This window comes from Micromonospora sp. NPDC051924 (genome assembly GCF_055586005.1).
The window spans coordinates 1-54,567 of the sequence record NZ_JBVJJA010000038.1 but is presented as its reverse complement, the minus strand read 5'-3'; the positions used below and the strand labels follow the sequence as shown (position 1 = coordinate 54,567).

55 protein-coding genes and 5 pseudogenes (1 of these 60 only partly in view) are annotated in these 54,567 nt (G+C 71.2%); 25 read left to right on the top strand and 35 right to left on the bottom strand.

Going from position 1 to position 54,567, the window contains the following annotated elements; translation table 11 throughout:
* Positions 1 to 355: the beginning of a VOC family protein gene (locus ACZ6S5_RS26130; RefSeq protein WP_466004557.1), read on the bottom strand. The gene continues 779 nt to the left of window position 1, outside the view; 355 of the gene's 1,134 nt are visible here — the first part of the coding sequence; its start codon is at positions 353 to 355; its stop codon lies beyond the left edge, outside the window.
* Positions 356 to 497: 142 nt separating this feature from the next.
* Here ACZ6S5_RS26130 and ACZ6S5_RS26125 point away from each other — a divergent pair, with 142 nt between their 5' ends.
* Positions 498 to 1,163, top strand: a complete 666-nt coding sequence (locus ACZ6S5_RS26125) for a TetR/AcrR family transcriptional regulator (RefSeq protein WP_466004556.1) — start codon at positions 498 to 500, stop codon at positions 1,161 to 1,163.
* Here ACZ6S5_RS26125 and ACZ6S5_RS26120 read toward each other — a convergent pair.
* The 5 genes from ACZ6S5_RS26120 to ACZ6S5_RS26100 form a co-directional block, all read right to left on the bottom strand.
* Positions 1,153 to 2,283: an FUSC family protein gene (locus ACZ6S5_RS26120; protein ID WP_466004554.1), complete on the bottom strand. Its 1,131-nt coding sequence runs from the start codon at positions 2,281 to 2,283 to the stop codon at positions 1,153 to 1,155. The two genes, ACZ6S5_RS26125 and ACZ6S5_RS26120, sit on opposite strands and share 11 nt — an antisense overlap.
* 145 nt (positions 2,284 to 2,428) lie before the next feature.
* Positions 2,429 to 3,979 carry a long-chain-fatty-acid--CoA ligase gene (locus tag ACZ6S5_RS26115; protein WP_466004552.1) on the bottom strand — a complete coding sequence of 517 codons (1,551 nt, stop codon included), beginning with the start codon at positions 3,977 to 3,979 and terminating at the stop codon, positions 2,429 to 2,431.
* A gap of 22 nt (positions 3,980 to 4,001) precedes the next feature.
* Positions 4,002 to 5,618, bottom strand: coding sequence for a bifunctional 3-(3-hydroxy-phenyl)propionate/3-hydroxycinnamic acid hydroxylase MhpA (mhpA, locus tag ACZ6S5_RS26110; protein WP_466004550.1), 1,617 nt, complete (start codon positions 5,616 to 5,618; stop codon positions 4,002 to 4,004).
* Positions 5,615 to 6,601: a VOC family protein gene (locus ACZ6S5_RS26105; RefSeq protein ID WP_466004549.1), complete on the bottom strand. Its 987-nt coding sequence runs from the start codon at positions 6,599 to 6,601 to the stop codon at positions 5,615 to 5,617. Before ACZ6S5_RS26105 ends, mhpA begins: the two co-directional genes overlap by 4 nt.
* Positions 6,598 to 7,458 (bottom strand): alpha/beta fold hydrolase, encoded by an 861-nt coding sequence (locus ACZ6S5_RS26100; protein ID WP_466004547.1) that lies wholly within the window; start codon positions 7,456 to 7,458, stop codon positions 6,598 to 6,600. Before ACZ6S5_RS26100 ends, ACZ6S5_RS26105 begins: the two co-directional genes overlap by 4 nt.
* 118 nt (positions 7,459 to 7,576) lie before the next feature.
* Here ACZ6S5_RS26100 and ACZ6S5_RS26095 point away from each other — a divergent pair, with 118 nt between their 5' ends.
* The 4 genes from ACZ6S5_RS26095 to dmpG are packed head-to-tail and all read left to right on the top strand — an operon-like array spanning position 7,577 to position 10,990.
* The gene (locus tag ACZ6S5_RS26095) at positions 7,577 to 8,221 is read left to right on the top strand and encodes a TetR/AcrR family transcriptional regulator (RefSeq protein WP_466004546.1); all 645 of its coding nucleotides are present in this window, start codon (positions 7,577 to 7,579) and stop codon (positions 8,219 to 8,221) included.
* A complete protein-coding gene (locus tag ACZ6S5_RS26090; RefSeq protein ID WP_466004544.1) occupies positions 8,218 to 9,033 on the top strand; it encodes a 2-keto-4-pentenoate hydratase in 816 nt (271 codons plus the stop codon). Before ACZ6S5_RS26095 ends, ACZ6S5_RS26090 begins: the two co-directional genes overlap by 4 nt.
* A complete protein-coding gene (locus tag ACZ6S5_RS26085; RefSeq protein WP_466004542.1) occupies positions 9,033 to 9,971 on the top strand; it encodes an acetaldehyde dehydrogenase (acetylating) in 939 nt (312 codons plus the stop codon). Before ACZ6S5_RS26090 ends, ACZ6S5_RS26085 begins: the two co-directional genes overlap by 1 nt.
* A complete protein-coding gene (dmpG, locus tag ACZ6S5_RS26080; RefSeq protein ID WP_466004540.1) occupies positions 9,968 to 10,990 on the top strand; it encodes a 4-hydroxy-2-oxovalerate aldolase in 1,023 nt (340 codons plus the stop codon). The genes ACZ6S5_RS26085 and dmpG overlap by 4 nt, the downstream gene beginning before the upstream one ends.
* A 19-nt stretch (positions 10,991 to 11,009) precedes the next feature.
* On the opposite strand, the gene ACZ6S5_RS26075 is transcribed toward dmpG, so the two are convergent.
* Positions 11,010 to 11,492, bottom strand: coding sequence for a low temperature requirement protein A (locus ACZ6S5_RS26075; protein WP_466004593.1), 483 nt, complete (start codon positions 11,490 to 11,492; stop codon positions 11,010 to 11,012).
* Between the two features lie 126 nt (positions 11,493 to 11,618).
* Between ACZ6S5_RS26075 and ACZ6S5_RS26070 the strand changes: the two genes are divergently transcribed.
* Positions 11,619 to 12,029: a zinc finger domain-containing protein gene (locus tag ACZ6S5_RS26070; RefSeq protein WP_466004592.1), complete on the top strand. Its 411-nt coding sequence runs from the start codon at positions 11,619 to 11,621 to the stop codon at positions 12,027 to 12,029.
* A gap of 278 nt (positions 12,030 to 12,307) precedes the next feature.
* Here the strand turns inward: ACZ6S5_RS26070 and ACZ6S5_RS26065 are convergent, their stop codons facing one another.
* Positions 12,308 to 12,934, bottom strand: coding sequence for a TetR/AcrR family transcriptional regulator (locus tag ACZ6S5_RS26065; protein WP_466004539.1), 627 nt, complete (start codon positions 12,932 to 12,934; stop codon positions 12,308 to 12,310).
* A 98-nt stretch (positions 12,935 to 13,032) separates the two neighbouring features.
* On the opposite strand from ACZ6S5_RS26065, the gene ACZ6S5_RS26060 reads away from it, so the two are divergent.
* A complete protein-coding gene (locus ACZ6S5_RS26060; protein WP_466004537.1) occupies positions 13,033 to 16,239 on the top strand; it encodes a bifunctional cytochrome P450/NADPH--P450 reductase in 3,207 nt (1,068 codons plus the stop codon).
* Positions 16,240 to 16,335: 96 nt separating this feature from the next.
* Positions 16,336 to 17,385 (top strand): zinc-binding dehydrogenase, encoded by a 1,050-nt coding sequence (locus ACZ6S5_RS26055; protein WP_466004535.1) that lies wholly within the window; start codon positions 16,336 to 16,338, stop codon positions 17,383 to 17,385.
* Positions 17,386 to 17,750: 365 nt separating this feature from the next.
* Here the strand turns inward: ACZ6S5_RS26055 and ACZ6S5_RS26050 are convergent.
* The 3 genes and pseudogenes from ACZ6S5_RS26050 to ACZ6S5_RS26040 all read right to left on the bottom strand — a co-directional run.
* Positions 17,751 to 17,989 (bottom strand): annotated as a pseudogene (locus ACZ6S5_RS26050) (IS481 family transposase); the annotation flags it as partial.
* A gap of 36 nt (positions 17,990 to 18,025) precedes the next feature.
* Positions 18,026 to 18,246: pseudogene (locus tag ACZ6S5_RS26045) on the bottom strand (MMPL family transporter); the annotation flags it as partial.
* A 146-nt stretch (positions 18,247 to 18,392) separates the two neighbouring features.
* Complete coding sequence (locus ACZ6S5_RS26040; RefSeq protein WP_466004533.1) at positions 18,393 to 18,941, bottom strand: TetR/AcrR family transcriptional regulator; 549 nt, start codon at positions 18,939 to 18,941, stop codon at positions 18,393 to 18,395.
* Positions 18,942 to 19,147: 206 nt separating this feature from the next.
* Between ACZ6S5_RS26040 and ACZ6S5_RS26035 the strand changes: the two genes are divergently transcribed.
* Positions 19,148 to 19,651, top strand: a complete 504-nt coding sequence (locus ACZ6S5_RS26035; protein WP_466004531.1) for an IS3 family transposase — start codon at positions 19,148 to 19,150, stop codon at positions 19,649 to 19,651.
* Here the strand turns inward: ACZ6S5_RS26035 and ACZ6S5_RS26030 are convergent.
* A complete protein-coding gene (locus ACZ6S5_RS26030; protein ID WP_466004529.1) occupies positions 19,600 to 19,977 on the bottom strand; it encodes a MarR family winged helix-turn-helix transcriptional regulator in 378 nt (125 codons plus the stop codon). The two genes, ACZ6S5_RS26035 and ACZ6S5_RS26030, sit on opposite strands and share 52 nt — an antisense overlap.
* 84 nt (positions 19,978 to 20,061) lie before the next feature.
* On the opposite strand from ACZ6S5_RS26030, the gene ACZ6S5_RS26025 reads away from it, so the two are divergent.
* Positions 20,062 to 20,646: a flavodoxin family protein gene (locus tag ACZ6S5_RS26025; RefSeq protein WP_466004527.1), complete on the top strand. Its 585-nt coding sequence runs from the start codon at positions 20,062 to 20,064 to the stop codon at positions 20,644 to 20,646.
* 79 nt (positions 20,647 to 20,725) lie between these two features.
* On the opposite strand, the pseudogene ACZ6S5_RS26020 reads toward ACZ6S5_RS26025, so the two are convergent.
* The 7 genes and pseudogenes from ACZ6S5_RS26020 to ACZ6S5_RS25990 all read right to left on the bottom strand — a co-directional run.
* Positions 20,726 to 21,379, bottom strand: a pseudogene (locus ACZ6S5_RS26020) (IS256 family transposase); the annotation flags it as partial.
* A gap of 136 nt (positions 21,380 to 21,515) precedes the next feature.
* Positions 21,516 to 22,139, bottom strand: a complete 624-nt coding sequence (locus ACZ6S5_RS26015; protein WP_466004525.1) for an RraA family protein — start codon at positions 22,137 to 22,139, stop codon at positions 21,516 to 21,518.
* A gap of 71 nt (positions 22,140 to 22,210) precedes the next feature.
* Positions 22,211 to 23,431 (bottom strand): MFS transporter, encoded by a 1,221-nt coding sequence (locus ACZ6S5_RS26010; RefSeq protein WP_466004523.1) that lies wholly within the window; start codon positions 23,429 to 23,431, stop codon positions 22,211 to 22,213.
* Positions 23,432 to 23,746: 315 nt separating this feature from the next.
* Positions 23,747 to 24,427, bottom strand: coding sequence for a peptidoglycan-binding domain-containing protein (locus ACZ6S5_RS26005; RefSeq protein WP_466004521.1), 681 nt, complete (start codon positions 24,425 to 24,427; stop codon positions 23,747 to 23,749).
* Positions 24,427 to 25,917, bottom strand: coding sequence for a hypothetical protein (locus tag ACZ6S5_RS26000; protein WP_466004519.1), 1,491 nt, complete (start codon positions 25,915 to 25,917; stop codon positions 24,427 to 24,429). The genes ACZ6S5_RS26005 and ACZ6S5_RS26000 overlap by 1 nt, the downstream gene beginning before the upstream one ends.
* Before the next feature lie 220 nt (positions 25,918 to 26,137).
* Positions 26,138 to 26,601: pseudogene (locus ACZ6S5_RS25995) on the bottom strand (site-specific integrase); the annotation flags it as partial.
* Between the two features lie 167 nt (positions 26,602 to 26,768).
* Positions 26,769 to 27,344, bottom strand: coding sequence for a GNAT family N-acetyltransferase (locus ACZ6S5_RS25990; RefSeq protein WP_466004517.1), 576 nt, complete (start codon positions 27,342 to 27,344; stop codon positions 26,769 to 26,771).
* Between ACZ6S5_RS25990 and ACZ6S5_RS25985 the strand changes: the two are divergent.
* A pseudogene (locus tag ACZ6S5_RS25985) lies at positions 27,307 to 27,525 on the top strand (leucine zipper domain-containing protein); the annotation flags it as partial. The gene ACZ6S5_RS25990 and the pseudogene ACZ6S5_RS25985 overlap by 38 nt on opposite strands.
* Before the next feature lie 72 nt (positions 27,526 to 27,597).
* On the opposite strand, the gene ACZ6S5_RS25980 reads toward ACZ6S5_RS25985, so the two are convergent.
* Together ACZ6S5_RS25980 and ACZ6S5_RS25975 are read right to left on the bottom strand one after the other, a co-directional pair.
* A complete protein-coding gene (locus tag ACZ6S5_RS25980) occupies positions 27,598 to 28,170 on the bottom strand; it encodes a hypothetical protein (RefSeq protein ID WP_466004597.1) in 573 nt (190 codons plus the stop codon).
* A gap of 39 nt (positions 28,171 to 28,209) precedes the next feature.
* Positions 28,210 to 28,419 carry a hypothetical protein gene (locus tag ACZ6S5_RS25975; RefSeq protein ID WP_466004515.1) on the bottom strand — a complete coding sequence of 70 codons (210 nt, stop codon included), beginning with the start codon at positions 28,417 to 28,419 and terminating at the stop codon, positions 28,210 to 28,212.
* A 41-nt stretch (positions 28,420 to 28,460) separates the two neighbouring features.
* Between ACZ6S5_RS25975 and ACZ6S5_RS25970 the strand changes: the two genes are divergently transcribed.
* Positions 28,461 to 29,126, top strand: a complete 666-nt coding sequence (locus tag ACZ6S5_RS25970) for a hypothetical protein (RefSeq protein WP_466004513.1) — start codon at positions 28,461 to 28,463, stop codon at positions 29,124 to 29,126.
* 29 nt (positions 29,127 to 29,155) lie between these two features.
* Here the strand turns inward: ACZ6S5_RS25970 and ACZ6S5_RS25965 are convergent, their stop codons facing one another.
* The gene (locus ACZ6S5_RS25965; RefSeq protein WP_466004511.1) at positions 29,156 to 29,605 is read right to left on the bottom strand and encodes a hypothetical protein; all 450 of its coding nucleotides are present in this window, start codon (positions 29,603 to 29,605) and stop codon (positions 29,156 to 29,158) included.
* Positions 29,606 to 29,700: 95 nt separating this feature from the next.
* Between ACZ6S5_RS25965 and ACZ6S5_RS25960 the strand changes: the two genes are divergently transcribed.
* Positions 29,701 to 30,066 (top strand): hypothetical protein, encoded by a 366-nt coding sequence (locus tag ACZ6S5_RS25960; protein ID WP_466004509.1) that lies wholly within the window; start codon positions 29,701 to 29,703, stop codon positions 30,064 to 30,066.
* Between the two features lie 78 nt (positions 30,067 to 30,144).
* Positions 30,145 to 30,699: a hypothetical protein gene (locus ACZ6S5_RS25955; RefSeq protein ID WP_466004507.1), complete on the top strand. Its 555-nt coding sequence runs from the start codon at positions 30,145 to 30,147 to the stop codon at positions 30,697 to 30,699.
* A gap of 28 nt (positions 30,700 to 30,727) precedes the next feature.
* Here the strand turns inward: ACZ6S5_RS25955 and ACZ6S5_RS25950 are convergent, their stop codons facing one another.
* Genes ACZ6S5_RS25950 through ACZ6S5_RS25940 form a run of 3 tightly spaced genes read right to left on the bottom strand, consistent with a single transcriptional unit; the run spans position 30,728 to position 32,261 of the window.
* A complete protein-coding gene (locus ACZ6S5_RS25950; protein ID WP_466004506.1) occupies positions 30,728 to 31,144 on the bottom strand; it encodes a carboxymuconolactone decarboxylase family protein in 417 nt (138 codons plus the stop codon).
* A 55-nt stretch (positions 31,145 to 31,199) separates the two neighbouring features.
* Positions 31,200 to 31,622 (bottom strand): NUDIX hydrolase, encoded by a 423-nt coding sequence (locus ACZ6S5_RS25945; protein WP_466004504.1) that lies wholly within the window; start codon positions 31,620 to 31,622, stop codon positions 31,200 to 31,202.
* Between the two features lie 54 nt (positions 31,623 to 31,676).
* Complete coding sequence (locus ACZ6S5_RS25940; RefSeq protein ID WP_466004503.1) at positions 31,677 to 32,261, bottom strand: TetR family transcriptional regulator; 585 nt, start codon at positions 32,259 to 32,261, stop codon at positions 31,677 to 31,679.
* A 74-nt stretch (positions 32,262 to 32,335) separates the two neighbouring features.
* Between ACZ6S5_RS25940 and ACZ6S5_RS25935 the strand changes: the two genes are divergently transcribed.
* Positions 32,336 to 32,884 carry a GNAT family N-acetyltransferase gene (locus ACZ6S5_RS25935; RefSeq protein ID WP_466004501.1) on the top strand — a complete coding sequence of 183 codons (549 nt, stop codon included), beginning with the start codon at positions 32,336 to 32,338 and terminating at the stop codon, positions 32,882 to 32,884.
* A gap of 10 nt (positions 32,885 to 32,894) precedes the next feature.
* Entirely contained in the window at positions 32,895 to 33,704 is an 810-nt protein-coding gene (locus ACZ6S5_RS25930) for a GNAT family N-acetyltransferase (RefSeq protein ID WP_466004499.1), read from the top strand.
* Positions 33,705 to 33,817: 113 nt separating this feature from the next.
* Here the strand turns inward: ACZ6S5_RS25930 and ACZ6S5_RS25925 are convergent, their stop codons facing one another.
* Complete coding sequence (locus ACZ6S5_RS25925; RefSeq protein WP_466004498.1) at positions 33,818 to 34,471, bottom strand: class I SAM-dependent methyltransferase; 654 nt, start codon at positions 34,469 to 34,471, stop codon at positions 33,818 to 33,820.
* A 202-nt stretch (positions 34,472 to 34,673) separates the two neighbouring features.
* Between ACZ6S5_RS25925 and ACZ6S5_RS25920 the strand changes: the two genes are divergently transcribed.
* From ACZ6S5_RS25920 to ACZ6S5_RS25900, 5 genes are all read left to right on the top strand, one after another.
* Positions 34,674 to 35,702 (top strand): DUF4331 family protein, encoded by a 1,029-nt coding sequence (locus tag ACZ6S5_RS25920; protein WP_466004496.1) that lies wholly within the window; start codon positions 34,674 to 34,676, stop codon positions 35,700 to 35,702.
* A complete protein-coding gene (locus tag ACZ6S5_RS25915) occupies positions 35,699 to 36,391 on the top strand; it encodes a DUF1275 family protein (protein WP_466004495.1) in 693 nt (230 codons plus the stop codon). Before ACZ6S5_RS25920 ends, ACZ6S5_RS25915 begins: the two co-directional genes overlap by 4 nt.
* A gap of 260 nt (positions 36,392 to 36,651) precedes the next feature.
* Entirely contained in the window at positions 36,652 to 37,668 is a 1,017-nt protein-coding gene (locus tag ACZ6S5_RS25910) for an SPFH domain-containing protein (protein ID WP_466004493.1), read from the top strand.
* A gap of 13 nt (positions 37,669 to 37,681) precedes the next feature.
* Positions 37,682 to 38,008, top strand: coding sequence for a hypothetical protein (locus tag ACZ6S5_RS25905; protein ID WP_466004491.1), 327 nt, complete (start codon positions 37,682 to 37,684; stop codon positions 38,006 to 38,008).
* Positions 38,009 to 38,034: 26 nt separating this feature from the next.
* Positions 38,035 to 38,574 carry a GNAT family N-acetyltransferase gene (locus tag ACZ6S5_RS25900; protein WP_466004490.1) on the top strand — a complete coding sequence of 180 codons (540 nt, stop codon included), beginning with the start codon at positions 38,035 to 38,037 and terminating at the stop codon, positions 38,572 to 38,574.
* 4 nt (positions 38,575 to 38,578) lie between these two features.
* On the opposite strand, the gene ACZ6S5_RS25895 is transcribed toward ACZ6S5_RS25900, so the two are convergent.
* The 5 genes from ACZ6S5_RS25895 to ACZ6S5_RS25875 form a co-directional block, all read right to left on the bottom strand.
* Positions 38,579 to 39,028, bottom strand: a complete 450-nt coding sequence (locus tag ACZ6S5_RS25895; RefSeq protein ID WP_466004489.1) for a hypothetical protein — start codon at positions 39,026 to 39,028, stop codon at positions 38,579 to 38,581.
* A 144-nt stretch (positions 39,029 to 39,172) separates the two neighbouring features.
* The gene (locus ACZ6S5_RS25890) at positions 39,173 to 41,305 is read right to left on the bottom strand and encodes an MMPL family transporter (protein WP_466004487.1); all 2,133 of its coding nucleotides are present in this window, start codon (positions 41,303 to 41,305) and stop codon (positions 39,173 to 39,175) included.
* Positions 41,306 to 41,374: 69 nt separating this feature from the next.
* Positions 41,375 to 42,067 carry a response regulator gene (locus ACZ6S5_RS25885; RefSeq protein ID WP_466004485.1) on the bottom strand — a complete coding sequence of 231 codons (693 nt, stop codon included), beginning with the start codon at positions 42,065 to 42,067 and terminating at the stop codon, positions 41,375 to 41,377.
* On the bottom strand, positions 42,064 to 43,218 hold the full coding sequence (locus ACZ6S5_RS25880) for a sensor histidine kinase (RefSeq protein WP_466004483.1): 1,155 nt from the start codon (positions 43,216 to 43,218) through the stop codon (positions 42,064 to 42,066). Before ACZ6S5_RS25880 ends, ACZ6S5_RS25885 begins: the two co-directional genes overlap by 4 nt.
* Before the next feature lie 60 nt (positions 43,219 to 43,278).
* Complete coding sequence (locus ACZ6S5_RS25875; RefSeq protein ID WP_466004481.1) at positions 43,279 to 45,111, bottom strand: glycoside hydrolase family 15 protein; 1,833 nt, start codon at positions 45,109 to 45,111, stop codon at positions 43,279 to 43,281.
* Positions 45,112 to 45,260: 149 nt separating this feature from the next.
* Between ACZ6S5_RS25875 and ACZ6S5_RS25870 the strand changes: the two genes are divergently transcribed.
* Positions 45,261 to 45,704: a DUF6228 family protein gene (locus tag ACZ6S5_RS25870; protein WP_466004480.1), complete on the top strand. Its 444-nt coding sequence runs from the start codon at positions 45,261 to 45,263 to the stop codon at positions 45,702 to 45,704.
* Here ACZ6S5_RS25870 and ACZ6S5_RS25865 read toward each other — a convergent pair.
* On the bottom strand, positions 45,688 to 46,704 hold the full coding sequence (locus tag ACZ6S5_RS25865) for an Acg family FMN-binding oxidoreductase (RefSeq protein WP_466004478.1): 1,017 nt from the start codon (positions 46,702 to 46,704) through the stop codon (positions 45,688 to 45,690). The genes ACZ6S5_RS25870 and ACZ6S5_RS25865 overlap by 17 nt on opposite strands.
* 121 nt (positions 46,705 to 46,825) lie before the next feature.
* Entirely contained in the window at positions 46,826 to 48,052 is a 1,227-nt protein-coding gene (locus ACZ6S5_RS25860) for a PucR family transcriptional regulator (protein WP_466004477.1), read from the bottom strand.
* A gap of 86 nt (positions 48,053 to 48,138) precedes the next feature.
* Between ACZ6S5_RS25860 and ACZ6S5_RS25855 the strand changes: the two genes are divergently transcribed.
* The gene (locus ACZ6S5_RS25855) at positions 48,139 to 49,230 is read left to right on the top strand and encodes a ferredoxin reductase (RefSeq protein WP_466004476.1); all 1,092 of its coding nucleotides are present in this window, start codon (positions 48,139 to 48,141) and stop codon (positions 49,228 to 49,230) included.
* Between the two features lie 14 nt (positions 49,231 to 49,244).
* Positions 49,245 to 50,384, top strand: a complete 1,140-nt coding sequence (locus ACZ6S5_RS25850; RefSeq protein WP_466004474.1) for a fatty acid desaturase family protein — start codon at positions 49,245 to 49,247, stop codon at positions 50,382 to 50,384.
* A 32-nt stretch (positions 50,385 to 50,416) separates the two neighbouring features.
* Here the strand turns inward: ACZ6S5_RS25850 and ACZ6S5_RS25845 are convergent, their stop codons facing one another.
* Positions 50,417 to 50,974, bottom strand: coding sequence for a hypothetical protein (locus ACZ6S5_RS25845; RefSeq protein ID WP_466004472.1), 558 nt, complete (start codon positions 50,972 to 50,974; stop codon positions 50,417 to 50,419).
* Between the two features lie 118 nt (positions 50,975 to 51,092).
* Positions 51,093 to 51,776, bottom strand: a complete 684-nt coding sequence (locus ACZ6S5_RS25840) for an esterase/lipase family protein (protein ID WP_466004470.1) — start codon at positions 51,774 to 51,776, stop codon at positions 51,093 to 51,095.
* A gap of 346 nt (positions 51,777 to 52,122) precedes the next feature.
* Here ACZ6S5_RS25840 and ACZ6S5_RS25835 point away from each other — a divergent pair, with 346 nt between their 5' ends.
* The gene (locus ACZ6S5_RS25835; protein WP_466004468.1) at positions 52,123 to 54,441 is read left to right on the top strand and encodes a lamin tail domain-containing protein; all 2,319 of its coding nucleotides are present in this window, start codon (positions 52,123 to 52,125) and stop codon (positions 54,439 to 54,441) included.
* Positions 54,442 to 54,567: the final 126 nt, after the last annotated feature.

Sequence of the window (54,567 nt, the reverse complement as noted above, 5' to 3'; positions counted from 1 at the left end):
CCGGCAGGCTGGCCATGGTCGTCCCGGTCGCGTCCGCCAGCCGCAGCACATCGTTCGGCTCGGCGGCCTTGAAGGCGAGGCCGACGAACCGGGACCGAGGGCCGCGGCGGATGAGCACGCAGGGGGAGGCGGGGTCCGTGCCCCGCAGGTGCAGCTCGTCGTGGGTACGCAGCGACGTCGTGAAGCCAAAGGCGTGGCCGAACGACTCGGCCCGCTCAAGATCGGGCTTCTGGAACTCCAGCCAGGCCAGGTCGTGCACCTTGACGATCGGGTTGCGCGCCCTCCCCGGGTGCTCGCCCGGCAGAGCACCCTGCTCGCTGTGCAGACCGGTGTGCGGGTCGTGCCGCTCGGTCATGTCCCGCTCCTTCCAAGCTGTTGACGAAATCGTCACTTACGAGGGTAACGTCAGTCAAGGGCAGATGACGATTCCGTCATATCTGAGGGTCACCGGGGTTAAGGTGGGCGCAGACCGACCTGGGAGAGGTGAGCAAGCAGGCATGGCCCAACAGACCAGGCACGCCCCGAACCGCCTGGAACGGCGCAAAGCACGTACTCGTTGCGCACTTGTGCGCGCGGCCCAGGCATTCATCGCCGCCGGCAAGCTGAACGTCCCGATCCTCGAGCTCACCCAGGCGGCGGACGTGGGGATGGGATCGTTCTACAACCACTTCGACAGCAGAGAGCAGCTCTTCCAGGCCGCGGTTGAGGACGCCTTCGAGCGCTATGGCGCCCTGCTCGACGAGCTGACCGTGGGCCTGGACGACCCGGCCCACGTCTTCGCGCAGAGCTTCCGGCTGACCGGACGCCTCCACCGCCGCAGTCCCGAGCTGAGCAAGGTCCTGCTCAACAACGGCCTTGCCCTGGCCGGTTCAGACAAGGGACTCGCACCGCGAGCCCGGCGCGACATCGAAGACGGCGTTCGCGCCGGCCGGTTCAGCGTGCGCGACCCCGAGCTGGCGATGGTGATCGTGGCCGGCGCCGCGCTGTGCCTCGGGCAACTGCTGCACGACCATCCCGAGCGGGACGACGCCGAAGCGACCGACCGGGTCACCGAGGACCTGCTCCGGATGCTGGGCCTGCCGGGGGACCAGTCCCACGAGATCGGCCAGCGGCCCCTACCGGGCCTCGACGGCCTCCGCTCAGGGGCAGCCCCTACAGGTTGACCGCCTCGCGCACCATACGGTTGGCGGTGTCCGGTTCGTACCCGGTCGCCCTGAGCAGGTCGCTCGACACTGTGCGGAGCTGAATCACCATGGCGTTCCCGTACGACTTGGGGCCCTTGCGGCACGCCCGGCCGACGAGCCCCGCGATATCCAGTACCCCGTCGCGGGTCTGCTCGAACGGGCCAGCCCTCCGTGCCTCCCGCAGCAGCACGAGGACCGTCTCGGCGAGCCTTTCCACGGCGGCGATGAGTTCCTCCGGCACCGGCTCGTCGTACTGCAGGGACGTCGAGGCCCAGCGGGCCATCGCCCGACTCTCGAAGGCCACCCGATCCATGTTCTGAATGCCGTGCTGGTAACGCTCCACATCGCGTCGGCGCCGCCAACGCGCCGGCGCGATGGTCACCACTTCCTCGGCGCCACCCAGTGCCTCGTGCATCCGGTCGAGATCGGCGTCCATGCCGCGAAGCTGATCCAGCGCCCGCACCGCGCGATCCGGGTCCCGCTGTCTCAGCGCGTGTGCGACCTCCCGCAGCTGCGTACTGAGGGTCTCGACCAGCGGCGCGGCAGCGCGGTCGAGAACGCGTACCGGGTTGATCGGCACCAGCAACGCGACCACCACCAGCCCGACGACGGCACCCGACCCCGCTTCGATGAGCCGCCCCCATTCGAGGCCCTGCTGGACCGGAGACAGCGTGGAGAGAAGCACGGCGGTACTGCCGGCCTGAGCGACCAGCGCGCCGCTGCGCCCAGTCATCAGCAGAGCCACGGCAATGGAAATCGCCACCACCAGACCGATCTGCCAGCCCCCGAACCCGACGAAACGCAGTAGAACATCGCTGGTGAGCAGTCCCAGCCCGACGCCCAGCATCAGTTCGGCGGTACGGCGGGCGCGCTGCCCGAGAGCGGCGACGATCGTGCCGACGGCCGCGCTGGGCGCGAAGACCGGCGCGGGACGACCCGCCACCTCGTGCGCGAGCCCCCACGACAGGGTGGCGGCGAGCCCGCATTGCGCCGCAATGACCAGGATGATCTCAACCTGACGTAGCCGCAGCTTGCCGGCCCTACCACCGCGCCGTGCCAGGTTCTTGGCCTGGTCGGATACCTCCTCAGGGCGGGGCACGGGGCTCCGGTCAGCGGCCATGGGCGCGGGTACCCGACCGGGTCCCGGCAAACCCTCCAGGCCCGAATGCGCTCGCTCCCTGCCTGGTGGCAAGGCCCGCCCGCGGCCCGCCTCGGTGGCTGCTGGCGCCGCCTGCGCAACTGTGTCACGCCTCGTCGCGAAGCTTGCGCTTCAAGATCTTGCCCGTGGAGGTCATGGGCAGCTCGTGCCGGAACTCGACGAGGCGGGGGTACTTGTAGCTCGCCATCCGCTCCTTGCACCAATCCACCAACTCGCCCTCGGTCAGCCGTGATCCCGGGTTGCGGATCACGAAGGCCTTCACCTCTTCGCCGTGCGACTCGTGTGGCACGCCGACCACGGCAACCAGGCTGACGTCCGGGTGAGTCATCATGGTCTCCTCGATTTCCCGGGGGTACACGTTGAAGCCACCGCGGACGATCATGTCCTTGGCCCGGTCGACGATGAAGTAGTAGCCGTCCTCGTCCCGGCGGGCGACGTCACCCGTGCGGAACCACCCGTCCTGGAGCACCTCCGCGGTGGCGTCGGGGCGGCCGCGGTAGCCCTTCATGACGTTGTGACCCCGGATCGCGATCTCACCCGGCTCTCCCTCCGGGACCTCGTTCCAGTCGGCATCGACGAGCATCATCTGTACACCCCAGACCGGCTGCCCGATCGAACCGGGCTTAGCCTCCCGGCCGGGGTGGTTGAACGAGGCGACGGGGCTGGTCTCGGAGAGGCCGTAGCCCTCCCGGATCCGGACGCCGTACACCTTTTCCACCTGCTCGAGGATCTCCACCGGCAGGGCGGCACCACCGGAGATCGCCATCCGCAGGTTCGCCGCGATCGCCGGAGCGTTGCCGTTCTCCCGGGCGACGGAGAGCAGGCCCCAATACATCGTCGGCACGCCGGCGAAGAAGGTGACCCGCTCCCGATCCATCAGCGCCAGTGCCGCTGTCGCGTCGAACCGGGGCAGGAGAACCAGCGTGGCGCCACCGTAGAGGCCCGCGTTCATCTGCACCGTCTGCCCGAACGAGTGGAAGAGCGGCAGCGTCACCAGATGGACGTCCTGGTCGGCGGCGCCAAAGAGGCGCCAGCACGTGATGGCGTTCATGACCATGTTGGCGTGGCTGAGTTCGGCGCCCTTTGGCTGTCCGGTGGTTCCGCTGGTGTAGAGGATCACCGCGGTGTCCGTGGCCTCGGTGACCACGGTCTGGAACTGAGGGGCCTTGCCGGCGAGTGCGATTCCCAACGTGGTTACGCCCTCGATCGGGCTCGGCGCGTGAGGGTCCGCGGCGATGAGGAAGAAGTGGTCGCACCCGTCGGCCCTGCCGAAGCCCTGCCAGCCCTCGGCACCCAGGGGCAGTTCGGGGGTGCCCTCGAAGCAGAAGTACGCCTTGGCACCTGAGTCCTGCAGGTGATAGGCGATCTCGCCGGCCTTGAGGAGCACGTTCAGCGGTACGACGACGGCACCCGCCTTGAGGATCCCGTAATAGACGATGGGGAAGTACGGGAGGTTCGGGCACGACAGCGCGACGCGGTCACCGGGCCGAATGCCGCTGTCGACGAGCAGGTTCGCGACCTGGTTCGCCGCACCGTTGAGTTCGGCGTACGACAGGCGGGTGTCACCGAGGACGACGGCCTCCCGGCTCGGCAGCCGGTCGGCGGTGCCTTCGAGCATGAGCGCGAGGTTGAGCATGGTGGCTCTCCTTGGGGTCCGGTCAGGTCAGGACGTCGTCGTCGCGGCGGGCGGGGGCGCCTGTTCGCCGACCGGCATCGGGGGGCGCATTGACGAACGGCGGGCGGGGCAGGTCGGCGTCACCGGCGGCAGCGGCGTAGACGACGACGTCGGGGCGCAGTGCCATCACGGCGGCACGGTGCTGGCGCATCCAGGGGATGAGCACGTCCTCGTCGTCCGTGATCGTGCCGGGCGCGGGGGTCGAGCCGGCCGGCAGTACCTGCAGGCATGCAACTCCGCCGGCTGCCCAGGCTGGCCACTGCCTGGCCGGGCCGGTGTGCAGCAGCGCCCACCGACCGGCGAGCACGTCGTCGAGACGGGCCCGGTCACCGCCTTCTGTGCGGACCCAGGGCTGCGGGAGCTGCTTGCCCACCGCTGCGTTGCCAACGCCGCGGTCCAACAGGCCCTTCCGGTAGACGGTGTCCGGGAACCACTTCGCCTCCTGCATGTAGGCGCGGATGGCGGGGACCCGCATGACGACGCGGAACGCGATGTTGCGCAAAGCCGTGAGGCCGGGGCGCCGCTCGGTGATGACGCGTCCGAAGCGGACCGCCTGCGCGGTCATGTCCCGCACGTGTGGCTTGCGCTCGACCTCGTAGCTGTCCAGCATGTCGGCGGGTAGGTCACCCCGCAGCACCGCGGCCAGCTTCCAGCACAGGTTGCCCGCGTCGCGTACACCGGAGGACATGCCCTCGCCGATCCACGGCGGCATCGCGTGTGCGGCGTCGCCGGCGAGGAAGATCCGGCCGATGCGCCACTGGGCGGCGAAGCGGACGTGGTGGCTGTAGATGACCGCGCGTTGGATCTCGACCTCGTCGGGCGTCCGGCCGTAGCGGCGCAGCAGCCGCCAGATGTAGTCGTGGCTGAGCAGATCCTGCTCGTCCTCGCCGGGCAGGACGGGGAACTCCCAGCGGTGGTGGCCCAGCGGGGTCGGGCAGTCCACGGCGGGCCGGGCGGGGTCGCAGTGGAAGCGGAGGCGGTCGACGGTGTCCCAGCCCCGCTTGACCTTGGTGTCGATGACGACCCACCGGTCGTGGTAGGTGCGGCCGTCGAATCCGACGCCCAGCCGGGTCCGGATCGGGCTGGAGCCGCCGTCGGCGGCGATCAGGTACGCCCCCCGCAAGGTACGCACCGTGTCGTCGGCCAGGTCACGTGCGGTGACGGTGACGCCGTCGCCGTCGCCGTCCTGCTCCACGAGTTCACAGTCGTGGCCGAGCAGGACCTCGACGTTCGGGTAGCGGCGTACGCCGTCGCGGAGGACCTGCTCCATGGCCGGCTGATAGATGAACAGCTGCGGCGGGTGCCCGTTGCCCCGAGGGGCCGGTGCGAGGCTTAGGAACGACCGGCCGCGGGCGTCGACGAAGTCGATCGGCCGGCCGGCGAGCATGTCCTCCTTGAGCCGTTCCGCGAGGCCGATCGCCTGCCAGATCCGGAGTACCTCCTCGTCGGTGGAGATCGCCCGGGCACGGGGGTAGATCGCTGCGTCGCGCTCGACCACGGCGACCCGTACGCCCGTGCCGCCGAGCAGGTTGGCGGCGGTGACGCCGACCGGGCCGTATCCGACGATGATGACGTCGTAGTCGTGCTGTTGGGTGTTCATGCGGTGGCTCCGCTCAGTGCCGGGACGGTGATCTCCGCGCGGCGCAGCGAGGCCGCGCCGTGGCGGAACTGGTTGAGCTTGTCGATGACGGTCTGGCCCTCGGGGGTGTGCCCCCAGATGCTGATCCCCTGGTGGGTGGTGGGTTCCCAGGTGGCCTCGTCGACGACGATCGGATTCCAGCCGACCTCCCACTCGAATCCGGACGGCGTCCGGACGTAGTAGGAGAGCTCCTTGTCGTTGGTGTGCTGCCCGATGCCCAGGGCCATGGTGAAGCCGAGCTGCTTGAGGCGCTGGTAGGAGGTGGTCACGTCGTCCAACATGGCGACCTGGGTGTTGAGGTGCTGAATCGCGGTGCGGATCGGATCGACGCGCAGGCCCTCGGTGTTGGCCACGGCGACGGAGTGGTGGCGGCCGTTGACCCGCAGGAAGCGGATCCGGAAGCGCACCCTGCTGATCGTCTCGACGATGAAGTCGCTGAGCCGCGCGTCGAGCAGGTTGTCGTAGTAGCGGTGGATGGCGTCCGGGCGCCGTGAGGTGATGGCGATGTGCCCCATGCCGGCGTCGCCGGTGACGAAGCCGCTGGCCTGCATGTGCAGCCGGGCGGTGGTGGTGACCGGAGTGGTGTACAACTCCTGGACCAGGCCCTTCGGGCCGGGGAAGCGCACCAGCCGTTGCACGCCGCGCAGCGCGGCTTCCTCGTCGTGGCCCTGTTGGACGGTGACGCCGCGGGCGGTGATGCGGGCGACGATGTCGTCGAATGCCTCGTGGTCGTCGACGTGCCAGCCGACCGTGGTGACGTCCTCGGCGGGGCCCCGCTGCAGCAGCAGGCGGCACTCGTGGTCGTCCAGCCGGAAGCGCATGTGGTCGTGGTCGAGTTCGTCGACGTGCAGGCCGACGCCGTCGGCGCCGAAGCGGCGCCAGTCACCGAACCGGGTGGTCTCGATACACAGGTAACCCAGGTGGACCTTGCCGAAGACGCTCATTTGGACTCCTCGGAGAGGAACGCGGCGGTGAGGGAGTTGAAGAGGTGCGGGCGTTCCCACTGCACCCAGTGGCCGGTCCTGGCGACCAGGTACAGGTCGCAGTGGGACATCCGCTTGGCGAGGAGCCGGCCGCCGGACGGCCGGTTGACCTTGTCGTCAGCGCCCCACAGCACCAGCGTGGGCGTGGCGGCCCGGGAGAGCCGCTTGTCCCGCAGCAGATCCATCCGCGACAGGGTGCGCAGCCCGGCGGGGCGCCGCAGCGGCGGGTTGGCGACCACCTCCGGGTCGATGCTCGCCTGGTACCGCTCCTCGATCGTGTCCGCGGGGACGGCGGTGCCGTCGTAGACCAGGTAGTCGCGGATGAACCGTTCGAGCTTCGCCCGGGTGGGGCCTTCGCCGCCGTAGTAGGCGAGCAGTTGCTTCAAGCCGGGCGTCGGCGGTCGTCGGGTCGTGCCGATCCCGCCCGGGCCCATGAGGATCAGGCGCCGGACCCGGTCGGGCCGGTCCAGCGTGAGCCGCAGCGCGGCGGCCCCGCCGTAGGAATTCCCGACCAGGTGGGCACGATCGATGCCGAGCGCGTCGAGCAGGCCGCGAACGGCGGCGGCGAGGTCACCGAAGGGATCGGACTGGTCGATCTCCTTGCTGGACCGGCCGTAGCCGGGCAGGTCCGGCACGATCACGCGGAACCGCTGGGCCAAGGCGTCGACGTTGCGGGCGTAGTTCGACATTCCGGAGGCTCCCGGCCCGCCGCCGTGCAGCAGCACCACCGCTTGGCCGGCTCCCCGCTCGGTGACCGCGACATCCCGCGCACCGACCCGCACCAAGCGCTGATCGGCGGTGATTTCCTCGACGCTCACGTGACCTCCCGCAGCCCGACCCTGTTAATGTAATGAGCGTTACAGTTGTAGTGGCCGCTACGGTAAGCTTCACTGCTGACATCGTCAAGACATCAGCCGGAAACCTGGGAAGGGTGCGATGACGGAATCTCGCAGCGAACGCAAACGCCGGGCCAACGGCGAGGAGTCCCGCCGCCGCATCCTCGACGCCGCCGCCGAGGTTGCCGGCGTGCGTGGCTACGACGGCACCAGCATCGCCCTGGTCAGCGAAAAGTGCGGCCTGCCCGCCAGCTCGATCTACTGGCACTTCAAGAACAAGGACGACCTCATCGCCGCCGTCATCGAGCGCAGCTTCGACATCTGGGCCGACGCGCTCACCCTCCCCGGCGACGACAGCGACCCCGCGCTGGAACGCGTCACGGCGCTGGCGGGTCAGGTCGCCAAGACCCTGCTGGACTCGCCCGACTTCCTCCGCCTCGGGCTCATGCTCACCCTCGAGCGCCGTCCCGAGGAGCCCAGCGCCCGCCGCATGTTCCTGCAGGTCCGTGACGTCGCCCGCGCGCGGCTCGCCACCGTACTCGCCACGCTCGCCCCGGACGCCGACCGCGACGCGATCGACCTGGTCGCCACGTACGCCATCGCCGGCGCCGACGGGCTCTTCATCGCCAAGGAGATCGGCGGCGACAGCGTGGACCTCAGGCCGCTGTTCGACCTGCACGCCCGCGCCCTCTACGACGCCCTCACCCGCCTGACCGGCGGCAGCCCGGCCACGGAGACCCCATGACCGACGGCACCACCGATCCCGTCGCCGCCGCCTACCGCCGGTTGCGTACCGCCGCGCAGACCCGCACGCCGTGCCCGCCGGTCCGTGACCTCATCGGCCCGGACGACGAGACCCTGGCCTACGCCGTCCAGCGCCGGCTGACCGAGGCCCGGATCCGGGACGGCGGGCGGGCGGTCGGGCGCAAGGTCGGGCTCACCTCGGCGGCCGTGCAGCGTCAACTCGGCGTCGACCGGCCCGACTTCGGCATGCTCTTCGACGACATGGCCTGCGCGCAGTCCGCGCCGATCCGTCTCGACCGGCTGCTGCAACCCCGCGTCGAAGCCGAGGTCGCCTTCGTCCTCGCCGACGACGTCACCGACCCGGGCGTCACCGCCGTCTCCGTGCGTTGGCGGGTCGCCTACGCGGTGGCCGCGCTGGAGATCGTGGACAGCCGCATCGCCGGCTGGGACATCAGGTTCGCCGACACCGTCGCCGACAACGGCTCCAGCGGACTGTTCGTCCTCGGCGCCAACCGGCTTCCCCTCGATGCCGTCGAACCAGCGGCGGTGCAGATGACCATGTACGTGAACGACGTCCCCGCCTCGACCGGCTCCGGCGCGGCGTGCCTCGGCGACCCGCTGGAGGCCCTCGCCTGGCTCGCGCGCACCGCCCTGGCCCACGGCGACCCGCTCCGCGCCGGCGAGGTCGTGCTCTCCGGCGCACTCGGGCCGATGGTCCCGGTCACCCACGCCATGCACGTCCGCGCCGACCTCACCGGCCTCGGCAGCGTCGAGGCCACCTTCGCCACCCCCGTCACGAAAGGCGGCAGCTGATGTCGCGTACGAAGGTCGCGGTCATCGGTTCCGGCAACATCGGCACCGACCTGATGATCAAAGTTTTGCGACTATCGGACACGCTGGAGATGGCCGCCATGGTCGGCATCGACCCGGCCTCCGACGGCCTCGCCCGGGCCCGCCGCCTCCGCGTGCCCACCACCGCCGACGGCGTCGCCGGCCTGATCGCGATGCCCGACTTCGCCGACATCGCCGTGATCTTCGATGCCACCTCGGCGGGCGCGCACCACGCCAACGCCGCCGCCCTCGCCCCGTACGGCAAGACGCTCGTTGATCTGACCCCGGCGGCGATCGGGCCGTACGTCGTGCCCGCCGTCAACCTCGACGCGCACCTCGGCGCGCGCAACCTCAACATGGTCACCTGCGGGGGACAGGCCACGATCCCCGTCGTCGCGGCGGTGGCCCGGGTGACGCCCGTGCCGTACGCCGAGATCGTCGCCTCCATCGCCTCCCGGTCCGCCGGCCCCGGCACCCGCGCCAACATCGACGAGTTCACCGAGACCACGGCCGCCGCCATCGAACAGGTCGGCGGCGCCCGCCGCGGCAAGGCCATCATCATCCTCAACCCCGCCGAGCCACCGATGATCATGCGGGACACCGTGCAGTGCCTCATCGGCCCCGCGGACCATGACGCCGTCCGGGCGAGCATCGAGCAGATGATCACAGAGGTCGCCGCATACGTCCCCGGCTACCGGCTCAAGCAGCCCGTGCAGTTCACCCCCCTGGCACCGGACGAACCGGTCCACACCCTGCTGCCCGACGACACGACCCCGGTCACCACCAAGGTGAGCGTCCTGCTCGAGGTCGAAGGCGCTGCCCACTACCTCCCCGCCTATGCCGGCAACCTCGACATCATGACCTCCGCGGCACTCCGGGTCGCCGAGCGCCTCGCCGCAGCCCAGGGAGCGATCCGATGACCACCACCACAATCGCCCGCCGCCTGTTCATCCAGGACGTCACCCTGCGCGACGGCATGCACGCCACCCGGCACCGCATCACTCCGGCCGACGTCACCCGGATCGTCACCGCCCTCGACGCCGCCGGCGTCGACGGCATCGAGGTCGCCCACGGCGACGGGCTCGCCGGCGGCAGCCTCACCTACGGACCCGGCAGCCACACCGACCGGCAGTGGATCGAAGCCGCCGCGGCCGCCGTCACCCGCGCCCGCCTCACCACCCTGCTGCTGCCCGGCATCGGCACCATCCACGACCTCAAACAGGCCCACGCCCTCGGCGTACGGTCGGTCCGCGTGGCCACCCACTGCACCGAGGCGGACATCGCCGCCCAGCACATCGCCACCGCCCGCGAACTGGGCATGGACGTCTCCGGCTTCCTCATGATGAGCCACCTCGCCGAGCCCAATAAGCTCGCCGCCCAGGCCAAGCTGATGGAGTCCTACGGCGCCCACTGCGTCTACGTCACCGACTCCGGGGGGCGGCTCACCCTCGATGGCGTCCGCGACCGGGTTCGCGCCTACCGGGACGTCCTCGACCCCGCCACCGAGATCGGCATCCACGCCCACGAGAACCTGTCCCTCTCCGTCGCCAACAGCCTCGTCGCCGTCGAGGCGGGCGCCACCCGCGTCGACGCATCACTCGCCGGACACGGCGCTGGCGCCGGCAACTGTCCGACCGAACCGTTCATCGCCGTGGCCACCGTGCAGGGCTGGCAGCACGGCTGCGACCTGTTCGCCCTCCAGGACGCAGCCGACGACCTCGTCCGTCCGCTGCAGGACCGACCTGTCCGCGTCGACCGCGAAACCCTCACCCTCGGCTACGCCGGCGTCTACTCCAGCTTCCTGCGTCACGCCGAAGCCGCCGCACGGCAGTACGGCCTCGACGCCCGGGACATCCTGCTCGAGGTCGGCCGGCGCAAGCTCGTCGGCGGGCAGGAGGACATGATCCTGGACATCGCCCTCGATCTCAGCCGAAGCTGATCTTCCGAGGAGGCGAAGTTCAAGAACCTGTGCGTCTTCGCTGGATCACATCAGCGGAGCGCGTGGCGCCCCAGCGGGCGCGCCACGCGTCCACGATGGCGATTCCGGCCAGCACGGCGGTGGCGCCGGCGCCGGCGACCAGCGGGGAAGCATGCCACACGGCCGGGATCAGCGCGCCGAGGGCGAGGAGCCCGATCAAACGTGACCGGGAGATCCGGCCGAATACCTTCAGTTCGAAGGAGGCCCGCCCGAGCAGGAAGAGTGCCGGACCGCCGAGGATGGCCACGAGCCAGTCCGGTTCCGGCCGACCGGTGGGCTCGATGATGTCAAGCTCGAAGCCGGCTCCCGTGAGAACAACACCGGAGATCATGACCAGATGAGTCAAGGCGGCCGCCACCGACTGCCGGGTCGGATCCCGGGCGGCGGTGATGGCCAGCGGCAGGACCAGGCCGGCCCGGAAGAAGTAGACGCGCCAGAGCTGCACGATGCCGACGAAGGCCAGCGCGAACCCGCTCCGTCGGAAACTTACCCCCGTGGTTTCAGGCGCATTCAGACCGAACGCGGTGGTCAGAATTCAGGGACCCGCGCCAAGCGTCGGCGGTGCGCGGACGGCTTCAAGTGGCTATGGATGTATGTGGCCCTTGATTGCTGCCGCGAGTGGCCACTGCCTGGGAGCGGGCACTCCCCGCTGACCGGAAGCTTGCGACCGCAGTCGCGGATTGGCCGGTTTCATCCCGGCCCTCCCGGGAAGCCGCAGCATATGTCTTCTGATCCGGGCGCATCGGCAAGGCGCAACCTGGAGCGGGCGCGACAGTCGGTTCAAGAGATCCACAGGGCTGCCGTCCGGCACCGCGACCCGAGGCTGCACGAACTGGCCGACGAGATCAGCGAGATCGCCATGACCTTGGGTCACGACGCCGGCCCGGTCCAGGAGTGGCGGCCGTGCCCGATGTGCGGAGCCCAGCCAGGGTCGCACTGCCTCAATGCGCCGGGGCACAAGATGGTCGACGGGATGCACCCGGAACGGACCAGGCTCTAGCGGAAGCAGACAACGGGGCCAACCAGGACTCCCGTGGTTCGCGCCGCGGGCGCCAGCCACAAGACGACCGGCGGCGCGGCGGGTTCTTGCTGTCACGGGCCCGGACCACCTCGACCCACTGCTCGCCCTCCGCAGGCGACTTCGCGGGGCGACTCGCCGGCTGTACCCGATTAGCGCCACCGTGCATCCGTCCATGCCCGCGACCGAGGCGGATGCCACTCCGCCCGCTACCAGCATGTTTTGCCTGACATGCCAAAGTCAAAGTGAGCCGACGGTCGTCAGGAAAGGCGCGCCTCGAGGCCCGCGATGAGGGTCTGGATCGCGAACTCGAAACTGCCATCGCTGTCTGCGTCTGCGCGCGATGCAGTGGCCGATGCCGCCCGTGCCGGTGCAGGTTGCATGGCGGCGAGGCGACCGAGGGTTCCGTTGCCCTCGGCGAGAAGGAGGCCTGAGAAGAGGCTGGTGAGGACCGCTCCGACGGGGGCGAGCTCGGCGGCCGGGACGCCTGCGCTGCCGAGGATGCCGGTCAGCCCGGTCCAGAACGGGTCTTCCGGCTCGATGAAGTCCGGGCTGGCCAGGCTGTACACGATGAGGTTGGGGTGCCGATGCGCCAGCGCTCGGAAGTCTCTCGCGAACCGGTGCAGCTGTTCCTGCCAACTACCACCGTCGACCTGCGGCTGGAACTGCGCGGCGACGAGGTTCTTGACGCCGCGTAGCAGCGCGGCCTTGTTCGGCACGTGGTGGTAGAGCGACATCGGGTTCACCCCCAGCACCGCGGCCAGCTTCCGCATGCTCAGCGCGCCGATGCCGTCGGCATCGATCAGCCGGAGCGCCGCGGTGTAGATGCCCTTTTCGGTGAGACGTCCGTCTCCTCGGCCGCTTGGGGCCTGTCCGGTTGTAGCCATACACCGTATGGTAGCAGTAGCCATACAGCGTATGGCTGACATCCGGCACCCGGATCCATCGGCCGGTCATCGCCGGCAACCTCAGGAAAGGAGTCCACGTGTCGAGCAACCTCACGACCGTCCCCGCCCCCCGCGGGGTTCCGATCGTCGGCAACGCGCTGCAGATCCCGTCCGACGGGCCGGCGGCGTTCTTCGAGGAGATGGCCGGTCAGTTCCCCGAGGGCATCTACCGGCTCGCGCTGCCCGGCCGCGAGATCGTCCTGGTGTCGGACCCGGACCTGGTGGCGGAGCTGTGCGACGAGTCGCGCTTCTACAAGCCGATCGAAAAGCCGCACAGCGACGTGCGGGCGATCGCCGGGGACGGTCTGTTCACCGCGAGGCGGGACGAGCCCAACTGGGGCAAGGCGCACCGGATCCTCATGCCGGCGTTCAGCCAACGGTCGATGAAGGCGTATTTCCCCGAGATGCTCGAGGTTGCCGAGGCGCTGGTCGGCAAGTGGCGGCGCAACGAGGGCAAGGACCTCGACGTGGTCGCCGACATGACCCGGCTGACCCTCGACACGATCGGGCTGACCGGCTTCGACTACCGCTTCGATTCCTTCACCAGCGAAGACGTGCACCCGTTCCTCCAGGCCCTGGCCGACTCTCTGAACGAGGCCATGGGCCGGCTGAAGCAGCCGCCCTTCGTCACGGCACTGCGGCGCCGGCAGATTCGGACCTTCGAGGAGAACGTGCGCGTCATGCAGTCGCTCGTCGAGGAGGTCATCCGCGAGCGCCGCGCCGGTGGGGGCGATGACCGCCGCGACCTGCTCAGCCTCATGCTCAACGCGGTCGACCCCGAGACCGGCGAGCCGCTGTCCGACGAGAACATCCGCAACAACGTGGTGACGTTCCTCATCGCCGGGCACGAGACGACCAGCGGTCTGCTCTCATACGCCCTGTACCAGCTGCTGCGCAACCCGCACGTGTTGGCCCAGGCGTACGCGGAGGTCGACCGGCTGCTGCCCGGTGACACGGTGCCGACCTACGAGACGATCATGAAGCTGAACGTGATCCCGCGGGTCCTGGACGAGACCCTGCGCCTGTGGGGGCCCATCCCCGCGATCGCCCTGGCGCCGTACGAGGACACGGTGATCGGCGGCCGGTACGCACTGCCGAAGGGCCAGCAGGTCATGGTCGTCATTCCGGCGCTGCACAAGCACCCCAAGGCGTGGGACCGGCCGACCGAGTTCGACATCGACCGGTGGCTGCCGGAGAACATCTCCCAGCACCACCCGCACGCCTACAAGCCGTTCGGCAACGGCGAGCGGGCCTGCATCGGCCGGCAGTTCGCCCTCACCGAGGCCCGGCTCGCCCTTGCCCTGGTCCTGCAGAACTTCGCGATCACTGATCCGAACGACTACCAGATCAAGGTCAAGGAGACGCTCACCCGCAAGCCGGACAATTTCCTTCTGCGGGTACGCTCCCGCCAGCCGTACGAGCGATTCGACACCGAGCTGCGGGCGGTGCCGCAGCCGCACACGGCGGCGGTCGCGGTGAACGCCGTCGGCGTCACGCTGCGCGTCGCGTACGGCTCGAACCTGGGCTCGTCTGAGGATCTCGCGCGCCAGGTGGCCGGCCGGGCCGAGCAGTCGGGCTTCGACACCACCGTGCTCACGCTGGACGAACTGGCCGACAACCCGCCCAGCGACGGGATCCTCGTGGTGGCCACGCCGAGCTACAACGGCAAGGCCCCCGACAACGCTCAGCGCTTCGACGCCCTCGCCGCCGCCGGCGGACTGACCGCAGGATCGATGTCGCAGGTGCGGTTCGCGGTGCTCGGCAACGGCAACACGCACTGGGCCACCTACCAGGCATTCCCCAAGCGGGTGGAGGCGGCGCTGCTGGCGGCCGGTGCCACGCCGATCGTGCCCCGCGGTGAGGTCGACGCGAACGGCGACTTCGACGGCATGGCGACCACGTGGATGAACGCACTGTGGACGGCGCTGGCCGAGCAGTACGGCGCGGACACCAGCGCCACCATCGGCCCTCGGTTGTCGCTGGAGGTCCTCACCGAGGCGCAGGTGCGCCCGGCAGTGGTCTCCGAGAAGGCCTACCCGATCACCGTCAAGGCCAGCGAGGAACTGGTCGGCGACCCGACCGGGCTGTGGGACTTCAGCGTGGAGGCGCCCCGCCCGCAGGCGTTGTCGATCACCGTCGAGCTGCCCGACGGGGTCGGCTACGAGACCGGCAATCACCTGGCCGTCTTCGGCAAGAACGACCCCGAGCTGGTGGCGCGGGCGCTGCGGCTGCTGCGGGTACCCCGCGACCAGGTGGTCCGGCTGCGTCGCGAGGACGCCAGCACCGGCAACCACCTGCCGATCGATGCGCCCGTGACCGCGGAGCTGTTGCTGACGGAGTTCGTCGAGCTGGAGGAGGTGGCCACCCGCACGCACCTGCGGGCGCTGGCCGGGCACACCCAGTGCCCGTGGACCGCCGGCCAGCTGCAGGGATACCTCGACGACACCGACGAGGCGAGCCAGCGCTACCAGGACGAGATCCTCGCCAAGCGGGTCTCGGTCCTGACCCTGCTGGAGCGATTCCCTGCCGTCGAGTTGCCGCTGGCCGTCTTCCTGGAGCTGGCCGGGCCGATCCGGCCCCGGTTCTACTCCATCTCCTCGGCCGCCATCGTCGCGCCGAACCGGCCGCGACTGACCGTCGGCCTGGTGGAGGGTCCGGCACTGTCCGGCGACGGGGAGTACCGCGGGCTGGCCTCCCAGTATCTGGCCCGGCTGCGACCCGGTGACGTGTTCTTCGGGTACGTCCGCGTTCCGTCCCCGCCGTTCCACCCGCCGGCCGACCCGGCCACGCCGATGATTCTCGTCGGTCCCGGCACCGGGTTCGCCCCGCTGCGCGGCTTCCTCGAGGAGCGCGCCGCCCAGCAGGCCAGCGGTGTCCAGGTCGGCCTGTCGAAGGTGTTCTACGGCTGCCGGCACCCGGGACACGACTGGTTCTACCGCGACGAGATGCAGGCCTGGCAGCAGGCCGGCGTCGCCGAGGTGCACCTGGCGTTCTCCACCGTGCCCGACCACCCGCACAAGTACGTCCAGGACGCCATCATCGCCGACGGCAACGCCATCTGGGACGCGATCGAGAACGGTGCCCATATCTACGTCTGCGGCGACGGCCGGCGGATGGCCCCGTCGGTACGGCAGGCACTTGCCGGCATCTACCGCAGCCACACGGGTGGCAGTGCCGACGACGCCGAGAAGTGGCTCGACCAGCTCGAGGCCGACGGGCGCTACCAGCAGGACGTCTTCGCCTGATCGCCCTTCGGCAGCACGGCGCGTGAGCGCCACATCCGACACCCAAGCCCCGCGCGGTGGGGGTCAGCGCACGCACCGCGAGACAAGGAGAATGTCATGTCCACCATGCTTGCCGGCCGACTCGACTACAAGACGGGCGAGTTCGCGATGGAGGAGGTACCCGTCCCGCAGCCGGGATCGGGCCAGGTGAGGATCAAGGTCGCCGCGGCCGGCATCTGCCTGTCCGACGTCCATCTCATCGACGGGAGCCTGCGGCTGGAAACTGGCGTCGACAAGGTGACGCTGGGGCACGAGGTCGCCGGTGTCATCGACGCTGTCGGGGCGCAGGTGCCCGCCGAATGGCAGGTCGGGCGGCGCGTGCTGCTGCAGGCCGGCCAGCCCTGCGGCGCCTGCCCGCCCTGCCTCCTGGGGCGGGTGGGCCAGTGCCAGCACCCGCTGACCCGTGGGGTCGACTACGACGGCGGCTGGGCCGAGTACGCAATCGCCGACCACTTCACCCTCGTCGGCGTGCCCGACGATCTTCCCCTGGAGCAGGCCGCGATTATCCCCGATGCGGTCTCCACCCCCTGGGGTGCGATCGTCGGCACCGGTGAGGTGCGCCCCACCCAGGCCGTCGCCGTGTGGGGGTTGGGCGGTCTGGGCGCCCATGCCGTCCAGCTGCTGCGTCTCGTCGGGGCTGCCCCCATCGTCGCCGTGGATCCGATCCCGGAGGCCCGGGTCCGGGCTCTCGCCCTGGGTGCCGACCACGTTCTCGACCCCGGCGCCGACGACTTCGCCGAGCAGGTCCGCCGGATCACCAGCGGGCGCGGCCTCGACGTCGCCTTCGACCTGGCAGGCGCCCCGCCGGTCTGGACCCAGGCCCAGACCGTTCTCGCCAACGAGGGCCGGCTGGTCCTGGTCGGATTGGCACCCCAACCGCTGACCATCCACCAGACGACCCTCTTCAGCTATCTGAAGCAGCAGGTCCGCGGCCACTACGGAAGCGCACCGGAGCACGTCGAGCAGCTCGTCTCCCTGGTGGGCCACCACCGCCTCGACCTCTCCGGGTCGATCAGCGATGTGCTCCCGCTGTCCGAGGCGCCCCGGGGCGTCGAACGGCTGGTGAAGAAGGAGGGCAGCCCGATCCGTCTGATCCTCAAGCCGTGACCACTGCCGCGGGTCGTGAGGCTCTCGCCTCCCGCCCCGCACCCTGGCGTGCCGGCAGGGCGGGTGGCCCTTCCGGCGCGTCGGCCGGCGCGCACTCGTCGACGGACCGGAAGACATGAATGGCATTGCCGCGGCGGGCAGGTCCAGCTACACCTACCTGGACGGCAGCATGCATGCCTACCTTCTCCTTCTCCACCAGGTATGCACTCTCAACGAGCCGCTACCACTGCACCGGCTCAGCGAGGAAGGCACCTTGCCGCCACCGGCGAGCAGGGGGAGGGCCCGGCCTCACGACCCTCCATCATCTGACGCTCTCAGCTCGCGAAGCCGCTCGACGCTAGGGCGTCGACTGCTGCCCAGCCGTCGATGTGCCAGCCTCCGCCGTCGCGTAGGTGTCCGAGTTTCTTGACGTCGACGTGGATCAGCTCGCCAGGCCGTTCGCGTTCGTAGCGGCGGACCGGCTCGCCGGCGGCCGGTCGAGCCAGGCCAGGCGGTGCAGGCCGTGCCGGGTCAACACGGCGTGCACTGTCGAGGCGGACATCCGGAGCATCGGTCCGAGCCGGCGAGTCCCGAGTTTGCGTTCCTGGCGCAGCTGGCAGACCCGCGCCTTCAACGCTGCTCCGCCGAGCAACTTCCGTCAGTAACGCGAGGTGATGAAGAGCGAGTCGTCGATGCCCACCACCAGGGCGAGGATCGAGCAGTGGTGGTTAGCTCGACGACGCCGGTGAGCGCGAACAGGTTGACCGTACCGCCGCCGATCATCAGCATGGTCATCCCGGCCACCACCAGCGATTCGAAGGTGACCACGAGGACCATCGCGGCGACCGCCGCACCGATTGCCTCAGCTGAAGCGCCGTCGGGCCGTTCAGCGTCCCGGCGGCCAGACCGAGGCCGACGATTGCGACGAGCCGGAGCGCGACGACGAGCCGCCGCCACCGCATCGAGGCCCGGCCGAGCCGGTAGAGCAGGGCGGCCACAAACTCGTGTCCTCCGACGTGGCGGGATGGTCAGTCGGCGGGCTCGAGCGCCCGGCGTAGCAGCGCCAACAGCGTCTCGCGTAGTTCGTCGTCGGGTACGTCGTCGAAGTCGCCGGCCGTCTCGGCGATCCCGGCGAGCATCACCCGCGCGGCAATCCGGGCGGTCGGGCGTTCGGGATGCCCGGCTACTGCGTCGACGAGTCGGTCGGTGAACCGTTCGAGGTGTGCGAACTCGGGGCTCTCGAGCAACACCCGAAACTCGCCCCGCAGCAGGGCCATCTCCCGCCGGAACTGGACCGCGAGGTCGACGAAGCCCCCCACGGCAACCCGCTGCGCGCTGGCTGGACCGGCCGTGGCGGCGATGCTGTCCTCGAACGCCCGGATTACCGCGAGCGCCGGGGCCATCAGCTCAAACAGGAGGGATTCCTTGTTGGGGAAGTGGTAGAGCACCGCCGCCTTAGAGCAGCCCACGTCGCGGGCGATGTCCTGTAACGAGGTGCCCTTGTAGCCCGCGAATGCGAAACGCCGCGCCGCAGCCGCGAGGATCTCGTCGTGCATCTCCGGCGCCACCCGTGCCATGCCGTTCCACCTCCGGACCCAGCATGCCTGACCGATCGGTTAAGGGCTGACCGATCGGTCAGAATGGTTTGGTGGTATCGGTCACCCGCCAGGCCAGTCCTACAGGAACGCCGTGATCGCCTCCCGCGCGTCGTGTCGGGGCGACCAGCCCAGCTTGGTCCGGGCCTGGCCGATATCCATGATCTCGACCCGACCCGGCGACGCTCATGGACGAGCTGCGTGACCGCTTCGGGGTCGAGCCCGTCATCCGGGTCCTGAGGATCGCCCCGTCGACCTACTACGGCTGGCTGGCCCGCGAGGCCGCGCCCGGGCCGCGGGAGGTCGAGGACCGGCGGCTGCTGTCGGAGATCGTCGACATCCACGACCGGTCCGGGCAGACGTATGGCAGCCCGCGTGTGCACGCGACGCTGCGGCGGCGTGGCATCCGTGTCGGACGCAAGCGGGTCGAGCGGTTGATGCGCGAACACGACATGCAGGGCGCGTTTCCTGCACAAGGGCTGGCGGGGCGGCTCCACGAAGCAGAACCCGAGGCCGATCCGGCGCCGGACCCGGTCAACCGGAACTTCACCACCGACGCCCCGAAACGGCTGTGGGTGGCGGATGCGACCCGACGGGCAAGTAGCGGAGTCCCGCACCTGCCACCTTGCCGGAGTGGGGCTCACAGCACTTCGCGCAGCACCTCGTCGTACGTGGCCGCGGCCGCCGCCTGAACATCGCGCCCAGCCGGGGTGATCTGCGTGTAGACGCCCCGCCGGTCCGTGTCGCACAGGTAGCGCTCCAGCAGGCCGGCGCTCTCCAGCCGGGCGACCAGCCGGCTGGTGGTGCTCTGCGGCAGGCCGACGAGTTCGGCGGCCCGTTGCATCCGCAGGCAGCCGCTGTCGCTGCGAGCCACGCCGGCGAGGATCTCGTACTCGGGCGGGGTCAGCTCGTGACCGGCGCGCAACGCCTGCTCCAGCCGCTGGCTCACGGCCGCGTGGAGGCGATTCAGCTCCTGCCAACGGGCGGCCCGCGCCACGGCCCCTGTCGTCTGGGTCATGGTGCCTCCCTTCTTGACCAGACTACATCCACTCGGATACTTTCACACGGATACATCTACCCGGATAGACATGGGGATGCGGTCATGCGGTTTCTCTTCCTCCTGGGCAGTTCGCGACGCGGCGGCAACACCGAACTTTTGGCCCGGCGCGCGGCTGACGCGCTACCGGCCGGCGTTGAGCAGCGTTGGCTCCGTCTGGACGAGCACCCGCTCGCCCCGTTCGCCGACATCCGGCACGCCGGCGGCGACGGCCGCTACCCCCAGCCCACCGGCAACGAGGCGCTGCTGCTTGCCGAGACGCTCGCCGCCACCGACCTGGTCATCGCCTCCCCGCTGTACTGGTACAACGTCAGCGCCGCCACGAAGCTCTACCTCGACCACTGGGCTGGCTGGCTCCGGATCCCCCGCACCGATTTCCGGGAACACATGCGTGGCCGGACGATGTGGGCGGTCAGCGCGATCAGCGAAGAGGACCCGGCGAAGGCGGACCCGCTGGTGGCGGGCCTGCGCCTGAGCGCCGAGTACCTCGGCATGCGGTGGGGCGGCGCGCTGCTCGGCTACGCCAACCGCCCAGGCGATGTCCTGCGCGACGTCACCGCCCTCCGCGCCGCCGACACCTTCTTCGACCAGTCGGCGCTCGGAGAGGTCACGTCCCGTGGCGTGGTGTAGATCCCCTGCGTGAGGCTCTGTGCGCTGTTCAGTTTTCCGGTTCGTTGTCGTGCTGACAACGGATCTGGTCAGGCAGCGAGCGGCAGCGTTGCCACGCCGCGCAGCACCGCGGCGATGGCCTGTTTGAGACCGGTGTGGGCGTCGGAGATGACCAGCTGCACCCCGGCCAGCCCGCGGGCCTTGAGTGAGCGCAGGAACGCGGTCCAGAAGGCGCCGTCTTCGCTGTCGCCGACGGCGAAGCCCAGGACCTCCCGCCAGCCGTCGACCCGAACCCCGGTGGCGACCACGATGGCCTGGGGGACCACCCGCCGGTTCACTCGGGCCTTGCAGTAGGTCGCGTCGAGGAAGACGTAGGGGAATGCGGCCGAGGCGAGGGACCGGTCCCGGAAGGCGCCCACTTCCTCGTCCAGGTCGGCGCAGATCCGCGACACCTCCGACTTGGAGATCCCGCTATCCGCACCGAGGGCTTTGACCAGGTCGTCGACCTTGCGGGTGGACACGCCGTGCAGGTCGGCCACCGGCGGTCGTGGTCAGGGTCCGCGGCCGGGTGGCCGTTGCGCTGCGCCACCCGCGTCTCGCTGCGCTGGTGCGGGGCGGCGCCGATCACCGCGGTCAACTCAGCCTCGATCAACGCCTGGTAGATCGTCTCCGCCGCCTGCCGGACACGATCATTCACATCCGCTGCGTTGAGTGCATCCAGCACCTCCAACAAGGCAGATGGGTCCAGGGCCATCGCGTACTCCGTCCTCTGCGTGTTCTTGGTCGTTCACACAGAGACTCACGCGATGACCCACCTCTATCCCGGCGGCACGCCGAAGCAGGTCAGCTTCTACGCCAACCGGCGGGACGCAACCGAGAGCCCCCGTCGATCAGTGTTCGAAGCCCTTCTCGCGAAGGATCTTGTTGATGCGGGCGCGATGCGCCTTTTCCCATGCATCGAGGGATTCGTCGGCCTCCTCGGCCAGCTTTGCCTTGGCATCAAGGAGCACCTGCTCCTGACGAGCGCTGGGAGTGACCACAATGCCCTCTTCATCGGCCACCACAATGTCGCCGGGACTCACATTCACACCGCCGCACCGCACCTGGCCATTGAGCGGATCAATGGCTGTCTTGGTCCCTGGGATAGGGACGACTTCCCTGGCAAAGACGGGAAAGCCCATCTCGCGCACCTCGACCAGGTCACGAATCACCCCGTCCACCACGAATGCAGCGATCCCTCGACGTTGAGCGACGGCACACACGTTTCCTCCGGCAACCGCATAGTCCACGTCACCCGCTTCGACGACGATGATCGAGCCAGGTTCCGCGCGATAGATCGCCGCGTGCAGCATGAGGTTGTCACCCGGAGGGCACCGCACGGTGAACGCCCGGCCAGCAACTCGCCGGATCGACGGCCAGAGAGGGCGAATGCCGATATTCATGACCTGCTCGCGTCCGAGAATGTCGGCGAGGGTGGTCGGGGAGATGTTCCTGAATCCGGTGACGTCGTTCATGGTCTTCCTCCATTCGCGCGTGCCCTACAGAAAGAACGGGCCCTGCCGCAGCTGCTTCGATTCGCTTTCCATCAAAGACGGACCCCAGCGGGTACGGCGACGGCCCGGGTGCGGATGCCCCAGCCGACGAGCCTCGGGTAAGCCAGCCCGGCGACCACGAAGATCGCGCCGACCGCCAGCCACCCCGGCCCGCCTCCGCCGATGACGAGCGCGGTCAGCAGCGGTGGGGTCACCATGTTGCCGATCTGGCGGCCCGTGAGATAGGCGCCCTGGTACTGCCCCTGCGCCCAATCCGGCGCGAGACCGAAGATGACCGCCCAGGTGCCGGTCGACAGGAACAGCTCGCCGAGGACGTGCACGGCCGCCGCAACCAGCACCACTAAGCAGCTGAGCCAGACCGGCAGGTCGGCGGTCAGACCGAACAGGACACACGAACCGGCGACGACAAGTGCTCCTCGCCGGCCGACCCGGGCCCCGCTCGCAGGCCCGTCGGCGCCTCTGGCAGCGCGCACCTGGAAGAGCACGCAACCCGTCGTGTTGATCAGCAGGGTCGCCGAAACCAGCCACAGCGGCGCGTGGGCGCGCAGCGCGAGCCAGAGCGGCAAGGCGAAGCTGAGCATCTCGTTGTAGAGGCTCGCGACCAGTCCGTCCACCAGGGCGAAGCTGAGGAACGGCCGGTCGCGCAGGGCGATCAGGCGCGGCTGATCGCCCGGGCGTGCAGGGATCGGCGCCGCCGGACGGACTCGGATCAAGACCGCCGCGGCCAACAGGAAGGTGGCCGTGTTGCCCAGCAACATCGCCATGTACGCGGCGCGGGTGTCCAGCAGCAAGGGCAGGCTGCCGGCCAGCGCGCCCAGCCCGATACCCGCGTTGTTGGCCGAGCGCAGGTATGCCCGCAGCGGCAACCGCTGCTCGGGCGGGACGGCGATGGCCACCATCGCGCCATTGGCGCTCTTCGCGCATGCCTCGCCCACCGCGATGACGCTGGCCAGCAGGATGAACGACACGACGCCGCGGACGGCGATCAGCCCGGCGTAGGCGACCGCGAGTAGCAGCAGCGTTCCGAGCATCACGCGCTTGGCGCCGTAGCGGTCGGCGACGTACCCCATCGGGGTGCTGAAGGCCATGCCAACCCCGGCGGCGACTGCCAAGCCCAGCGCCACCTGCGCTGGGCTGAGCCCAACAGATCTAGTGAGGAACAGGGCGCTGGTCGTGAGATAGGCGCCGTTGCCGAAGGTGTTCACGAAGTGCGCGAAGATCAGGATCCGGGCGTTGCCAGGGGGCGGGAGCACTCGGTCAGCGTAGCAATACGTACGTACGGTTTGTAAAGGCCGGCGGCAGGCCTGATCTTGGGGATGGTGTGCGCGACGCGCGTGGACGTGTGGCGAACCGTCCTGGGGGTCAAAGGGGTCGTCGGTTCGAATCCGGCCGTCCCGACGCAGCTCATGGGCCATTCGGGATCTTCCGGATGGCCCATTTCGGCCTTGTACAGCGGAGTACAGCAACCCGCGGCAGTTCAGCGCTTCCGGGTGGCGACGGTGCGGCAGAACACTTGCCTGCCGATTGCCTGATCCATCCGCGCGTTTGGTGCACCAGAGCTGTCTTGGTTACACCTTGATGCCCATGTGCCGAAACGTGGTGGCGTCGCAGACACCGGTGGCCTTGATGCCACGCATGTGCTGGTACCAGCGAACGCCGGCCTCCGTGCGTGGGCCGTAGAATCCGTCCGCCACGCCGCACTGCTTGGCGCCGATGAACCGCTGCACGAACAGAACGTCGTAGCCGTGCATCGGCGGCCGGGTCGGTCGCAGCGACCGGGAACCGGGCTTGCCCGGCTGTGCAGGCGCCGGCCTGCGCGCCGGAGCCCGCGAAGCCGGTTGTGGAGCCCTCGCGGCGGGGGCCGGTGCCGCGGCTACACCCCAGGCGCTGCGGTTGTTCTCAAATGCGCTGCCGTAGCGGCCGGAGATGTGCACGTGCCCGGTGTGCGGATCCGATCCCGTGTACCTGCGAGGCTGAAAGCCGCGGGTCCGGCTCCAGATGGTTCGATTGAAGATCACATACTGCGTGGTGGGGTGGCGGATCGCCACACGGACCAGAGCGCGCGGGTCGATGCCGTTGACGTCGACGTCAATGGCGTGTACGACGTTCCGCGAGTCCGGGTTGTGGTCGGACTTGCGGCGCTGATGGCTGACGTCACCGATCCAGCCGTCGAAGCGCTTCTGGTGATGCGGCCATCGTCGGTAGATCTCTTGACGCAGCGTTGCGAGGTTCCCGGCGAGCACCGCCATCACGCACCCCCTTGCTTCTCATCGCCGAGGTCGTACTCCACCGCCTCACCGGCAAGTTCCTCGGCATCCTCGTCCTCGTCCTGGTGGGTCACGTCCTCGTCGTCAACCACGCCGTCCTCAGACCGATCCTCGGTGACCTCCACCTGATCAGGGCTCTCTTGCTCCGCCTCCTCCGTCACGGCTATCTGCTGCTGCTCCTCGGGCACCGGTTCGGCCGGATCATCTGGTCCGGCCGGGCCCGCAGGTCCGGCCGGGCCAAGGGGCTCGACCGTGGCCGGGACGGCCTCGGGCCGTTCCTGAGCGCCGTCAACGGTGGCGGGTGGCACGTCTGTGACCGGTAGTTCGCCTCTGGTCGGCGGCGTTGGCTGCTTGGCCTCGGGGTCGGTGCTGGGCACGCTGTTGAGCAGTGACTGTGCCCGGTCGTCGATGAAGCGGGTAGCCAGCTGCTGGGCGTAGCCGAAGACGAGCGCGTAGGCCAGGATTTGCCGCTGGGAGTCCAGCTCGGACAGCCCGGGTACGAAGTTTCCGCCAAGCAGAAGCATTCCGGCGACCGCGGTGAGGGATCCGGTGGGCACCTTGAGCCAGGTCAAGGCGAGGGGCACTCCGTACGGGGTGGACGAGCCGCGGAGCTTGCGAATGGCGAACGCGGCAGCCAGCGCACCGCCGAGCAGCCCCAGGCCGGCGACGATGATCACGTCGCCCGGCTCGGGGTGTTGCGGCTGGTCGGCGTCGGGCACCCCCAGCGGCGGGTCTTCCCCGCTGGGGCACACGGTGCGGGTGGCGGGGCCGTTGGGCGCCGCCTGGGGGGCGGTGATGCTGGGTTTGAAGCACATCGGCATCGCGTCGGGGTTCTTGGCCACCACGACCACCAACGCCGTCATGAACAGCGCGATGAAGGCGGTGGCGAACAGCAGCACGTTACGGAATCCACGCACCCGCGCGTGCAACTGGTCGGACGCGTCATATGCGATCTCCATCGCCTGCTTGAGCTGGGCCCGCTTCCTGGCCTCGATGTGTCGAGCAACATCTGCGCGCACCCGGCCCTGCATCCGGTCGACCCGCTGGTCCACGCGCGGGTCGGGCCGGATCAACGCCTCGAACGTCAGCCGCCGAACATCCTCCGGCGGCAAGCACGTCTCCAACTTGGCCAGCACGCCGGGAGTGAGGGCATCCAGGTCTTCGGGCGCAACCAGGTCGACGAGAGCGATCTTCGCCGCGTGCAGGCTCTGGTAGGCGTGCTCGACGGCACCGCCCCGCCACCGGTCGAGCAGGCTCCTGCGCCGCCGTCGGCCTTGCGCTTGGGTGGCCGTGTCGACCGCGGCGAGCAGTTTCTCCACCGCGTCCGCCGCTGCCTGCCGTCGGGGGTCGGGCGGCTCGGCCGCGAGCGCTACCTGCATCTGCGCGCGGACGGCCTTGGCCTGCACCGCCGCCTGCGCGGCCCACGGCTCGGACCACAGACGGGGAAGAGGTTCATCGAGGGTCTCGGCCATAGCCCACCGTCCCGATACTCACACCCCGTCGTCCAGAAAGACGGCGATGGTGTACTGACCGCCACGATAGGCCCGCTGCCAGCCGGCAATCAGACCAGAAGCCGCCCGCCATCCTGTCGGGAACGCGTCACACTGTCAGCCATTCCTGTCGGACAATCGGCGTCCACGGGAATGCCATCGCTGCTCCCGTCGTCCTGAGCATGGCCAGCCGTGCGCAACCGAGAGCCGCGACGTTCTTGACGACCAGATCCGCCACAACGGCTTGAGCAAGCGCCGAGCGGAGAACGGCGCGGATTCCCTTGACCGTCCGGACCGAGGGACGGTCCTGGCAGCACCGGCCACTCGCACAGCATTTTCGGTTCTTGGGCGGCCGGCGTTCGTCCTTTGCCTGGGCGCAGCACTGGCATGTCTTCGCGACCTTGTTGAGCCAGGTCTGCACCTCGCGTACGGACTGTCTGCCGTCGGGTCGGTTGGCACCGAGGCCCGGAACGATGTAGAGGCGACTCAGGGTTTCGTAGGTGGCATAGGTCAGCGGGGCGAGGTTCGGCTCCACGATCTCGGCGAGCCAGTACGCCATGTAGCTCGCCACCGTGGAACGTTCGTGGCAACCGGGCCGGCCCTGGCTTGCTGGTGCAGTCTCACCCACTTGTCGTGGACCTCATCCCGGGTCTTCCCGTGGACGTACTACGGCAGTCTGACCACACCGCGCCCCAGGACGTCTGGCTTCGTCCACGAGAACGGACAGCGCTGCGACAGCGTTTCGGGAGGCGTTCGGCCGTGTCTGCCTGATGAGATGTTCATGAGTTTCAACAGCGCTGGGCTCCGTCCTAGCAGTGCTGTCGAGCACGAGCTCAAGCAGACGGCGTGACCGGGGACCGCATGCCGAGCCACTGCTCGGCGCCCCAGGCCCGGAACCGCTCTACCTCGGTGAACCCCAGCTTTGCCGCGAGGCGCATCGAGCCGACGTTGGCGGTTTGGGTGCTGAGGACCACCGGCTCGCCGGGAAGGACGCCGTCGAACCAGTCGAGTGCCGCCGCGCACGCCTCGGCGGCGTACCCGAATCCCCACGCCCGCGGCAGGAACAGGTAACCGAGATCGGCCTTCCCCGCGGCAGCCGGGCGACGGTGCCCCGTCGCTCTCCTGAGCAGGATCTGGCCGATCATCGCCCCGTCGAGATCAACGACGAAACTCCCGGGCCACCGCTCGGGCGCCCCGGGCATCTCGCGCTCAAGCTCGTCACGCGGCCGGGGGCCGCCGAGGTAGGTGTGCACCTCTGGCGACGCCAGCAGCTCGATGAACGCCGAACGGTCCCGGGGCTCGGACTCGCGGAGCACGAGCCTTTCGGTCCGGATCGGCTCAGGCGGCCAGGCGACGGGTCCGAGCTCAGTCATGTCGGCCAGCGAATCAGCAGACTCGGCAGCGATCAAGACTCGCGGACCGATCAACCCACCGGCCCGGGCCCACCCTTACCTACGGGGCCGGGCCCTGAATACCGCGAAGCGGTGGGCCGACCGGTACCGGGCGGAAGGGGTCGCTGGCATGGCTGACCGGTCCAGCCGTCCGCACTGGGCCCCGAACCGGACCCGCCCTGCGGTGGAGCGCAAGGTGCACCTGCTGCGCTGCTGCAGAGCAGACGGGTTGCCCGCGAGGACGGCTAGTTGTCTTGCGTGCTGGGCGAGGTCATGGGCCCAGTCCGGGTCGAGGTTGCCGACGGTGATGCGGTGGAACGCTTGTCGTGCGGTGTCGGGGTCGCCGGCCAGCGCTGCTGCGGCTCCGATGTTGTAGGCGTGCCAGCAGGGGCGACTCGCCGCGCCTGGTCGTGCGAGAGGCCAGCTGGCGCGCGGTGGCGGTGGGGTCAGGGAACTGGCTGCGCAGCTGCTCGACACGCTGTGCGGCAACACCGGCGACCATGGTGATGTCGCGGGTGAACTGTTCAGCGTTGACGACGTCGAGAAAGTTTGTCCAGCCGGTCTCGCCGATCGGCGGCTGTGTGACGAAGGCGGCGTCGTTGCGCCAGTAGATGCCGTCGCCGTCGTCGAATGACCAGTGGTCGCGTCCGTGCCACAGCCACATCGCGCCGACGTTGAGGTAGGTGCCGTTCGAGCGGGAAGGTTGGAACTCAACGACGATGAGGCACCAGCCTCGATCGTCGAACCAGACGCGTGATGTGCCTCGCCGATGCAGTCCAAGCGGCTGTAGATGCTGCCGTGCTGCCGCTGCGACCAGCCGAGTCGTTGCGGCTCTGTCTGGCATTCGAGGAGTATGGCATCGGTCGCCGAGACGGTAGAGGGGTCATTGTCCGCCTCGCTCGCCGATCGTCGTCTGCCGTGGTGGTTCCGGTGCGCGGGCCTTGAACCGGGCGGTGGCCCTGGTCGTGGATCGAGCGACTTCGGTGATCAGTTGATCGGCGTCGTGAATGCGGAAGGTGGCGTCGGTTCGGTGCCAGGGGTTGGGCAGGCTGCGCAGCAGGATGCCGTCGGCGGTGTTCTGCGCGTGTCTCACCTGACGCTGCTGCCGCCCGCCGGTGGCCGTAGGGTCCGAACATGGAGCCGTCCCGGGTGCAGGTAGGAGCCGTTTGTCACTGGTCGCACGATGACCGCCCGTTGCGCGTCCTGGCCCGCACCAGCGATGTGGCCATGTACGACACGTGGTGGCCGCACCTCGGCGATTGGGGACTGGCCAACCTCGGCGAGGTCAAGAAGCGTCGCGTCAGCTATTACGTTGCCACCGTTTCCGCCTTGGCGGAGAAGGCCACGTATGTCCGCTCGGAGCCGTTGACCGGGGCCGAACGAGCGCTGCACCGGCCGGACCTTCCGTTCACTGTTGCGCAATGCCACGTGCTGTCCTGGCCGGCGGAAGCACTGGAGTCATCCGAGGCGTCAGCGCGAGACTGGCGGTCTGCCGACTGTCCAACGACCGAGACGCTCGAGGCGTCAGAGGTGTACCTGCTCCCGTTCGGCCCGAAGGGCGGCGAACGGGCCGGCGTTCGGGTCAGAGCTGAGAACCGCACCTCGTTCAGCTTCGACGAGCTGGTCTGGAAGGCCTTGGTCATCCAGGCGCCGTTCATACGCGCTGGCGCGTCCGTCCGCGGTGTGGGCATCTACCGATCCGGCTTGAACCGAGGCGTCCCCGCCTACTACCTGTGGGGATCACGGAGTCGCCTGCATGACCGGGTCGCCTTCCGCGCCCACCGCTCAGACACGGAGTGAAACCCGTTCCGCCGGCCACCACCACGTGTTCAGTCCCAGAAGTTGAACAGCACCTCGCCGACGGTGTTCGGCTTCCAGTAGTCGATCTGGTCGTGTTCGGCGGAGTCCAGAGCGCTCAGGTCGAGCGCCGAGAGCGGGGTTCGTAACTGTTCGACCGTGAGGACCTTGGCGTCGGTCAGGTTGGTGACGGCGGCGGCGAGGTCAGGGTGGTCGAGGAACGTGATGGTGGTGTCGCCGCTCGGTCGGGGACGGGCGAACGCGATGAGCGGCAGGATGGTGTGCCGCAGCACCTCGGTGTGCTCCTGGCCGCGGGTGATGCCGATGGTGTGGAAGTTGGGCGTGACGCCGGCAGGAGTGATGCCGGTGACGGTGGCGCCGAGGGTGCGGGCGGCGTGGTGGCAAACGGCGGTGAACGCCGTGAGCTCCACTCGGTCGCCGGGTCGTAGGGTGAAGCCGGTGGCTCCTGGGGACAGCTTCATGGTCGGGCTCCGGCGCTGTGGTGGGTTGCGGACGGCTGAAGCAGGGCGGCCTCCGGGTCGCCCGGAGCGGGGTGCGCGTCATGGTAGGTGACGGAGTGCGCGAGATTCACGGCTTGCCGGATGACATGTACGGACACGTCGTCGAGACCGATGGCGCTGTCGTGCAGTTCATGCTCGGCGGCGGCGAAGCGCCGGAGACGGTCGACAACGTCGATGCGCACATCTACCTTGCCGACGGCGCTCACCGGTACGCCACCTTCCTCACCGTCGACGCGGTGAAGGACGTTCTGCGCAGACACGCCGGCACCGGTGAAGCCGGCGGTGGTCGCTACTTCTGGTGCTCGGATCAGGTGATCGTCCCCGAGCCCGGTGTTGCTGCCATGGTGGCGGCAGTTGACGAGATGATCCGTTCCGGCGACATCGAGGTTGTGTGCAGCCGGATCGAGGTGGCCCGAGGGTAGGTGAGCCACCTCGACCCCTGGCGTCGGACGGTTCGCGGTCGAGCCCGTTCGACCGGCGTATCGGGTTGGATGGGGCTTATGGAGGTCAACAGGGACGGGCGGAGCTGGCGGATCGGCACGGCCGGCGACGTCGCCTGGCTCGCCGGCCGGACCACGCAGGGCCGGTCGATCACCGCGGCGATCCCGCCGGTGTTCGAGGCCTACGCCACCTGCTACGCGCCGGACGGTGTCAGCATCAAAGCCCATGAGCGCGCCCTGGTCGACGAGCTCACCGGGCACACCCCGGACCAGCCGTGGTGGCTGGGCTATCTCGACACCGGCGCACACGACATCGTCTTCCCCGGCGCTCCGGCGCTGTCCCTCTACTGGGACTGGCCCTATCTGCTGGTCGAAGCCGGACCCGAACAGGCCCTGACCTGGCGGACCGGCCACATGCGCGGCGAGGGGTCACTACCTGATCTGTTCTTTCCGGCGGATCACTCGTGGCTCGTCTCCGCCCTCTGGGACGACACCTGGACCGACATCGGCGGCGGGGCCGCGCTGATCGCCGCCCTGCACCGCAATCCGCTGGTCAACGCCCGTCCGGTCGGGCTCGACGAGGACGCCCTCCCGCCCGGGCTCACCCGCGACTGATCCTCGGGCAGCGCCGCTGACTGAGGTCTCAGCGTTCCCGGCTCTCGGCGAAGACCTGGGCCGCGACCTGGTAGCCGTCGAACGCGCGGGCCACCCCCGCGTACACCGCGACCTGGAGGAACAGCTCGGCGATCTCCTCCCGGGTGGCGCCGGCGTTGAGGGCGATGCGGAGCTGGCCGCGGAGCGGCTCCAGGACCCCCAGCGTCGCCGCGATGGCCACCGACACCAGGGCCCGCGTCCGCGTGTCCAGGTGCTCGGTGCGCGGCCAGACATCGCCGAAGGCGTGGATGGTCGCGATCCGCTTGAAGTCCGCGCCGTTGGCCGGCTCGCCCGGGGCGGCGCCGAGAAAGCGCTCCAGGCGGAAGCCCAGCAGACGCTCGGCCTCGTCCAGCGCGGCGGCGTACGCCGGGTCGGTCGCCGTGGGTGCCGGACCGTCCGTTGTCATGCCGCCCAGTCTCCCATCTGACGGGGCAAAAGCGGACGATACCGGTCGGTTCGGGTTAGCGGTGCGCCGCCGTGCCCTCGAGATGGCGGGACAGGACCAGCGCTGAGGTGACCGCCAGGTCGCGGTCGAGGATCTCGTCCCGGGGGACGAACACCACGGCGCGTCCCTCGCCGAGCACCACGTCCTCCTGCCGGGCCGTGGTGGTGCCGCGGAAGACGTGGACCGTCACGGTGTGCGGAAAGCCCTCCTCGTATGGACGGGGACCACTCCAGGCCGGGTGGAGCTCACCCGCTGTCAGGCCGGTCTCCTCCCGCAGCTCACGGCGGGCGGCCTCCTCGGGGGTCTCACCGGGCTCGAGGTGGCCGCCGGGCAGGCTCCACTGGTTGGGCGAGGCGGTCGTGTTCTCGTCGCGGTGCTGCAGGAGCACCGCGCGCGAGGGATCGACGAGCAGCACGAGTGCGACCTCATACGTGGCCATCGCGAGATCATGCCATGCCGGGCGCGCGTGAAAGGGCCCTGCGTGCGTTGACGGTCAGCGCCCGAGCAGGGCCAGCTGGTGCCGGACGGCGGTGGTGATTCGGTGCCGGTCCCCGGTGGCGAGGAGGTCGAGCAGTGCGCCGCGGAGCACCGCCAGTGCCAGGGTGCGGCGGGCGGTGCCCTCCTCGCTGTCTCTCTCGGACGGTGGTTGGCACGTGGCCAGGACAGCGAGCCAGTCGTCCACGGTCGCCCGGGCGAATCCGGCCCACGCGCCGTCGGGCTCGACGAGGGAGCGGCCGTACGCCTCGACCCAGAGCCGCAGCAGCGGCCGGTGCTCGTCGGCGGCGAGCCACGCCCAGACCTGGTCGGCGGCCGGGGTCAGGCCGATGGGCGCCTCCTGGCCGGTCTGTCCGAGGCGGTCCAGGGCTGCCAGCTCGTCGGTGCGGGCCCGCGTCAGCAGCGCCCGCACCAGGCCGTCCTTGTTGCCGAACAGGAACATCAGCACTCGGGGACTGGAGCCGATGGCCGTGGCCAGCGGGCGCAGTGACAGGTCGGCGAGGCCGTGTTCGAGCACGTACCGGTAGGCGGCCTCCAGCAGCTCGATCTGTCGGGCCGACGGGGTGGTCGGGGCCTGGGGCATGGGGGTAGCGTACCGCTACTGAAACAGTTGTGTCAGTGGCGTGCGCTGACACCCGGCCGTCCGGGAGGGCAACTATGACCCAGCAGGACCGACAGCCGCGAGTCGTGGTGCGCCGGGCCGACCGTCCCGGCGATCTGGGCTGGGTGGTGATGGCCCACGGTGAGGTCTACGACCGGCAGTTCGGCTGGGACACCGACTTCGAGGCGTTGGTGGCGAGGATCGTGGCCGACTACGCCGCCGATCACGACCCGGCTGCGGAGGCGGCCTGGATCGCCGAGGTGGACGGCGACCGCGCGGGGTGCGTCTTCTGCGTCGCCGGCGACGCACCCGGGGTGGCCAAGCTGCGGATCCTGCTCGTCACCCCGGCCGGGCGTGGCCTCGGCGTGGGCACCCGGTTGGTCGAGACCTGCCTCGCCTTCGCTCGCGTCGCCGGCTACCGGCAGGTCACGTTGTGGACCAACGACGTGCTGGTGTCCGCCCGCAGGATCTACCAGGCCTTCGGGTTCGTCCTCACCGAGGAGGAGTCGCACCACAGCTTCGGCCACGACCTGATCGGCCAGAACTGGACCCTCGACCTGCGCCAGGGCGCATTCTCGGTGGAGTCCGACCGCCCGAGCCGCTAGCCTCGCGCGAATGCCGGTACGACCCCATCCCGAGGCCCCCGCCGACTCGCTGCTCGTCGCCGACGACGGTACGGCACTCGCCCGCCTGCGCCTGCGTGACGACGCCGGGAAGCGGGTGGCGGCCGATCTCCGGCCGCTGCCCGGGGCGTCCCGGGCCGACCTCGCCGAGCAGGTGCGCCGTGATCTCGCCGGATTCCGGCTGGAGACGTCCGACGACGGGGTGGTGGACGCGCTGGTGGCCGGCGGTCTCACCCGGCACCGGGCCGCGACCGACCTGCGTCACGATCTGGCCGAGGTGCCGCCGCCGGTGGCCCTGCCACCCGGTTGGTCGCTGGGCAGTCCGGGCTGGGATGACGAGCTGGCCGAAGGGTTGGCGGCGGCGTACGGGCCGGGCCACCCGGACGGGCCGTGGACGCCGAGCGACACCGAGGAGGTGCGCGGGATGTTCGACACCGGTGAGCCGGTGCCGCCGCTGCGGGCGGCCTCCGCTCGACTGGTCGATCCGGACGGGCGCAGCGCCGGTCATGTGCTCTGCGCCGGACCGGTGCCGTGGACCGAGGACGTCTGCGCCTGGGTGTTGAACCTGGCCGTGGCGCCGCGCGCCCAGGGCCGCAGCTTCGGGCGGGCGCTGCTCACCCACGCGCTGCGGGGCGCCCGCGAGGCCGGACTGCCGGCGGTCGGCCTGTCGGTGGCCGACGGCAACCCGGCCCGCCGGATGTACGACGCCGCCGGGTTCCGCCCGTACGCCCGGGCGCTGTCGGTGCTGCTGCCGGCGCCGGCCGATCCGCCGGTCCCGCTGTCGGCCGGTGGGACGGTGTGAGCGGCCCGGCCGACCGGGCCGGGGCGGCCCTCGCAGGGTGACGGCCGGCGGGGTCCTTGCGGGCCGCGGCACGGTAGGCGAACGCGCCGGCGTGGTGGCCCTCGCTGCTCGGGTCAGCTGTCGGCGGCGCGGACCGTGCGGAGCAGGAAGCCGGCCAGGACGAGGTCCTGGCCGCCCGTCTCCGCGGCCACGTCGATGTCCTCGATCCGCGTGTCGACCCACTGCGGCTCGGTGAAGGCCGCGCGCAGGAACTCCTCGGTCACACCCCAACCATGGCCTGCCTCTGACGACACGGCCAGGACGAAGACGGTCGCGGCGGGCGCGGCGAGGTCCGGGAGGAGTCGCAGGTAGTGGTCCACCTCGCCGCCGCCGTGCCGGTGGAGGCTGTGCAGCAGACCGGAGTCGAACACCGAGTCGAACGGCGCCGACGGCAACGACAGGCCGGTGGCGTCCTGGACCTCGAAGTGGACCGTCACGCCCTCGGCGGCGGCCTTGGCGTGGGCCATGCCGATCGCCACGCGGGAGATGTCGACGGCGGTCACCTGGTAGCCGCGGCGGGCGAGCGCGATCGCGAGGTCACCCGTGCCGCAGCCGACGTCGAGCACCTTCGGGCCGTGCACCCCGTCGTCGAGGACCTCGGCGAGCGCCGGCTGGGGACCGCCGATGACCCAGGGCGGCCCGCCCGAGTCGACGGTGTCGCGGTAGAGCACGTCGTACTCGTTGTCGTCGGGCTTCTCGCCGGCGACTTCGGCGTGGGGTGCGGCCACTGCGAATTCCCCCTCGACGGCCGGCCGGTCGGGCTGCCGGGACTACGCGGGTAGGAGGCGATCGTACGTCGCGGATGGCGCTGCCGGGGCCTCGGCGAACCCGTCGGGGCGACCGGAGCTCTGGCCGAATTGGAGGATATGAGGCTTTTGCAGCGATTAGGCTCGGCCTGCCAATCCGATCAGCGACCCCAGGAGTCCGCCGATGTCGCACCATCTCGACACGCCGCTCGCCGCCCAGACCGGCCAGCTCTACCTCGACGACCTGTACGTCTTCGACGGCGAACGCGGCACCGTGTTCATCATGGACGTGAACAGCTCGGTGACGAAGGCGGACATCAAGCCCGGCTTCCACCACGAGGCCCGGTACGAGTTCAAGATCCACGTCAACGGTTCGGAGCTGGAGGAGCTGACCTACCGGGTGGCCTTCGGCGAGTTCGACGACCAGGGCGGACAGGACCTCACCGTGCACGCGCTCACCGGCGCCGAGGCCCGCGACGACGGCGCGACCGGCACCCTGCTCGCCCAGGGACGCACCGGCACGGAGGTGACCGGCGAGCACGTGCGGGCCTGGGCCGGGCGGATCACTGATCCCTTCTACATCGACCTGGACCAGCTCGCGACCGTCAACGACGCCTTCAAGAACGGCGCCCGGCTGGATCGCGCCGCCTGGCGCCCGGAGAACGCGAAGAACAGCTTCGCCGGCACCACCGTCGACTCGATCGTGCTGGAGGTCTCCGGCGACGAGTCGATGCTGGGCCAGGGCACCCGGATCGGCGTCTGGGCCGCGACCAAGCTGGCCACCGACGCCGGTGGCTGGCGGCAGATCAACCGCGCCGGCCACCCGATGATGTGGCCGGTCTTCTGGCCCACCGACACCGACTTTTCCAACCCCGCCAACACCCGCCACCCCTGTGAGGACCTGCGCGCCGACGGCGAGGAGATCGCGACGGCCGTCGCGCGGGTCGTCGCGGCGAACGGCACCGCGCCCGACCCGCAGGCGTACGGCCGGCAGGTGGCCCGCGACCTCTATCCGGACGTGCTGTCCTACCAGGTCGGCACGCCGGCGAACTACGGCTTCGCCACCCGCAACGGCCGCACCATGGCCGACAACGCACCCGAGGTGATGTTCTCCCTCGTGCTCAACACCGGTATGACCTCCGGACTCAGCCCCGACGTGACCCGGGACGCCCGCGCGGCCAGCTTCCCGTACGTGGTGCCCATCGCGAGGTGACCGGGGACGGTGGACCCGCCACGCCCCGGCCGACGGTGCTGCGCCTGTTGGTGGTGCTGGCCGTCGCGTCGGGCGTGCTGGACGTGGTCTGCGTGACCCGGCTCGGTGGCTTCTTCGCCAGCGTGATCACCGGCAACCTGGTGCAGGTCGGCCGGGCCGTCGCCGCCGGGCAGGTGCGCGCCGTCGTCGGGGGAGCGGTCGCGGTGGGCGGGTACGCGGCCGGCGTGGCCGGCGGCAGCCTGGCGTTGCGCGCCGCCGCGTCGGGCTGGCGCCGGCGTACGGCGGTGCTGGCGGCGGTCGAGGTGGCGCTCCTGGTCGTGGTGGCCGTGGGCTGGCTGGCCACCGACGCACGCCCCGGGTACCCGGCCGGTCTGGTCCTCCTGGGCGTCGCGGCGGCGGCCAGCGGCACGCAGACCGCGCTCACTCTCCACGCCGGGGTGCCGGGCGCGTCGACCACGTATCTCACCGGTTCGTTGACCGACGTGGTGCGGCGCGGGCTGCTGGACCCGCACCGGTTGGCCGCCACCGGCGGCGGGCTCGCCCGGTTGGGCGGCCTGCTCGCCGGCGCGGCGCTCGGTGGCCTGCTGCTGCGGGTGGCACCCGTCTGGGCCCCGGTGCCCGCCGCGCTGCTGGTGGTGGCCGTGGTGATCGGGGTGCTCGGCGCCGCCGGTCCCGATCCACGGCGGTAGCGCGGGGACCGAGCGCGCCGACCGCTCGGGCCCGCTGGCCGGCCTCGGTGATGAGGTATCGATGAGGCGGCTGCTGAAGATCGTCGCAGCGGCCACGGTGCTCGTTCGTCCTCGTCCGGCTTGGTGCTCATCGCGCTGGCCAGCGTCCTCCAGCCCACATGCTCGGGAAGGAACGGGCGTCGATTGACGGTCTTGACACCGGCTGCCAACCTGATCGCGATGGGCGGATTGCCCCGATGACCAGCGAGGGAGCGTGCACCATGGCCACACCGCACACCAGACCGTCGGTGGGGTTCGGACCGCGGCGGGTTCTGCCGATCACGGGGGCCGTCCTGGCCGGCGCGGTCGTGCTCATCGTGGCCCTCACCGTTGTCATCGGCGGCTTCGACAAGACAGCCGGCGGCGAGGTCGGGGTGGTACGCAACGGCGGCTGGTTGGACAACAACCGGGTGCGTCAGGTGATCCCGCCGGCCTCCGGTCTCACCTGGACAGGCATGTACTCCACCACCCACCGCTACCCCGCACAGCAGCGCTTCTACACGATCACGTCCGACACCAAGCGCGGCGACCGGACCGGCGTCGACGTGGTGAACACACCGTCGAGCGACGGGGTGGAAATGGGTATCGAGGGCACCATCTACTTCACCCTCAACCTCGACCCCGACACCCTGAAGGCGTTCGACACGAAGTTCGGCACCCGGCAGTTCCGTGGCGTCGACGGCCAGCTGCGCTACGCCTACGACGGAGACGAGGGCTGGAGCACCTTCCTCGACGCGATCGTCCGCCCCGTGATCGACAACGACCTGCGCATCCAGATCAACAGCTTCCGTTGCGCGGAGCTGGTCTCCAGTTGCGCGCTGGTCCAGAACGGCGCGCAGCGCACCGGAACACCCGCACCCGCCAATCCGGACACCGGAGGTCAGACCAACAACACGAACATCGCCAAGGTGCAGGAAGCCGTGAACAGCAGCCTCCCCAAGGACCTGGCCGAGATGCTGGGCGGGAACTTCTTCGAGGGCATCAAGTTCAACCTGGCCCGAGTCACCCTGCCGCAGACGGTGCAGGACGCGGTGAACAAAGCCCAGGCGGCGTACGCGCAGGTCAGCGAGGCCCAGGCGCGGGTGGCGCAGGCCAAAGCGGAAGCGGAGGCCAACAAGACCCGACAGCAGGGGTACGACGCCTGCTCCGCGTGCGCCCAGATCGACATCATCAAGGCTCTACCCCCAGGAGTGACGACGTACGCTCCCGGGGCCGGCGCCACCGTACCCCTCAAGTAAGGCGGAGGTCGCTGTGCGGGCCCTCGCCCTGCTGCTCGCCGTCGGCGTCACGTTGGTCGTCGCCGTCAGCTGCTACCTCCTGCTGGCGGCCCTCGCCGGGCGGCGCAGCCGACGGGCGACCCGCGCGGCACGCTGGCAGATCCTGCACTACGGGCGGAATGGGCAGACGGTGGTCGCGGTCGGGCTCGTACCGCCGGATGGACGGGTGCTCGACGAGCACGTGGTCGATCGCATCGCCGACGATGACCCGGAATGGAACGACCGGTTTCTACGGGCGCGCGAGAGCGCGGAGGAGCGGGCGTACCACCTCAACGGCGGTGGCACCCACCTCCCCGGCTAGCCGCCACCGGCCGTACGATGCGGGCCATGGCCCGCTCCGGTTCGATCGAGCCGCCCGCCGCGCCGCTCACCGACGGCGCGGTCAGCCTGCGGCTGCGCCGGGCGTCCGACCTCGACGCCATCGCTGCGGCCAGCCACGACCCGGAGGCCCGTCGCTGGCTGGACGACGAGCCGATGGACGCCGAGGCCCGGCGGACCAGCCTGGCCCGCGCCGCCGAGGCGTGGGACAGCGGGCGGGCCGCACCGCTGGTGATCGCGGACGCGGCGACCGACGAGCCCGTGGGGATGATCAACCTGCAGTTCCGGGACGACGCGGTGGCCACCGTCGCGTACGGCGTGTTCCCGCGGCAGCGGGGCCGCGGCGTCGCGCCGCGCGCGGTCCGGCTGCTGGTCCACTGGGCGCGGACCGAGCGACTCGTCCGGCAGGTGATCCTCGAGGCGGACGAGGCGAACGTTGCCTCGATCAGGGTCGCCGAGAAGTGCGGCTTCCGGCGGATCGGCTCCCGCACCGAGCCGGGCGGGGACGGCGGCGTGCGTACCGTGGCCGTCTTCGGCCTCGACGGCTGATCCTTCAGCGGGCGGCGCGGCGGCCTACGGCGCGCAGCATGCGCCCGACCAGCACGCGGTGGCCGCCGGAGCCGATCACCAGCAGGTGGTAGAGCCGGCCGGGCAGCCCGGGGAACGCCGCGTCCGTGCGGGCGCTGAGCAGGGTGCCGCCGGGCTGCGGCGTCAGAGTGAAGACCAGCGCGTACCGGGAGAACCGGTGCCGGCCGGTGAGGCGCAGCCGCCGTCCGGGCACCGCCTCGGCCACCGCGAAGCCGGGCAGAGCGGCGCCCGGCTCGAAGAGCGTGCCGCGGGCGCGCCGCGGCTCGGTGCCGAGCAGCCGGGCGAGGGCGGCGCTGCCGGGGCCGGCGCCGGGCACCAGCCCGGCGAGGGCCTGCCACACGGCGCCGGCGGGAGCCGGCACGAGGACCTGGTGTTCGTCGAGGAACGGCAGGTCGTCCCAGGGTTCCGTGGTCATGCGATCGCCCCCTCAAACACGTTCAGCATGCGACGAGGGGAACGCGGCGGGGATCCCCCGCGCCGGGGAGGTGCTCCCACCGGTGGGGGGAGGTGGCCACCCTGGCCGCCGCCGCACCGGGCCGGATCGCCCGGTGAGCCGCGCTCACCCCGGCAGCGCCTCCGCCCGCGCCGGCCCGGGAGCGGCCGAGCCCTCCGGGCGGACCGTGGGCAGCAGCCGGTCCAGCCAGCGGGGCAGCCACCAGTTGTACCGGCCGAGCAGCTCCATCGACGCCGGCAGCAGCACCAGCCGCACCACGGTGGCGTCCACCAGGACCGCCACGGCCAGCCCCAGTCCGAGCTGCTTGACGCCGAGGTCGGCGCCGAGCATCACGGACAGGAACACCGCGACCATGATGGCCGCGGCCGCGCTGACCACCCGGGCGCTGCCGGCCAGCCCGTCCCGCACCGCCCGCCGGGTGTCGCCGGTGACCTCGTACGCCTCGCGGATGCGGGAGACCAGGAAGACCTCGTAGTCCATGGAGAGTCCGAACAGGATCGGGAACATGATCAGCGGCACCCAGGCGGTCACCGGCATGGTGGTGGGGAAGTTCAGGGCGTGGCCGGCCCAGCCCCACTGCACGACGGCGACCAGCACGCCGTAGGCGGCGCCGATGGAGAGCAGGTTCAGCAGGCCGGCCTTCACCGCCAGCAGCGGGGATCGGAAGATCACCATCAGCAGGAGCAGGGAGAGCCCGACCACCACCACGATCACCGTGGGCAGCCGGTCGGCGGTCAGCTCCGCGAAGTCGATGCTCGCGGCGGCCGCCCCACCGACCGCCACCGGCTGCCCGGCGGTGGCCCGGCGCAGCCGGTGCACCAGCTCGACGGTGGCCGGGTCCTGCGTACCCGTGGTGGGCCGCACCGCGAGCACGGCGACCGCGCCGTCGGTGCTGCGCCGCGCCGGGCTGACCGCCGCCACCCCGGGCTGCGCGGCGACCAGCGCGGCTACCCGACCCGGGTCACCCTCGGGCAGCCGGACCACCACCGACAGGGTCGCGTCGACGCCCGCGCCGAACCCCTCGGCGAGCAGCCGGTGCGCCTGGTAGGCGCTGGTGTCCCGGGGTTGCGTGCTGGCGTCCGGAGTGCTCAGCCGCAGCCCGGCCACCGGTGCGGCCAGGGCCAGCAGGCCCACCCCGGCGAGCAGCACCGCGGCGACCGGGCGGCGGGCCACCGCGTCGGCCCAGCGCGCCGACCAGGGCAGCGCCGCCGGGCGGCGGCGGTGCACCGAGAGCCGGTCGATCCGCGCCCCGATCAGGCCGAGCAGCGCCGGCAGCAGGGTCACCGCGGCGGCCATGGTGGCGGCGACGGTCACCGCCGCGCCGACCGCCAGGCCGCGCAGGAAACCCAGCCCGGTGAGGAACAGCCCGCACAGGCCGACCACCACCGTGCCGCCGGCGAACAGCACGGACCGCCCGGCCGTCGCGGTGGCGGCCACCACCGCGTCGCCGGGGGTACGCCCGGAGGCCAGGCCCTCCCGGTAGCGGGTGACGATGAACAGCGCGTAGTCGATCCCGACGCCCAGCCCGATCATGGTGGCAAGCACCGGGGCGAACCCCGGCGTGGGAAGCAGTTGCTGGGTCAGGGCCATGGTGGACAGCCCGACCGCGATGCCGAAGACGGCGGTGACGATCGGCAGCGCCATGGCCAGCACCGAGCCGAACGCGAGTAGCAGGATGACCGCGGCGGCGGCGAGCCCGACGGCGTCGGCGGCGCCCCCGCCGGGCGTCTCGACCGCGTCCACGGCCTTGCCGGAGAGGGCGAAGGTGACCCCGTCGCCGTCCGCGTCGCGTACCCGCTCCAGCAGCGCGGCGGTCTCCGCGGCCGGCACCTCGGCGCTCGGCGTGGTCAGGGTGGCCACCGCGTACGCGGTGCGTCGGTCGGCCGACACCTGGTCGGCGGCGTCGTACGGGGACTGGACGGCGGCCACGTGCCCGGCCCCGGCGAGCGTGGCGAGCACGTCGGTGACCCGCCGCCGGACGGCCGGGTCGTCGACGCCGGCGTCGGCCCGGACCGCGAGGGTCACGGTGTCCGCCGCGACGGCCGGGAAGTGCTCCCGCACCAGTCGCTGGGCGGTGCCGGACGGGGTGGCGGTGGAACTGAAGTCGTCGCTGGTGGGACCGCCGTACCGGACGCCGAGCAGCACCGCGAGAACGGTGAGCGCGACCCAGGCGAGCAGCACCGCCAGGCGGCGGCGGTGGCAGAGGGCGGCGAGCCGGGAGAGCCAGGAGGTGTCCATGCCGCCGATCGTCGCCGCGTTCCGGCCCGGGGTCGTCCCACCGGCGTAGACACCTGCCCGGCCCGGGTACTACCGGCCGCTACTCCCCGGGGAGTACGCGTCGGGGCTGGCCAGGCCGCTGCGGTAGGCGAAGACCACCAGCTGCGCCCGGTCCCGGGCACCGACCTTGACCATGGCCCGGGAGACGTGGGTCTTGGCGGTCAGCGGGCTGACCACCAGCCGCGCGGCGATCTCCTCGTTGCTCAGCCCGTCCGCGACCAGGCGCACCACCTCCCGCTCCCGGGCGGTGAGCGCGGCCAGCTCCGGCGGTTCGGCCCGGGGCCTCGCGGTCCGCCGCGCGTCGACCGAGCGCCGGATGACCGCGCGGGTCACGGCGGGGGAGAGCAGCGCGTCGCCCCGGGCGACGATGCGTACCGCCTGGATGAGCTCCTCCGGCTCGGCGTCCTTGACCAGGAAGCCGCTGGCCCCGGAGCGGAGCGCCGCGAAGACGTCCTCCTCCTCGACGAAGGTGGTCAGCACCACCACCCGGACGGCGGCCAGGTCGGGGTCGTCGGTGATCCGGCGGGTGGCGGTCACCCCGTCCACCTCGGGCATCCGCAGGTCCATCAGCACGATGTCGGGGCGCAGCTCCCGCGCGAGGGCCACGGCTTGGCCTCCGTTGGCGGCCTCGCCGACCACGTCGACGTCATCCACCCCGTCCAGCAGGGACCGCAGCCCGGCGCGGATCAGCCCCTGGTCGTCGGCGAGCAGCACCCGGATCACGTCGCCTCCCGTGGCAGCCTGGCCCGTACCGTGAAACCCCCGCGCGGGCCGGGACCGGCGTCGCAGCGACCGCCCAGCGCGGCTGCCCGCTCCCGCATCCCCGTCAGGCCGCGCCCGCCCCCGGGCCCGGGACCGTCGCCGCCCGGGCCGGTGCCGTCATCGCTGACCTCGATGTCGACCCAGCCGGGCGCGGCCCGCAGGGTCACCTCGGCGCGGGCCCGCGGTCCGGCGTGCCGGAGCACGTTGGTCAGCGACTCCTGCACCACCCGGTAGGCGGCGTGGTCCACCGGCCCGGGCAGCGGGCGCTCGTCCCGGTCGTCGCGCAGCTCGACGGTCAGCCCGGCGGCGCGAACCGCGGCCAGCAGCTCGGGCAGCCGGTGCAGCCCGCCGTCCCGCGCGGGGCCCGGCTCGGCGTCGTCGGCGCGCAACACCTCCAGCGTGGCCCGCAGCTCGGCCAGGGCCGCCTTGCCGGTGCCGCGGATCGCGGTCAGCGCGGTCCGCACCTGCTCGGGCTCCCGGTCGAGCTGGCGCAGCGCGGCGGCGGACTGCACGGTGATGGTGGCCAAGGCGTGCCCGACGGTGTCGTGCACCTCACGGGCGATCCGCAGGCGCTCCTCACCGACCCGGCGGCGGGCCTCCTGGTCGCGTTCCCGGTCGGCGGCGGCGAGCCGCAGCCGGACCTCCTCGGCGTAGGCGCGGCGGCTGCGCACCAGCGCGCCCAGCAGCAGCGCGACCGCGACCACCGCCACCTGCGGGAGGAACACCACGAGGGTGTCCAGCGGCGGCAGGCCCCGGCGGATGCTCACGTCGGACCCGGCGGCGAGGAAGAACACCGGCACCGGCAGGGCCCGCCACGCGTGCCCGGCGAGCGCCGCGTCGTACAGCGGCACCGCGAGGACCAGGGCGGGCGGGAAGCCGGGATAGCCGAGCGCGTAGAACGCCAGCAGCGCCGCCGCGACCAGGTAGAGCGCGACCGTGGGGCGGCGGCGGCGCAGCAGCAGCGGCGCCGCCATGCCCACCCCGAGCAGGTACGCGAACCAGTCGCGCGGCGTCGCGCCGGTCTCCCGGCCGGTGACGATCGCCAGCTCGCTCACGGCCAGCGCGGCGAGCACGACGGCGGCGTCCACCGTCCACCGCCGGATGCTGGTCACCGGCACACCGTATGTGACCGGCGGGCCGACCGTCTGCACCCTTCGGCGGGCGGCGGGGCTTCACCGCTTGCGGGCGTCGAGGAGTTCGTTGAGGTGCAGGGCGGTGGTGATCAGGGCCAGGTGACTGAACGCCTGGGGGAAGTTGCCGATCTGTTCGCCGGTGAGGGCGATCTCCTCGGCGTAGAGGCGCAGGTTGCTGCTGAAGGTGAACATCTTCTCGAAGGTGAGCCGGGCGTCTTCCAGCCGGCCGGCGCCGGCCAGGGCGGAGACGTACCAGAAGGTGCACATGTTGAAGGTGCCCTCGTCGCCGGGCAGGCCGTCGGGCGCGGCGGCCGGGTCGTACCGGTGGACGAGGCTGTCGGAGACCAGGTCCTCCTCGATCGCCTCCAGGGTGGAGCGCCACAGCGGGTCGGTGGGGGTGACGAAGCCGACCGCCGGCATGATGAGCAGCGAGGCGTCGAGGACCGGTTCGCCGAAGCTCTGCACGAAGGAGCGGCGGCCCAGGTGGTAGCCGCGCTCCATGATCTGGTTGTAGATCGTGTCGCGCTGGCGGACCCAGCGGTTGACGTCCCCCGGCCGGCCGTGCCGGTTGGCCAGCCGGATCGCCCGGTCGAAGGCGACCCAGGACATCAGCCGGCCGTAGGTGTAGTTGCGGGGGTGGTGGCGGCTCTCCCAGATGCCCGCGTCGGGCTGGTCCCAGTTGTGGCAGAGCCAGTCGACGAGCCGTACGGTGCTGCGCCACACCTGGTGCGACGGGCGGATGCCCTGCTCGTCGGCGAGGTGCATCGCGTACAGGGTCTCGCCGTGGATGTCCAGTTGCAACTGGTCGGCCGCGCCGTTGCCGATCCGGACCGGCCCCGAGCCGCGGTAGCCCTCGAAGTGGTCGAGGACCTCCTCGTGCAGGTCGGACGAACCGTCCACCCGGTACATGATCTTCAGCGGGGCGGCGTTGTCGCCGGCCTCGCGGACCCGCTCGTCGAGCCAGTCGACGTACCGGCTGGCCTCGTCGGTGAAGCCGAGGCCCAGCAGGGCGTGCACCGAGAAGGACGTGTCCCGGATCCAGGTGTAGCGGTAGTCCCAGTTGCGGGTGCCGCCGATCTGTTCCGGCAGCGCGGCGGTCGGCGCGGCGATCATCGCGCCGGTGGGGGCGTACGTCATCAGTTTGAGGGTGATCGCGGACCGTTCCACCATCTCCCGCCAGCGCCCGCCGTACGTGGAGCGTTCGAGCCAGCGGCGCCAGAACTCGATGTTCCGCTCGAACATCGCCGCCACCTCCTCCGCCGGCACGATCCGCGGCGGCCGGACGGACGCGGTCTCCAGGATGACGCCACCGGTCTCGCCCTCCTGCAGGGTGACCCGGCCGACCAGGTCGTGCCCGTCGTTGTCAACGTCCCGCTCGCGCAGCAGCCGCGGGACCGGGCGGACCGGATTGAGCGTCAGGCTCAGCGTCGGGCTGCGGAAGACGTAGCCCTCGGGGTGGACCTCCAGGTCGTGGCCGTCCCGGCCGTAGTTGAACCGGGGCCGGCACTCCAGCTTGAAGCGCATGCTGCCGCGGATCATGCGGACCATCCGCACCAGCCGGTGCTGGTCGGTGGGCCGCTCACCGGCGACCGGCATGTAATCGATGATCTCCGCGACGCCGTCGGCGCTGATGAAGCGGGTGATCAGGATCGGCGTGTCGGGCTGGTAGAGCTGCTTGGTCACGTACCGGACGTCGTCCGGGGCGATCCGGAAGTAGCCGCCCTTGGCCTGGTCCAGGAGGGCGGCGAAGACGCTGGGTGAGTCGAAGCGCGGCGCACAGAACCAGTCGATGGAGCCGTCGCAGGTCACCAGGGCGGCCGTCTGAAGATCGCCGATGAGCCCGTGGTCCTCGATGGCGGGGTACTTCTCCACGCCAGCCTCCCCACGTCACCTGCCCTCGATCGGACGGTAGACGGGCGGTGCAGGCGCGGGGCGGTCACCGGGCGGCGGTCACCCGCCCGGGTGGCTCCTGGCGGAAACTCGGCGGCAGCGCCGGCCGCCCGTCGCGTACGGTCGCGGCCGTGACCGGTGAACCCTTCGCCCTCGGCCGGTCGGGCGGACCGACGTGGACGGTCCACCCGCCGCAGGACTGCTACGGCGACGGCGACTTCTGGGCCTCCGCGATGGAACTCGACGACGACGGCATGCGGGCGGAGACCGTCGCCCACGTGTACGTGTCCTGGGACGGCCCGGAGCGGGGCCTGGCCGCGTACCTGGGGTTGCTCGCCGACGACTGGGCCGGCTGGTCCGGCGTCCGGCGGTGGACCTCGTACCAGGAGGAGCTGGCCCTGGACGCCCGGCACGACGGACGGGCGTACGTCCAGCTCGGGGTGACCCTGCGGCAGCCCGGCTACGACCCGGCCGACACCGCCTGGACCGCCCGCAGCGTGTTCGCTCTGGAGGCGGGGGAGGAGCTGAGCCGGTTCGTCGCGGAGCTCACCCGGCTCGTCACGCCGCCCCGGTGAGCGGGCCGGCGTCGACCTCGATGACGTCGGCCGGGGTCCGGCGCGGCGCGGGCGGCAGCTCGTCGCCCGGCCCCCAACCCACCCGGACCACCAGGTAGGGCTCGCCCACCCCGGCGAGCAGGTCACGCATCATCCGCCGCGGCCAGGCCAGCTCGATGGCGTCGCTGAGCGGCGCGGTGGCCAGCCCCTCGGCCGTGGCGGTGAGCAGCAGCGCGGACAGCGCCTCGCCGCCGCGCAGCCAGGCCGCCGGGTCGTCCCGCTCGCCGAACAGGATCACGTACGCGGCGCCCCGGTCGAAGTCCGTCCCGGCGCTGAGCCCGGCCGCGCCGCCGGGCGCGTAGTCACGCAGCGGCACCCGGCGGGGCGCGGGCCGCACGGCGGTGGCGGTGGGCACGCCGTCGCCGCTGTCCGCCGGCCGGTTGGTCCACCGGCGCAGCTCCTCCCGGTACGCCGGGTCGGCCAGCTCGGCGTCGGCGGCGCGGGCGGTGGAGACGGCCAGCATCGGCATCTGGTCGAGCCGGACCACGTGCAGGTACGCGTCCTCCGCCTCGACCGCGGCGCGCAGCCCGTCCAGCAGCGGTGCCGGCACCGGCCGGTCGCCGTACGCGCGCCGGTCGGTGCGGCGGCGGGGGATGGCGTCCACCAGCCGGCCGGCGGCGACGTCCAGGTCGGCCGGGCCGGTGGTACGTAGCCGGGCCAGCAGCCCCGGGTCACCCGGGTCGGGGAACCGGTCGACGGTCACGCCCCAGCCGGCCGCGGCCAGCGACACCCGGGCGTGGTGCAGGGCCGCGCCGCAGCTCAGGGTCAGCAGCCGCCCGTCCGGGTCGGTGGTGGTGAGCTGCCGCTGCGGGTCGGCCCGCAGTTCCAGCGCCTCCGCGGTGACCCGCCAGCGCCAGGGCTGGGTGTTGAACACCGACGGCGCGTGCAGGGACTGCCGGGCGGCGACCTCCAGCACCCGTACCGCGGGGGTCTGCTCCGTCCGGGTCGATGGCTGGGTCATGGTGGCGCCTCCTCGTTGCTCGTCCCCTTCCGACCCTGCCGGCCGGGCGCGGCGGCGCACAGGGCCGGAGGACCCGGGGCGGCGGGGCCGCTGGGCCCGGCGGGCAGGAAGGGGTCCTTCCTCACGCCACCTGGGGTGGGGCCGGGGGGACGGCGAGGGCCAGGGTGAGGGCGAGGACGGTGGCCGGGTCGTGCAGCCGGTCCCCGTACAGCTCGCGCAGCTTGCCCATCCGGTAGCGGACCGTCTGCGGGTGCACGAACAGGTCGGCGGCCACGTCCTCGCGGCGGCCCTGGTGCAGCAGCCAGGACCGCAGCGTTTCGGCGAGGCGGTGGGCGGTGGCCGGGGGGAGCGCCGCGAGCGGACGCAGCGCCTGGGCGCGCAGGTCGGCCAGCCCTTCCGGGTCCATGCTGAGCAGCAGTTCGGCGAGGTGCTCCTCGGTGTCGACGGGTGCGGCGTCCGGCGTGCCGAGGCCCAGGGCGAGGGCCCGGGTGGCCCGCTGGTAGGAGGCGGCGACCCGGTGCCACGGCCGGGCCGGGCCGAGCACGGCCCGGTGGCCGTGCAGCAGCCGGGCGAGCTGCCGGCGACGCCCGCCGTGCATGTCCGGCACCAGCAGGACGGCCAGCTCCTCGGCCGGGTCCATGCCGGGCAGGTCCTCGCCGCTCTCCAGGGTGTGCGGGCCGAGCAGGGCGAGCACGGCACGCAGGTTCCGGCGGGGCAGCAGGACGACGGTGAGGGTCTGCGGCGGCGGCCACTCGGCGGCTTCGGAGCTGCGGCGCAGGATCTCCTCGGGCTCCCCGGCCAGCAGTTGCTGGGTGAGCCGTTCCAGGTAGCGCCGCCGCACCCGGCCGGCGCTGGCCAGCTCGTCGGCGTGCCCGGCCACGCTGGCCGCCGACAGCTCGTCGATGTACGCGAACATCAGCTCGGCGAACTCGGCCACCGTCTCGGCGGCCAGCCCGCTACGCACCGTGATGGTGGAGACCTCCCGCCAGGCCACTCTGGCCCCCACCCGGTACGCGGCCAGCAGCGCGTCCATGCTCCGCCCGGAGCGGGCCTCCCCGCTGCCCAGCGCGTACGCCGCCTCCAGGGCGGGCGCCAGCGGGGTGCTCGGGTCGGCGGACTGCGCCCCCTCGATGAGCTGCAGGAACGTGCCCAGCGCGATGCGTACCGCGTTCTCGATCTTCTCCCGCATGGCACCGGTGAGGGCCCCGGAGTAGTCGGGCACCTCGGCGGTGATCGCGCTCACCGTCCGCTCGGCCACCACGGGCAGCCGGTCGCGCAGCAGCGTCGCCACCTGCGCGTCGAGTTCGAGGCGGGCGGCGCGGTGGTTCGTCCCGAACTCGTCCGACATATCGTTGTTCTCCCCGAACAAAAACCTGCGGCTGATTCACCTTTGCCGGTCAAGATGTTATGCGATCACGCGACCACCCTGGTCATATGACCACAACTGTCCCGCGCCGCCCCCGGAAGATCTCCTTCCGGGACCGGCTGCTGCGGCTGGCCGGCACGGTCACCACCCCGCTGCTGCCCGCGGACTACCTCGACCTGATCGCCCCGCTGCACTCCGGCGTGGCGCTGCGCGGCCGGATCGTCGCGGTGCACCCGGAGACCCGGGACGCGGCGACCGTGGTGATCCAGCCCGGGCGCGGCTGGCGCGGCCACGTTCCCGGGCAGTACGTCCGCCTCGGCGTGGACGTGGACGGGGTGCGACAGTGGCGCGCGTACTCGGTCACCTCGGTGCCAGGCAGTGCGGACGGCCGGATCAGCGTGACGGCCAAGGCGATCCCGGACGGCAAGGTCAGCAACCACCTGGTCCGCCGGCTCCGGCCCGGCACGATCGTCCAGCTCGACCAGGCGCAGGGCGACTTCACGCTGCCCGCGGCCACCCCCGAGCGGGTCCTGTTCCTCACTGCCGGCAGCGGCATCACCCCGGTCATGGGGATGCTCCGCGCCGGCCTGGCGGAGCGCGCCGACGTGGTGCTGGTGCACTCCGCGCCCACCCCGGACGACGTGATCTTCGGCGCCGAGCTGCGGGAACTCGCCGCGGCGGGCGCGCTGCGGCTGGTCGAGCGGCACACCGAGACCGACGGCCTGCTCGGCGTGCACGAGCTGGACGACCTGGTGCCCGACCACGCCGACCGGGAGACCTGGGCGTGCGGGCCGGCCGGCCTGCTCGACGCGGTGGAGCAGCACTGGGCGTCCCGGGGCGTGCCGGACCGGCTGCACACCGAGCGGTTCCGGCCCACCGTGGTCACGCCCGGCGAGGGCGGCACGGTGACCTTCACCGGCGCCGGCGTTTCGGTCGAGACCGACGGGGCAACTCCGATCCTCGACGCCGGCGAGAACGCCGGGGTGCTCATGCCGTCGGGCTGCCGGATGGGGATCTGCTTCGGCTGCGTGGTCCCGCTGCGGCAGGGCGCGGTCCGGGACCTGCGCAACGGGGATCTCACCACCGCCGTCCCGGGCGACGGGGTGCTCATCCAGACCTGCGTGTCGGCGGCCGCCGGTACCTGCGACATCGAACTCTGACGGGAGCCACCGACGTGACCGTGATCCAGAAGAAGGCCGACAACCCGATCGCCCACCTCAGCGCCGAGGACATCGAGATCATCGGCAAGGAGCTGGACGCGATCCGGGACCGGGTGCTGACTGACCGGGGTGAGCGGGACGCCCGCTACATCCGCAAGGTCATCAAGACCCAGCGGACGCTGGAGATCAGCAGCCGGGCGGTGCTGCTCTTCTCGCTGTTCCCGCCGGCCTGGATCGTCGGCACCGCCGGCCTCGCGGTGGCCAAGATCCTCGACAACATGGAGATCGGCCACAACGTCCTGCACGGCCAGTGGGACTGGATGCGCGACCCCAAGATCCACTCCACCACCTGGGACTGGGACCACGTCTCCCCGCCCGAGCAGTGGAAGCACTCGCACAACGAACTGCACCACCGGTACACCAACGTGCTCGGCAAGGACAACGACCTCGGGTACGGCATCATGCGGGTCGACGAGGACCAGCCCTGGAGCCCCGGGCACCTGGGCCAGCCGCTGTACAACCTGGTCAACGCCGCCTTCTTCGAGTACGGCATCGCCGCGTACGACCTGGAGCTGGGGCACAACCTGAAGGAGGGCCGGCACAAGAGCCCGGAGTTCCGGGCCCGGGCCCGAGCGGTCGGCCGCAAGATCCGCCGCCAGGTGCTCAAGGACTACGTGGTGCACCCGCTGCTCTCCGGGCCGTCCTTCCTCACCACCCTGGCCGCCACCTTCACCGCGAACCTGATCCGCAACGTGTGGAGCCACTCGGTGATCATGTGCGGGCACTTCCCGAGCGGGGTGGAGACCTTCGAGAAGACCTCCATCGAGGGCGAGACCAAGGGCGAGTGGTACCTGCGCCAGATGCTCGGCTCGGCCAACATCAGCGGCAGCCGACTGCTGCACATCATGACCGGCAACCTGTCGTACCAGATCGAGCACCACCTCTTCCCCGACCTGCCGAGCAACCGCTACCAGGAGATCGCCCCGCAGGTCCGGGCGCTGTTCGACCGGTACGGGCTGAAGTACACCACCGGCCCGCTGCCGAAGCAGGTCGCCTCCGCCTGGTGGAAGGTGATCCGGCTGTCCCTGCCGAACCGGCGGGCCAAGGGCGCCGAGCCGGTGGCGCCGGCGCTGGTCTCCTCCAGCCCGGCCTGACCGCGCCGACCACCGCGCGCCGGGCGCGTGCCTCAGCGGCTGTGCCGGGGCACCGCGTCCCGGCTCGCGCGGGCCGACGGCGAGGGGGCCACGCCCGGCGGGCAGTCGTCGCACTTCTCATACGCCGTCCAGCTGTTCCCACCCGGGCCGACGTAGAAGAAGAGGAGCCGGACCTTTCCGTCCTGGCGCAGGGCGGTGAGCTCGAACGATCCCTTGCCGGTCCGCATGCCGGCCAGCTCCTCGACCGTCAGCGCCACCCGGGAACTGGGCCCGTCCGGATTCCCGAACGGCGCCCGCACCGCCCAGGTGCCCGAGCCGGTGATGTTTGCGTCCCGGTCGGCGTCGATGGGCAGGAATTCGTCGAACACGTCGTAGGGCAGCCACTCGGCGGTGAAGCCGCCCTGGTCGTCGAAGGTGATGACGCGCTGCGGGCCGCTGCGCCAGGTGCCGACCAGGTCCGCCGCTTGCAGGTCGACCGGGTCGCCATAGTCGGCCAGCACCTCACCGAGGGAACAGCCGGCGGCGACGACCGCGGCCAGCAGCAGCGCGATCATTCGACGCACCGGCGGCCCGGGCCTGCGGATCGGCATCGACCGATCATCGCAGAGCGGCCCGAGCCCCGTTGTCCCTGAGATGCGGGGCGGGCGTGGTGGTCCGGCGGGCCCGCTGCCGGTGACCGGGCCCGCCGAAGCGATCGCTTATCCGGGGTCAGGGGTTGACGAAGTTCCGCACCTGGCCGTAGATGGTCGCGTCGTTCTGCAGGTTGGTGTGGAACACGCAGGCCGTCTGGGTGTTGCTGGCCCCGGAGAGGATCGTGCTGTCCACCGGGTTGATCACACCGTCGCAGGGGGAGCGCCAGGTGCCGTAGCCGAAGGCGCCCGGCGTCTCGTCCCCGGAGTTGAGGGTGTTGAGGAAGGTCGAGCCGACCCGCATCTCCAGGCAGGCGGTGCTGTAGCAGGTGTTCGCCGAGCTGGTGCCGTGGTTCGGGCCGCCGAGCGAGACCCAGCGGTCCACCTTGCCGGTGCTGGCCAGGTTCTTCAGGTAATAGCGCGAGGAGAGCGCGCCCATCGAGTGGGTGATGATGTCCACCTTGGTCGCGCCGGTCGTCGCGAGCAGGTTGTCGACCTCCTGGCTGACCTGCTGGGCGGTGGTCGCGTTGGACTGGCTGGTGTTGTACGAGAAGGCGCGCAGGTAGCTCGACGGCCAGCCGTCGGTCTGGAAGCGGCTGACCATCGTGTTCCAGGTGGAGGCGCTGCTGTTCCAGCCGTGCACGAACAGGATCGGGTTGCTCGACGGCGTGAAGACGGCGGCGTGGGCGGCGGCGGGGAAGCCGACCAGCGTGGCGGCGGCGACCGTGAGGGCCAGCAGCCAGCGCGACATCAGCGATTTCACGGGGGTGGTTCCTTCCGGGGTGACGGGCGGTGACGCCGCCGGTCGGCGGGTCGCCCACGGGGCCGTCCACGTGCCTGTCCGGCGCCTCAGAGGGGGTTCGGCACGGGTACGGGGGTGGTCCGCGCCGTCCGAGGTGCCGGAATGTTACCGGCCAGTTGCCTTCGTATGTCAATACGTCGATCCGGTCACCCGCTGTTCGTGGGCCGTTGCGCGGACGAGGGCTTTCGCAAGATCGACCGAGTCGGGAATGATAGACGCATCCCTATGCGGTCCGGGCGGTGTCCCGGGCCGTCCATCCCGTCCGGGCGGACACCCCCTGCGCCCGGACGTCCCGCCTGGAGGCACCATGCGTCGAAATCTGCCGGCCGGTCTCGCGGTCGGCGTCCTCGCGGCGACACTCCTCGCCGCGCCGGCCGAAGCGGCGTCCCCCGACGTCGTCATCAGCGAGGTCTACGGTGGCGGCGGCAACACCGGCGCCACGTACCGGAACGACTTCGTCGAGCTCTACAACCGCTCCACCGCCGCGGTCAGCCTCACCGGCTGGAGCATCCAGTACGCCTCGGCGTCCGGCAGCAGCTGGTCGGTCACCGCGCTCTCCGGCTCCATCCCGGCCGGTGGCTGGTACCTGGTGAAGCTCGCCTCCGGCGGCACCGCCGGAACCACCCTGCCCACCGCCGACGCGACCGGCACCACCAACCTCTCCGCCACCTCCGGCAAGGTCGCGCTGCGGACCACCACCACCGCACTGACCTGCGCCACCTCCTGCGCCTTCGTCACCGGCAACCGGGACTTCGTCGGCTACGGCTCGGCCAACGACGCCGAGGGCACCCGCGCGTCCGGCGGCTCCAACACCGCCTCGGTGGCCCGGACCAACCCGGCCACCGACACCGACAACAACGCGGCCGACTTCGCCGCCGGCGCGCCCACCCCGCGCAACAGCAGCGGCACCGGCGACTGCCCGACCGGCACCCGGATCCGGGACATCCAGGGCGCCGGGCACCTGGCCGCGCTCACCGGCACCCGGACCACCCGGGGCATCGTGACCGCGAAGTCCACCACCGGCTTCTGGATCCAGGACCCGTGCCCGGACGGCAACGACGCCACCTCCGAGGGGCTCTACGTCTCGACCTCCGGCACGCCGACGGTCAGCGTCGGCGACGACGTGTCGGTCACCGGCAGCGTCAGCGAGGTACGCCCCGGCGGCGCGGCCACCAACCTGACCGTGACCACCATGGCGTACTCCAGCCGGAGCACCCTCGGCACCGGCAAGGCGCTACCCGCGGCGACCGTGGTCGGCACCGGCGGCCGGGTTCCGCCGGGCGCGGTGATCGAGGACGACGCCACCGGCAACGTGGAGACCTCCGGCACCTTCGACCCGGCCACCGACGGCCTGGACTTCTGGGAGTCCCTGGAGGGCATGCGGGTGCAGATCGCCTCCGCCGCCGTGGTCGGCCCCACCAACTCGTACGGCGAGTTCCCGGTCGTGCCGGGCGGCTCCGGCGTGCGCAGCGCCCGGGGCGGCATCGTCACCCAGGCCGGCGACTTCAACCCGGAGCGGGTGATGGTCGGCGACACCCTCGCCACCGCGCCCACCGTCACCGTCGGGGACACCTTCGGCTCGGCCCTGACCGGCGTGCTCAGCTACGACTTCGGCAATTACTTTCTGCTGCCCTCGGCGTTCCCGGCCCGGGTGTCCGGCGGGCTGACCGCCGAGACCACCACCACCGCCGGGACCGGTCAGCTCGCGGTGGCCACGTTCAACGTGGAGAACCTCGACCCGACCGACCCGCAGAGCAAGTTCGACGCCCTCGCCGGCCAGATCGTCACCAACCTCCGCTCGCCCGACCTGGTGGCCCTCGAAGAGGTGCAGGACAACAACGGGGCCACCGACAACGGCGTGGTCGCCTGCGACCAGACCATGAGCAAGCTGATCGCGGCGATCAGCGCCAAGGGCGGCCCCTCGTACGCGTACCGGCAGATCAACCCGACCAACGACGCGGACGGCGGGGAGCCGGGCGGCAACATCCGGCAGGTCTTCCTGTTCCGCACCGACCGGGGGCTGTCGTTCACCGATCGGCCGGGCGGCACCGCCACCGCCGCGACCACGGTGACCAACGCCGGCGGGGTGCCGCAGCTGTCGTACTCGCCGGGGCGGGTGCAGCCGGCCGACGCCGCGTTCAACGCCAGCCGCAAGCCGCTCGCCGGCGAGTTCCGGTGGAACAACCGGCCGCTGTTCGTGATCGCCAACCACTTCAACTCCAAGGGCGGCGACCAGCCGCTGATGGGCCGCTATCAGCCGCCGACGGCGTCCTCGGAGACCCAGCGCCACCAGCAGGCCACCATCGTCAACTCGTTCGTCGACTCGATCCGGGCCGTCGACCCGAACGCGGCGATCGTGGTGCTCGGGGACATCAACGACTACGACTTCAGCCAGACGGCCAACCTGCTGGTCGGCTCCGGCGAGCTGGTCGACCTGCCCCGGACGCTGCCGGTGGCCGAGCGCTACACCTACGTGTACGAGGGCAACTCGCAGGTCCTCGACCACATCCTGCTGTCGTCGTGGCTGGCCACCCAGCCGTACGCCTACGACGTGGTGCACGTCAACAGCGAGTTCCCGACCCAGGTCTCCGACCACGAGCCGCAGGTGGTCCGCCTGACCTTCTGAACGGTCCCGGGGGGGGGGGGGGGGGGGGGGGGGGGGGGGGGGGCGGGGGGGGGGGGGGGGGGGGGGGGGGGGGGGGAGGGGAGTGGCGGCTCAGACAAGCCAACGAAAGTGTAGGTTGTGGGGGGT

Coding starts and splice junctions, on each gene's coding strand:
- ACZ6S5_RS26090 (WP_466004544.1), top strand. CDS start 8,218: ATGACCGACGGCACCACCGATCCCGTCGCCGCCGCCTACCGCCGGTTG.
- ACZ6S5_RS25955 (WP_466004507.1), top strand. CDS start 30,145: ATGGAGGTCAACAGGGACGGGCGGAGCTGGCGGATCGGCACGGCCGGC.
- ACZ6S5_RS26005 (WP_466004521.1), bottom strand. CDS start 24,427: ATGGCGGTGCTCGCCGGGAACCTCGCAACGCTGCGTCAAGAGATCTAC.
- ACZ6S5_RS25835 (WP_466004468.1), top strand. CDS start 52,123: ATGCGTCGAAATCTGCCGGCCGGTCTCGCGGTCGGCGTCCTCGCGGCG.
- ACZ6S5_RS25920 (WP_466004496.1), top strand. CDS start 34,674: ATGTCGCACCATCTCGACACGCCGCTCGCCGCCCAGACCGGCCAGCTC.
- ACZ6S5_RS25945 (WP_466004504.1), bottom strand. CDS start 31,622: ATGGCCACGTATGAGGTCGCACTCGTGCTGCTCGTCGATCCCTCGCGC.
- ACZ6S5_RS25965 (WP_466004511.1), bottom strand. CDS start 29,605: ATGAAGCTGTCCCCAGGAGCCACCGGCTTCACCCTACGACCCGGCGAC.
- ACZ6S5_RS25935 (WP_466004501.1), top strand. CDS start 32,336: ATGACCCAGCAGGACCGACAGCCGCGAGTCGTGGTGCGCCGGGCCGAC.
- ACZ6S5_RS25890 (WP_466004487.1), bottom strand. CDS start 41,305: ATGGACACCTCCTGGCTCTCCCGGCTCGCCGCCCTCTGCCACCGCCGC.
- ACZ6S5_RS25845 (WP_466004472.1), bottom strand. CDS start 50,974: ATGCCGATCCGCAGGCCCGGGCCGCCGGTGCGTCGAATGATCGCGCTG.
- ACZ6S5_RS25910 (WP_466004493.1), top strand. CDS start 36,652: ATGGCCACACCGCACACCAGACCGTCGGTGGGGTTCGGACCGCGGCGG.
- ACZ6S5_RS26030 (WP_466004529.1), bottom strand. CDS start 19,977: ATGACCCAGACGACAGGGGCCGTGGCGCGGGCCGCCCGTTGGCAGGAG.
- ACZ6S5_RS26065 (WP_466004539.1), bottom strand. CDS start 12,934: ATGGCTACAACCGGACAGGCCCCAAGCGGCCGAGGAGACGGACGTCTC.
- ACZ6S5_RS25970 (WP_466004513.1), top strand. CDS start 28,461: ATGGAGCCGTCCCGGGTGCAGGTAGGAGCCGTTTGTCACTGGTCGCAC.
- ACZ6S5_RS26105 (WP_466004549.1), bottom strand. CDS start 6,601: ATGAGCGTCTTCGGCAAGGTCCACCTGGGTTACCTGTGTATCGAGACC.
- ACZ6S5_RS25865 (WP_466004478.1), bottom strand. CDS start 46,704: ATGACCCAGCCATCGACCCGGACGGAGCAGACCCCCGCGGTACGGGTG.
- ACZ6S5_RS26025 (WP_466004527.1), top strand. CDS start 20,062: ATGCGGTTTCTCTTCCTCCTGGGCAGTTCGCGACGCGGCGGCAACACC.
- ACZ6S5_RS26015 (WP_466004525.1), bottom strand. CDS start 22,139: ATGAACGACGTCACCGGATTCAGGAACATCTCCCCGACCACCCTCGCC.
- ACZ6S5_RS26115 (WP_466004552.1), bottom strand. CDS start 3,979: ATGCTCAACCTCGCGCTCATGCTCGAAGGCACCGCCGACCGGCTGCCG.
- ACZ6S5_RS25900 (WP_466004490.1), top strand. CDS start 38,035: ATGGCCCGCTCCGGTTCGATCGAGCCGCCCGCCGCGCCGCTCACCGAC.
- ACZ6S5_RS26085 (WP_466004542.1), top strand. CDS start 9,033: ATGTCGCGTACGAAGGTCGCGGTCATCGGTTCCGGCAACATCGGCACC.
- ACZ6S5_RS25980 (WP_466004597.1), bottom strand. CDS start 28,170: ATGCCAGACAGAGCCGCAACGACTCGGCTGGTCGCAGCGGCAGCACGG.
- dmpG (WP_466004540.1), top strand. CDS start 9,968: ATGACCACCACCACAATCGCCCGCCGCCTGTTCATCCAGGACGTCACC.
- ACZ6S5_RS26055 (WP_466004535.1), top strand. CDS start 16,336: ATGTCCACCATGCTTGCCGGCCGACTCGACTACAAGACGGGCGAGTTC.
- ACZ6S5_RS25950 (WP_466004506.1), bottom strand. CDS start 31,144: ATGACAACGGACGGTCCGGCACCCACGGCGACCGACCCGGCGTACGCC.
- ACZ6S5_RS25895 (WP_466004489.1), bottom strand. CDS start 39,028: ATGACCACGGAACCCTGGGACGACCTGCCGTTCCTCGACGAACACCAG.
- ACZ6S5_RS25860 (WP_466004477.1), bottom strand. CDS start 48,052: ATGTCGGACGAGTTCGGGACGAACCACCGCGCCGCCCGCCTCGAACTC.
- mhpA (WP_466004550.1), bottom strand. CDS start 5,618: ATGAACACCCAACAGCACGACTACGACGTCATCATCGTCGGATACGGC.
- ACZ6S5_RS25855 (WP_466004476.1), top strand. CDS start 48,139: ATGACCACAACTGTCCCGCGCCGCCCCCGGAAGATCTCCTTCCGGGAC.
- ACZ6S5_RS26095 (WP_466004546.1), top strand. CDS start 7,577: ATGACGGAATCTCGCAGCGAACGCAAACGCCGGGCCAACGGCGAGGAG.
- ACZ6S5_RS26035 (WP_466004531.1), top strand. CDS start 19,148: ATGGACGAGCTGCGTGACCGCTTCGGGGTCGAGCCCGTCATCCGGGTC.
- ACZ6S5_RS25940 (WP_466004503.1), bottom strand. CDS start 32,261: ATGCCCCAGGCCCCGACCACCCCGTCGGCCCGACAGATCGAGCTGCTG.
- ACZ6S5_RS26040 (WP_466004533.1), bottom strand. CDS start 18,941: ATGGCACGGGTGGCGCCGGAGATGCACGACGAGATCCTCGCGGCTGCG.
- ACZ6S5_RS25930 (WP_466004499.1), top strand. CDS start 32,895: ATGCCGGTACGACCCCATCCCGAGGCCCCCGCCGACTCGCTGCTCGTC.
- ACZ6S5_RS26000 (WP_466004519.1), bottom strand. CDS start 25,917: ATGGCCGAGACCCTCGATGAACCTCTTCCCCGTCTGTGGTCCGAGCCG.
- ACZ6S5_RS26125 (WP_466004556.1), top strand. CDS start 498: ATGGCCCAACAGACCAGGCACGCCCCGAACCGCCTGGAACGGCGCAAA.
- ACZ6S5_RS26070 (WP_466004592.1), top strand. CDS start 11,619: ATGTATGTGGCCCTTGATTGCTGCCGCGAGTGGCCACTGCCTGGGAGC.